Genomic DNA, 56,915 nt, shown 5'->3' with positions numbered 1-56,915 from the left:
TGCCGCAATCGCGTCCGGCGTCGAGGCGCGAAGCGCCTCGTGCCGCCGGGCCGATTGCGGCGACAAACAAAGGACGTCCCGCCGCCCCAAGAGACCAACCCATGCCCTATCCCCCGCCGCTCCGGCCCACCAGCCCAACCCGGTAAAGGGGGGTCCGGGGGGCATCAAGCCCCCCGGTCGGGAGGGTCCGGGAGGGGCGACGCCCCTCCCGCCTCTTTCCTTCCATTCCCGCCATTCCCGCCGTTTCCCCCATTCCCTCCGTTCCCTCCAGCCCCGCCATTCGCCAACGCCGCCTCGATGGCGGCGGCCAGGTCGCGGCGCAGGATGGGCTTGAGAAGCAGGTCGCGGATGCCGATGGCCCGGGCAGCCTCCCTACTCATGGTCTCGCTGAAGCCGGTGAGCATGAGCACCGGCAGATCGGGACGGATAGCCAGGGCCTCGCGGGCGAGGTCGGCGCCGCTTAGGCCCGGCATGTTCTGGTCGGTGACCATGAGGTCGCAGGCGATGGGATCTTTTTGGATGCGGGCCAGTGCCCGCCGGGGATCGGTTTCGGCCTGGACGGCGTAGCCCAGGGATTCGAGGAGTTCGCGGCCGATTTCGGCCAGAGCCGGCTCGTCATCGACGAACAGCACGCGTCCCCGGCCCATGCGCGGCTGGGGTCCGGCCTCCTGGTCGACCTCGCCCGCATGTTCGGCCAGGGGCAGGTAGACGCTGAAGGTCGCGCCCTGGCCCGGGGCGCTTTCGACCTTGATGTCCCCGTTGTACTTGCGCACGATGCCGTGGGCCACGGCCAGGCCCATGCCCGTGCCCTCGCCGGGTTTTTTCGTGGTGAAAAAGGGATCGAAAATCCGCTCCTGAATCTCGCCGGGGATGCCGGGGCCGGTGTCGCGCACCCACAGGCGCAGACAATCGGCGGGCGGCGCGTCGTTGGCGATGGGGCAAAGGCCGCCGGGGCATTCCTCCAGCCCCACCTCCAGCACGCCTCCCGTATCGCGCATGGCCTGGGCCGCGTTGCCGCACAGGTTCATGATGATCTGCTGGATCTGGGTGGGCTCGGCCAGGACGGTATCGCGGCCGGGGCGCACGGCGTCCACGAGTTCGATGGAGTTGGGCACGGTGGCCCGGATGAGCTTGAGGGTCTCCTTGACCAGCGGCCCCACGTGCAGGGGCTTGGCCCCTTGTTCGTTCTGGCGGCTGAAGGAGAGGATCTGGAGCACGAGGTCCCTGGCCCGGCGGCAGGCGGACAGAATATGGTCGACGCGGCGGGCGAGCGGACTGTCCGGGGGGGCGTCGCCTTCGATCATCTCGGTGAAGCCCATGATGATGCCGAGGATGTTGTTGAAATCGTGGGCGATGCCGCCGGCCAGAGTGCCGATGGCCTCCATTTTCTGGCTCTGGCGCAGGCGTTGTTCGAGATTTTTGCGTTCGGTGATGTCGTGGGCCACGAACACGGTGCCGATGGGGGCGTCGTCGGCGTGGGAGAGCGGCGAGGCGGTGACGAGGAATTCCCCGTGCAGCCTCGGGATGGCGATTTCCCGGGAATGGTGGCGGCCGTCGGTCATGGCCAGGATTTCCCGGGAGCGCTCGCCGGGCTTGTCTGGCGGATCGAAGACGAAGGCGGCCTCGCGGCCGACGACCTCCCGGGGCGGCAGGCCCAGGCGGTGGGCCATGGCCAGGTTGAGGCGGCGCACCCGCCGCTCGCTGTCGATGACCACGACCATATCCTGAACGGAGTCGAAGATGCCCTCCCATTCGCGCTTGGCCGTGACGATGAGTTTGGTGACGCGTTCGCGCTCGTCGATTTCCCGGGTGAGCTTGCGGTTGGCGCTGGCCAGGGCGGCGGTGCGCTCGGTAACGCGGGTTTCCAGGCGGCTTTTGAGCGCGGCGAAATCGCGTTCGGCCCGCCATTTGGCGCACAGGGAGGTGGCGAACTGGCGGATCTCCTGGGAGTGGAAGGGCTTTTGGATGTAGAGCAGCTTGTCGGCCGGCGGCACCCGGGCGGCGATGGTGGCCGGATCGACGTCGGTGAAGGTGGTGACCACCACGATCTGGACCCCGGAATCGAGGGCCCGTATGGCCTCGGCCGCGAAAAGGCCGCCATGCCCGGGCGGCATGTCGATATCCAGAAAGGCGGCGGCAAAGGGCCGGTGTTCGCGTTTGGCCGCGACCACGGCCGCGACCGCCTCCTCGCCCTGGCGGCAAAGGGTCAGCTCGAACCGGGGGGCGTCGGGCACGGGGGGCGCGCCCCCGAGACCGTCGAGACCGCCCAGGACATCGTCCTGGGGGGCCAGGATTTCGGTGAAAAGGTCGAGGATGCGCGGCTCGTCGTCGGCCACCAGCAGGCGCAGGGGCGCGGGTGTCGGTTGGGAGGATGCGGCCATGTCGCGTCTCGCCTTTCCGGGGCGGGCAATCGCCCCGGCCTAGGGCATCTCCAATCTGTCCAGGCGTTCGACCGTGGCGGCCCGTCCCGACGTAGCCGGCGCGGCGGGCGCGACGGCGGGCTTGGCTACGGCCGGCTGGGGCGCGGGGGCTCCGGCGGCCGGCCGGGCCGGGGCGGAGGACGGCAGGGCCACCTCCTCGGCCGTGGACAAGCGGGTCAGGTTGTCGTGGGCCACGGGGTAGAACTTCGGATTGGCGGCGATGGCCCGTTCGAAAAATTCCTGGGCCTTGGCCTTATTGCCGGCCTCCATGTAGCACACGCCGACGTTGTTGAGCGCCGTGGACTCGCCGGCGACGCTGGCGAACGCCGAGTAGGCGTCGTCGTAGCGGCCAAGCTTGCACAGGGCCAGCCCCAGGTTGTTGGCGATCTTGGGGGATTTCTTCACCGCCCCGGCCTTGGAAAACGCGGCCACGGCGTCCTCGGTGCGGCCCATGAGCATGAGCGCGATGCCCCGGTTGTTCTCCACATCCGGGTCGAAGCCGACGGCCAGGGATTTGTCGTACACGGCAAGCGCCGCCTCGGGCCGGCCTTCCCGGGCCTCGATGGCCCCGAGCAGGGCCGCCGCGCGGGACAGGGACGGCGAAAGCTCCAAGGCGTTGGCCAGGGCCTTGGCCGCCTCGTCCTTGGCCCCGCCGAGGTAGAGGGCGAAGCCGAGCCCTTGCAGGGCCGGGGCGTGCTTCGGCTCGGCCTTGAGCGCCGCCCGGTAGGCCATGGCGGCATTGGGATAATTGCCCACGCGCAGGTACAGGTCGCCCATGCGGGTGTGGACCACGGCGGGCGCGGCACCGGCGGCAAGCGCCGCCAGATAAAGCCGGCCGGCGTCCTTGGGATCGCCGTGGGCAAGCGCGGCATCGCCGGCGGCCAGGGCCTCGACCCCGGGCTTGCCGGCCAGGGCGTCCGGCCCGGATTTTCCCTTGGACCCGGCGCAGCCGGCCAAGCCGCCGAGCCCGGCCAGACACACGGCCACCAGCGCGGCCGCAAGCGCCGCCCGTACCTTTTCCTTCACCGCGAGCCCTCCCCTTATCCTTCGCCCTGTATAGCAAAGGCGGACGAGGGGGTAAACACGGCCGCCGGACGAGGGCATCCCCCCGCCGTCCTTTGCTGGAAGAACGCCTCCACAAAAAGTGGTTCGACCGCGATACAATCCACGATTCATAGACTCCATCCGACGCGGCCGCCGGCCTTTTCCGGTTCGGGCAAAAAAGATTTGCCCAGCGGCCCTGTTGCGCGAGCCGGCCGCCTCCGACTCCCTTCCCCCGCCCTGGCATGAATCTTTCAGACGCCTAGGGGAATGCCCCTAGGGGGAATTGCGCATCCTAGAAAAATGACAAGCGAGATACGTGCCATGAAACGACTTCACAGGGACCAGCGCGGCCTGGCGGCCGTGGAAATGGCCATCGCCATGGTGTTGCTCGTCCCCCTGCTCCTCATTCTCGTGGAGGCGAGCCGGGCCCTGACCGAGTATTCCCAGTTGCAAAACGCGGCCATGGAAGGGGCGCGCATGCTGGCGCGGCAAAACGGCGAGACGGGCGGGGTCGAGGATTACATCAAAAACACGGTGCTCACGGACGCGTCCGGGAAGTCGCTTTTCGACGGCGCCGAGCCGACCGTGACCATCTCCCCCCGCGACGCAAACAACAACGTAACCGTGCAGGTGGACCATGACTACAACCCCTCGTTCATGCCGCAATACGACGCCTCGGGGAATCCCACTCCTTTCAATTTGCCTGGATCGGATACGCTCACGATTTCGGCCAAGACGACCATGGCGTTGCCGGCTGCAAACTAGCCGCGGCGACGCCCGTGGGGCGTCGAGCGTGGTCGTCGCGGCGACGCTGGTCGGGCTTATGGCCGCCGTGGGCGTGGCCGTGGACCTCGGCCGCGTCTACGTGGCCCACAACAAGCTGCAAAACGCCGTGGACGCGGCCGCCCTGGCCGGAAGCCTCCAGCTGCCCGACGACCCGGACGTGGACAACGGCAAGGTCTCGCAGGCGGTCACGACCAACCTGGCCGCCAACGACCCCGAAGCCAAGGCCACCGACATTTCCTCGGGCGGCGCCACCCGCAGCGTGTGCGTCACGGCCGAGGCCGACGTGGACATGACGCTGTCCAAGGTGGTGGGCCTCGACGCCACCACGGTTACGGCCGAAGCCTGCGCCGGCTACAACGACATCGAACTGGTCATGGTGCTCGACGCCACGGGCAGCATGAGAGGCACGCCGATCGCCAACGTCAAGGAAGCGGCGGCGAACCTGGTCGACCTCATCATGCCCGATTCCGGGGCCAACACCCGCTCCAAGATCGGGCTGGTCCCCTTCCAGGGCAAGGTCCGCATCGACGGCAACGACCCGGTCACGGCCGAGCGGGACCCGGACGGCGTGGGGGCCGGCTGCCGCAACGCCGACGGCACCCTAAACGACGGCAAGCTCAAGACCGAATACAGCGACACCCGCAGCCGCAACTCCATCTTCTACGGCTACACCATAAGCGGCGTGAGCACCTATTACGACCGAACCTGTTCCGGCATGTCGCCCATCCGGGCCCTGTCCTCGGACAAGGAGGCCATTCTCGACAATATCGGCGCCATCAACGCCGGGGCCGTGACCTCGGGCACGCTCATCTCCGAAGGCATCAAATGGGGGCACAAGGTGCTCTCGCCCAAGGCCCCCTACACCGAAGGCAACACGGACAAGAAGGTGCGCAAGATCATGATCGTGCTCACCGACGGCGACACCGAGGACGGACGTTGCGGCGGCCGCTACGCCTCGGCCTCGCGGACCGTCAACGCCTACTGGACCAATGCCTACTTCGGCCAGGGGCTGCGGCCCAACAGCGCGAGTTCGCCCTACGACACCCTGTCCACGGCCTCGGCGACCCTGGCCCAGATCCCGGATTGCACCGACGGCGGCAAGCTCAACCAATACGTCCTGGACGAGGCCGACGACGCCAAAAACGACGCCGACTATCCGGTGGAAATCTTCGCCATCCGCTTCGGCGACTCCGATGCCACGGACATAAGCCTCATGAAGCGGATCGCCTCGTCCAAGTCCGGCACCGACGACCATTATTACGACGCGCCGGACAGTTCCGACATCAAGGACATGTTCAAAAAGATCGGCCAGCAGCTCGGCCAGCGCCTCATGAGCAAAAAGGAAGCCACCACCGGCACGCCATAACGGGGAAAAGGGACACGACCATGCGCACGCAACCGCTCCGCAACCAGCGCGTCTCCCGCCGCCGGGAATCGGGCGCGACCGCCGTGGAATTCGCCCTGGTGCTGCCCGTGCTGGTCTTCATGCTGCTTGGCATCATCGAAGTCGCCAACATCCTGCGCATCCAGTTCACCCTGGAAAGCGCGGCCACCACCGTGGCCCACGACATCTCCCAAAACCCGAACATCACCAACCAGTCCGCGGCCCAAAACCTTTTTGACGGCAAGCAGGACAGCTACGCCCCGCTCGTGCAGCAAGGCCGCGACACATCCGATCCCTCGGACCCGCCGGCCCTGGCCATGAGCCCGACCACGCGGCCGACGTGCAATTCGAGCTCCTGCACGCCGTTTCTGATCACCATCACCTACACCTACAAGGCGATGACCGCGCCCATGCAACCCTTTTTCGACGGGCTGACGCTGTCCGCCTCGGCCCGCAAGAGCCCCGAGCCCAACACGAGCACCGCGCTGGCCGCCCAATAGCGCGCATCCGGAGGAAACGCTCCATGAAAAAGATCTCCATCGCCCTGGCGGCGGCCCTCGTCCTGACCCTGGCCGGCCTGGCCCCGGCGGCGACGACCAAGGCCAATATCGTCGCCTTCTACAATGCCTACCTGGCCCTGGTCAGCGCGAGCGACTACGTGCCGCTGTCGCGGGATACGCCCGAGGCCTACGACGCCAAGTTCGACGCCATCGCCCGGGACGCCGGCTTCGAGGATGCCGCCGCCGCCCTGGCCGCCAGCGAGGATTACGCCGACGACGCCGAGGTGGCCGCCCTGCGCAAGGCTGTGGCCGACAAGATTCTCGAGCAGTACCGGCCGTACAAGGAATGACGCGCCCCTGGAAAGTTTTTGAAAGGGGGGTCCAGGGGGGGGGAAACTTTTTGAAAAAAGTTTCCCCCCCTGGCGGCGTTCACATCAAAAATAACTTGAGAGCGCCAGGGCCAGGGCCAGGCCGATGGCGGACGTGACCACGGACACCACAAGCCAGAGGGCGAGGCGGCGGGCCAGGAAAGTGCCGGCCAGCCCCGTGCCCAGGCGCGGAGCCGGGATGATGCCCTCGGCGCGCAGCAGCCGGTACAGGCCGATGACGGCCGCCAGGCACACGGCCAGGGCCAGCAGGTTGTCGGGTTTGTGGAAGAAATCCGAGAGTCCCCGGGCGGCGTCCAGGGAGTGGTGCGCGTTGCCGGAAAAGGCGTCGGCGATGTCCTTCCCCTTTTCCCCAAGCTCCCCGACGGAGCGCATGACGTCGTCCGCGCCGGCCATGCCCGTCTCCCTATTACCGGTTGATACTGCTGAACATCCGCATGAGGCTTATGCCCGCCGGCCCCAGGATCACGATCAAAAGCGTGGGGAAGATGAAAAGGACGAGCGGGAAAAGCAGCTTGACCGGCAGCTTGGCGGCCAGTTCCTCGGCCAACTGGAACCGCTTGGTCCGCATGGAGTCGGCATAGACCCGCAGGGTCTGGGCGATGGAGGTGCCGAACATGTCGGTCTGGATGAGCATGGCCACAAGGCTGCCCATGTCCTCGAGCCCCACCCTATTCGAAAGATTCTTGAGCGCCTCCCGCCGCGACTTGCCGGCCCGAAGCTCCAGGGTCAAAAGCCGCAACTCGGAACTTAAAATCGGCTCCTTGTGGGTCATTTCCAGACACACCCGGTAGATGGCGGCGTCGAGCCCCATGCCCGCCTCGACGCAGACCACAAGCAGGTCCAGGGCGTCGGGCAGACCGTGCAGAATGGCCTTCTGGCGCTTTTTCACCCGCGAATCGAGCACGACCCCCGGCAGGTAAAAGCCTCCGGCCACGCAGGCCAGGGCCGCGAACATCTTGTACTGGGCCGGAATCCGGCCGGAAGCAGCCAAAAACACGCCCACGAGAAGCCCCACCAGGGCCGCGCCGACCTTGAGGCCCCAATAGATCTCCACGGCCCCGGGCTGGCGAAACCCGGCGTGGATCAGGGTCGTGCGCGTCTTGGAAAGCTCCTCGGCCTCCTTGGGCTTGACCGCCTCGCCAAAGCGGGCGGCCAGTCCCCGGCCAAGCCCGGCCAGCCAGCCGATCACCCCGGGCCGGCGGCCGCCTTCCGGCCCGGCCGGATGCAACACGGCCATGGCCCGCTCGGCGATCTCCCGACGCTTTTCGCGCTCGTCGCGCAGCACCATGACGGCGTACACGAAAAAGCCGACGCTGGCGGAAACAAGCAGGGAGATAAGGATGATCTGCATGGCGACCTCAGACCTCGATGCGCACCATCTTGCGGATGACCAGGACGCCCAGGGTCATAAGGCCCATGACGACATAGATGAGGATGCGGCCCAAAGGCTCGGTGAAAAGCAGGCCCAGGTAGCCGGGGTTGAGGACCTGCACCGCGCCGCACACGAAAAACGGCAGCAGGCACAAGACCCAGGCGGCCATGCGCCCCTCGGCCGAAAGCACCCGGATGCGCCCCTTGAGCTTGAGCCGCTCGCGGATCAGGGAGGCGATGTTGCCGATGATCTCGGCCAGATTGCCGCCGGTCTCGTTCTGGATCTTGACCGAAATCACGAAGAAGTTGAGGTCCGGGCAGTCCACCCGGTCCATGAGGTTGTCCAGGGCCACGGTCACGCCCATGCCGAAGTTGATCTCCTCCAGGGTCGTCCGGAACTCGCTGCTTATGGGCTCGGCGAATTCGCTGACCACCATGCCCATGCCGCTGGTGAAGGTATGCCCGGCCCGAAGCGCCCGGCCGACAAGATCCAGGGCCTCGGGCAACTGGCGCTCGAACTCCGTCATGCGCTTGGCCTTGCGCATGGCGATCCACTTGAAAGGCAAAAAACCGAGCCCCACGCCGACGGCCAGACGCGCCAGAAGATTTTGCGTGTAGATCGAGGCCGCCATAGAGCCCGTGACGGCCAGGACCAGCGACAACAGGACGAAGACGCCAAGCGGCGCCTCGATGTCCGCCTGGTCGAGCATCTTGTCCATGCGCCGGCTCCAGGCCTGGCGCGACAAAAAGACGTCCAGCCAGCGCAGCCCGCTCATCTCGTGGCGCTTGACCAGATCGCCGGGCACGTCCGCCGCCTCCCGGGCGCGCGTCGCCGCCTCGATGCGCCGGGCCAGCTCCTTGCCGCTTTTGTCCGTCAGCCGGCGCACCACGAAAACCGCGGCCACGAACACGTAGACCAGCGACAAAATCCAGGCCAGCGACAGGATGTTCGGCGGTCCGTTGGTCATAAGCGGCCTTCCCCGGAGGGGCGCGCCAGGCGTTGCGGCGTCATGCGGCTCCCCCGTCGGATCAGGTCTCGACGACGTTTCGCGGATCGAAGATGCCGTTTGGCATCCGAATGCCCTTGGACTCGAATTTGGCCGCGAACTTCGGCCGGATGCCCCGGGCCAGAAACGCGCCCTTGACCTTGCCGTCGGCCGACACCCCGCGCTGCTCGAAGGCGAAGATCTCCTGCATGGTGATGACCTCGCCCTCCATGCCGGTCAGTTCCTGAAAGCTGACGAGCTTTCTGCTGCCGTCGGAAAAGCGGGAAATCTGGATGATCACGTCCACGGCCGAGGCGATGTAGCGCTTGAGCGAAAGCGGCGAAATGGTCAGCCCGGCCATGGCCACAAGCGTCTCCAGGCGCATGAGCGCGTCGCGCGGAGTGTTGGCGTGCAGGGTGGCGAGCGACCCGTCGTGGCCGGTGTTCATGGCCTGCAGCATGTCCAGGGCCTCGGCTCCGCGCACCTCGCCGACGATGATGCGGTCCGGGCGCATGCGCAGGCAGTTGCGCACGAGGTCGCGCTGGGTCACCTCGCCGCGCCCCTCGATATTGGGCGGCCGCGATTCCAGGCGCACCACATGGTCCTGCTTGAGCTGCAATTCGGCCGCGTCCTCCACGGTCACGATGCGCTCATCGTGGGGGATGAACCCGGACAGGCAGTTGAGCATGGTCGTCTTGCCGGTGCCCGTGCCGCCGGAAATGAGGATGTTGAGCCGGGCCAGGACAATGCCCTGCAACACCTCGGCGAAGTCGCGGGTCATGGCCCGAAAGCGGATCAAGTCCTCGATGGTCAGTTTTTCCTTGGCGAACTTGCGGATGGAAAGCGCCGGGCCGTCGATGGCCAGCGGCGGAATGATGGCGTTGACGCGCGAGCCGTCGGGCAGGCGCGCGTCCACCATGGGCGAGGACTCGTCCACCCGCCGGCCCACCCGGGACACGATGCGGTCGATGATTTTCTTTAAATGATCGTTGTCCTTGAAGCGCGATTCGGTGAGCACCAGCTTGCCGGCGCGCTCCACGTAGATCTGGCGGTAGGAGTTGACCAGGATATCGTTGACGCTCGGGTCCTTGAGAAAGGGCTCCAGCGGGCCAAGGCCGAGCATCTCGTCCTTGACCTCGCTTATCATCCGCTCGCGCTCGGCCTGATTGAGCGGGGTCTGGGCGAACTCGTCGCGAAGCAGCCGCTCGACCAGCTTGCCGATCTCCGCGCCGATGGCCCCGGCGTCCAGCGTGTCGAGCAGCGACAAATCGATCAGGTCGATCAGCCGGTCATGGATGCGGGTCTTGATCTCGTAATACTCGTCAACGGCAACGCCGGGCTCCTTGCGCTCCGTCGCGGCGGGCATCCCGGGCCGCTGCCCCTGCCGCATAAGCGGCGTTCTTCCGCGTTCCATTGCTCGTGTGCTCCCTTAATGCAATCCTTCAACGCAGGCCCAGCCTCGCACGGCCAGCACCGCCCGGGCGAACGCCTCCGGCGCTTCCTGGGGCGGATTGTGCCCCACGCCCGGAATGGTCCTGTGTGCGAAGCGGCCGGTGAAGCGCGCCGCGTTCCCGCAATCCAGTCCACGGGGCATCACGCCGTCGTCCTCGCCGTCGAGCGCGAGGGTCGGCACGGCGATGGACGGCTGCGCGGCCAGCCGGCCCTCGACCGCCGCATAGGCCGGATCCCCCGGAGCCAGGCCGTGGCGGTGGCGATAGGAATGGATCACCACGTCCACGAAATCGGGGTTGTCGAAACTTTCCGCGCTGGCCGCGTACACGTCGTCCGTGAAGTTCCAGGTGGGCGACCACAGCCGCCATAAAAGCCTGCAAAAATCCTGCCGGTTGCGCGCAAGTCCGGCCCGGCCCCGCTCGCCATGAAAATAATACTGGTACCAGTACCGGTATTCGTTCCCCGGGGTGTCCGGTTCGCCCGCCTGGGCGATGTTTTGTATATTGTAGCCGTTGACCGTGACCAGGCCCATGACCCGCTCGGGCCAAAGCGCGGACACGATGCACGCGGCGCGCCCGCCCCAATCATACCCGGCAAGCACGGCACGCTCCAGGCCAAGGGCATCCAGAAGCGCCAGAAGATCACTGCCAAGAGCGGCCTGTTCCCCGGAACGCGGCGTGCGCGCGTCCAGAAAACGCGTCGGCCCGAAGCCGCGCAGAGAGGGGACGATCACCCGCGCGCCCTGGGCCGCAAGCGCTGGAGCGACCGCGTCATAGGCGCGGATGTCGTAGGGAAAACCATGCAGCAAAACCACGGGCCAGCCTAAGCGATCGCCCCTCTCGTCGTAGGCAACCGAAAGGACTCCGGCATCAATGGATTTGAGCATCGTGGATTTCCTTTGCGCCGTTTCGCCGCCGCGCGCGTCCGCTTGGGCGGCAGCTTCCGGCCGCGCCGGGCCTGGCCGGCTCAAACAGCGGTCCCCATGCCCCCATACACCACGCGCCCGGCCCCAACAATATCCCGGCCTTCCGGGATTCACGCCTTGCGGCCGGTGAGGCGTTTGAGGCCAAAGAGGCCTTTTTTGCGTTCCGGTTCCGGGACCGGGGGGGCCAGGGCCCGGGCAAGCTCGGCCAGGGCACGGGTGACCGGTGCCTTGGGCGCGGTTTCGAGCAGCGTCTTGCCCTGGTTTATGGCCGTAAGCGTCGTCGGGTAGTCGTTCGGCACCCGCCAGAAGACCGGCAGGGAAAGCGCCTTTTCCATGTCCTCCACCACAAGGTCGCTGTCGCGCAGGTGGCGGTTGACCACGATCTTGAGTTTGTCCTCGAGTCCGGCCTCGGCCTGGCGGATATTCTCCAAAAACCGGCGCACGTTGGCCAAACAGGGCAGATTCTGGACGCACACGAGCACGATGGCGTCGGAGATGTCCATGACCTTGAGGGTGATTTCGTCGAGGTACATGCCGAGGTCGATGACCACGGTGTCGAAGACCTGGCGCATGAGCTCCAGGAGCCTGGAGATGTTTTCCGGGGAGGCCATCTGGAGGTCGTCGAGCCGGCTCGGCGGGGCCAGGAGGTAGAGCCCCGAGGGATGGCGCGACATGACGCTCATGAGGTAGGTGGCGTCGAGGCGGCTGATGTTGCCGAGCACTTCGCCCCAATGGTATTTGGGGGTGATGTCCAGGAAAAGCTGGGCTTCGCCGAAAGGCAGGTTCATGTCCACCAGGGCCACCGAGGCCCCGGGCCGAAGCGTCAGACAGGCGGCGGCGATGTTGACGGCGGCGGTGGTGGTGCCCACGCCTCCCTTGGCCCCGAAGACGTCGATGATGGCGCCGTGTTTGCCGGCCATGGGCCCGAGCCGGCTTTCCCGGCGGGCCTTGAGCCGCCACAGCGCCATGCGCACTTCCTCGTGGTTGACGGGCTGGGGGAAAAATTCGCGCACACCCTGGCGCATGAGCCGCATGAGGACTTCGGCGTCGTAGGCCTGGGCCGTGAGGAACACCTCGCGTTCGCCCCGCCGGGCCACGGTCTCGGCCAGGGCCTCCAGCGCCTCCTCGCCGCCTTGCGGGTCGAGTTCGCGCACGAGCAGCTCGGCGAACTCCTCTCCGTCGCCGATCACCTCGAAATCGCCGTCCTCGGACAGGCATTCCTCGAACACCCGCCGCGCGGCCGAGGCGTCCATGTCCAGGAACACCGTAAGCTTCTCGCGCATGCCTTGCCCTCCCGGCCGCCGTCGCTACTGGCCCCTGACCATGACGATCGGATTGGCGGCGGACTCCTTTTCCGACGGCTTGGCCTGCTGGTAGCGGTCGTAGGCCATGGCCGCTTTTTCCCCGTCCATGCCGACCACGGGCGTATCGTCGCCGGCCGTGGGGTCGATCTTCTGGTTGTCGAACACGGCGTGAAACGACTTGCCGTAGTCCCAGCTCTGGGTCTTGTCCGCCTGGCAGCCGAAAAGGCCGCCGAGAAGGGCGAGAAACGCCAGCGTTGCCGTCATGCGGTGCATGGGAGCCTCCTGCCGGATATGCTTCCGGTTGCGACGGAGCACGCCGCGGTTACTGCATTTCCTTGGGCCGGGCCACGGCGGCCACGGGCACGGCATGGCCGAAATCGCCGTCCAGGGCGGCCGGGGTGCTAAGCGACTGGCCTTGGGCCGCGCCGGCGTCGGATTTTGCGTCCCGGCTGATGCCCAGGAAAAACTCCAGATCGTCGGGCTCATGGGCCGAATCCGTGGGCAGGGAAATGGCCTTCTTGTCGAGCGGCTTGACCAGATGGGCGGTGATGAGGATCACGAGCTCCGTCTGGTCCTTCTGGTACTGGGAGCTTTTGAAAAGCGCGCCGAGCACCGGAATGTCGCCGAGCACGGGATACTTGTCCATGGAGTCGCGGGACTGCTCGTTGAGCATGCCGGCGATGGCGAAGGTCTGGCCGTTTTTGAGCTCGATGGTGGTCGAGGTCTGCCGGGTGTTGATGGCCGGCACGGTGGACCCGAGCAGGGTGATGGCGCGGGTGTAGTCGAGGTTGGAGACCTCGGGGTTGACCTTGAGGTTGATGCGGTCGCCGGCCACGACGGTGGGCGTGAAATTGAGCTGCACGCCGAACTTCTTCCACTCGATGGAGGTGGTGCCGAGCCCCGAGGACACGGGCACGGGAATCTGGCCGCCGGCCAGAAAATCGGCGCTCTGGCCGTTTAAGCAGACCAGGTTCGGCTCGGCCAGGATTTTGACCAGTCCGTTTTGCTTGAGCATGTCGACGACGGCGGTCATGGCCGTGTTGCCGGCGCCGCCGAAATTGGTGTTCCAGCGCGCCACGGCCGTGCCCTGATTGAAGGACATGGTCGCCTTGCTGGAGGGCTGGTTGAACTCCCGGTAGGCCAGCTGGATGGGCGTTGAATCGAAGCTGGAGTTGCCGTCCCCGGAGTTGGCCGTCATGGTGATGTATTGGTACGCGTTTTGGGGATAGTAGGTGTCGAACATGCCCGAGGCCACGGACGAGAGGCTGCCGATGAGCGTGTAGGCGAAGTTGCCGTCGCCCACGGCATTGAGGTTGATGCCCATGCGGTTGACCAGGGACTTGGACATCTCGGCCACGCGCACCTCGAGCATGACCTGCTGCACGCCGCCGACGGAAAGCAGGTTGAGCACCTTCTTCGGCGCGTAGACCTCGGCCAGGGCCAGGGCCTTTTTCATGTTCGCGCTGTCGCGCACGGTGCCGGAAAGGGCGATGGAATCCTGGCTGGACATGACCTCGATGCCGCTCTCCCCGGGCATGACGTCGTGGAGCATCTTTTTGAGCCGGGAAATGTCCGGGGCCACGTCCAGGTCGTAGACGGCCCGGACCTTGTCGCCCTTGTCCCAGAGGGTCAGGTTGGTGATGCCCGGCGCCCGGCCGGTAACGTAGATCTGGCGCGGGGAAAGCAGCACGAAATCGGCGATTTCGGGTTGGGCCACGGACACCCGCGACACGTCCGCGTCGCTTTGCAGGATGACCGACTTGCCGATGGTCAACGACAGCCTGGGCGCGGTGCGCACGGCCACGGTCCCCATCCGGCCCGGCGCGGCGTAGGACAACGTGGCCATGCCGCAGACAAGCAGCCAGATGAGCGCCCGGACGCCCGGTTTGGTGAAGTTACGGCCGCGCATGGCTTTTCTCCTCAGGCTTTGGCGGGTTCTGGCCGTCGAGGGTGATGCGCTCGCGTTCGGTGCCCCGGATGATTTCCACGCTGTAGCCGCCCTCCTCGGGCTCGGCCTCGTCGGGAGCGCCCTCCAGGGGGGAGGTCGGCGGTCCGGCCGGCGCGGCGGCAAAGGCCTCCAGGCTCCCGGCCACGTCCGCGCCGGGGGTCTTGACCACGTCGTCGTCGCCGGGCTTGCGCAGGGCCATGTGCATGCTGCCGAGATCGGCCGCCAGGGCCAGCCGTTCGGCCTCCTCGGGGGTGACCATGAGCGTGAAGGAATCCGTGCTGGCCAGCTCTTCCCGGCCGTCCTTGCCGATGCGGGGCTCGAGCTCGGTGCCGGTGGCCAGGACCGGAATGTTTTCCAGAATGACCTTGGAGACCTTTTCCTCCTGCTTGCCGGGCCGGGAATAGGTGACCACGACGTCCACCCGGCTGCCCGGGGTGACGAGTCCCCCCGAGCCCATGACCTTGGTGCCCTTGACGGTGACCGCCCGCTTGCCGGGGGCGACGGCCGCGTCCAGCCCGCCCCGCGTCACGCCCTTGGCCATAAGCTTGTCCGGGGTGATGGGGTCGTCCTTGGAAATGTCCCGGGCCGCGACGCGGCCCTCGGCCTCGGCCACGGCGCGAAGCGCCCCGCCGGGAACGGCCTCGGCCTCATAGGGCTTAAGCCGCAGCATGGCCGCGTCCAGGCGCGCCCCCTTGGGAATGGCCCTGGCGGCCACCAGCACGTCGACCTTTTTCGCTTCGACCTTGGGACGCTGGGCCTGCCCCGGCCCACGCACCGAGCCCAGCCAGCGGATGGTCAGCACGCCGGCCGCCACGGCCAGGATCACGGCCAGGATCATGTGGGGGATCGCCTTGGACTTCATCCGCTCCTCCGTCCCGGGACGCGCCTTGCCGCGCGCCGCCGGCAGCCGGAACACAGCGTTGTTTTATTTTGTTAAACGGTGGCACAGGCCAGCCGCCCTCTTCCTCCCGAATCGCGCCGGCCCCCGGCCCGCTCCCGCCCCCGCCCGCAACGTCCGGGCCGGGTTTCCGGCCTGACAGCCTGGTTTCGCGCGGACCGGCCGGTCGGGCCGAAAGCGGTGGGCAAGCCCTATGCAGCAAGAAGCCTGCCACTTTTCCTTCATTTTCCGGCGGGCCGAAACGATTGCCCCGAACCGGCCATAAGGGTAGCCTGCCCGCCATGCCCCACGCCAAGGAGCTCCGCCCATGCTGATCCAGGTCAAGGCCTCGGCCGGTTCGGGCAAGACCCACGCCTTAACCGAGCGCTTCATCTCCCTTGCCCTGCGCACGGCCCGAAACCTGCCCCGCAGCTGCGCCGGCAGCCTCGAGGCCGGCTACGCCCTGCCCGAGATCCTGGCCGTGACCTTCACCAACAAGGCCGCGGCCGAGATGCGCGAGCGGGTCTTCACGCGCTTAAAAAAGATCGCCCTGGGCCTGGACGGCGCGGACGCCGACTCCCGGGGCAAGGCCCGCGACGAGCTGGAAGAGCTGCTCGTCCACGCCGAGCGCCTCAACATCCGCACCATCGACAGCCTGCTGTTCCTTTTGGCCCGCATTTTCGCCCTGGACCTCGGCCTGCGCCCGGACTTCGAGCCGGCATTCAACGACGCGGAGCTTCTTTCCGACGTCTACGACCGGCTGGCCGCCCGGCTGCCCGAGGACCCGGGACTGGCCCGGCTTTTCGGCGACGCGGCGGCGGCGCTGCTCCAGGGCGCGTCCGGTTTTCTGCCCATGGCCCCCTTTCGGGAGCGGATCTTGGCCGTCACCCAAAAGATCCTGGCCGAGCCGCTCGTCCATCCGGCCGAGCCCGAGACTTTGCGCCTGGGCCTCGAGCGGCGCATCGGCCGGCTGGCCAACGCGGCCGGGGCCATGTTCGCCGCCCTGGACGCGGCCGGGCTCAAGGCCAATGCCAACTTCCTGGCCTTTCTGCGCAAATGCCGCGAAGCCGCCCAAGCCGACGCCCCCCCCCAGTCCGCCTACGCCGGCAAGGCGACGCTTGCCGACTGCATGCTCAAGGCCAGCCGCGACGCGGTCACGCCCGAGCTCGAGCGCCTGTACGCCGAGATCCAGGCGGCCCATGCCGCCTGCGACCGCGAACTGCCGGCCCTGCGCGCGGCCATGGGGCTGGCCCCCTTCGTCGCCCTGGCCGGGGCGCTTCTGGAAGACTATCCCACGTACCTCACCCAGATGCGAAAGCTCCCCCACTCCCAGTGGCCGCGCCTGGTGGCCGGCCGGCTCGGCGGCGACATGGGCGTGCCCGACGCCTGGTGCCGGCTGGGGGCCGGCCTGGCCCACATCCTCATCGACGAATTCCAGGATACGGCCCGGGACCAGTGGCGGGTGCTGCGGCTATTGGCCCTGGAATGCCTGGCGCGCGGGGGCAGCCTCTATCTCGTCGGCGACGTCAAGCAGGCCATCTACGGCTGGCGCGGCGGCGACGCGGCCCTTTTCGACGAGGCCCCGGCCGACGACGAACTTTCCCGGGTGACCGAGGGCGTCACGCGCCAGACACTTCCCGTCAACTGGCGCAGCGCCCCGGTGGTGGTCGGCGCTAACAACCGTTTTTTCGCCCCCCTGGCCGATCCGGAGACGGCGGACCGCGTGGCCGCCGCCCTGCTTGGCCCGAATCTGGCCTCCGCCGCGCCGCAGCTCGCGGCCGCGCTGGGGCAAGCCTTCACCGACGCCCGCCAGAGCCTGCCCGACGACTACCACGGCCCCCAGGGCCACGTGCGCATAAGCGCCCTGACCGGGACCTCGGCCGGCGAATACGAGGAGGCGGCCCGGGAAGCGCTCGTGCGCCTGCTTGCCGACGAACTCGTCCCGCGCCACGGACCGGGCGGCGTGGCCGTCTTGACGCGCTCCAATCCCCAGGCCGGCCGGGTGGCGGACTGGCTGATCCGGGCCGGCATCCCGGTGGTGACCGAAAACAGCCTGCTTCTGGCCGAACATCCGCTCATCCGCCAGCTCGCCGCCCTGCTGGCCTTTCTGGATTTTCCGCCGGACAGCCTGTCCTTTTTCGCCTTCGTCTCCGGGCGCGAGCTTTTTGGCGACATCGCCGGCATCGGCCGCGACGAACTGGCCGAATGGGTCACGGGCCTGCCCCACCGGGGTTCGCTGTCCCTGGCCTTTCGCGCCCGCTGGCCGGACGTCTGGGACCGGCTGATCCGCCCCTACCAGCGCCAGACCGGATTGGCCGCGCCCTACGACCTGTTGCGCGAGATCGTGGCCGGCTACAGGCTGCTCGAGCGCCGCCCCGGCGACGAGGCCTTCATCCGCCGCTTTCTGGAAATCGCCCATCTGGCCGAAAGCAAGGGCTACGGCTCCATCGCCGCCTTTCTCGACTTCTGGCGCGAGCTCGGCTCGGACGAGAAGGTGCCCCAGCCGGAAAATATCGACGCCGTGCGCGTCATGACCATCCACAAGGCCAAGGGGCTCCAGTTCCCGGCCGTGGTCGTGCCGTTCCACCATTTCACGGGCAAGGCCGGACAGGCGGACCTCGTGGTCGGCCACGTGGAGGAAGGCGAGGTGCTGGCCCCGGACATGCCCGGGCTCGGCCCGGACCATGCCCTGCGCCGGGCCCGCGAGCTGGCCGAGCAACTGCACCTGCTCTACGTGGCCTGGACCCGGCCGGAGGTGGAGCTGCACGCCTTCGTGCCGGGCTACGGCAAGCTGCGCGAGGATTCGCGCTATCCCCTGCCCAAGGCCCTGGCCATCCTGTTCGAAGCCTTCGGGCACGATCCGGCGGGAGGCGGGCCCATCCGACTGGGGAGCCTGCCCGACGCGCCGCAAGCCGCTGCCCGCGCCTGCCCGGTTGCCGCTCCCGAAGCCCCGGCCGACGGGGAAACGGCCGAGGGGGGCCGCCGCGCCGCGACAGTCCCGGAAGTCATCGCCGTGGACGCGCCCATGGCCTGGCTGCCGCGCCTCAAGGTCTACCGCAACGTGGCCCGCGATATCCGCGACAGCCTGCGCTTTTCCGAAAAACGGCGCGGCGAGCTGGCCCACCTGGCCGCCGAAACCTTCGCCCGCCTGGGCCATGACCCGGCCGACCCGACGCCCGCCGCCCGGCGCGCCGCGGCCACGGCCCTTGGCGGGGAGCGCCTGGATGCGGGCCTTCGCGACCGGCTGGCCGGGGAATTTACGGACATGCTGGTCTGGCTGGCCGGCCTGCCCGACTGCCGGGAGGCCCTGGCCCAAGGTCTCCTGGAGCGCGAACTCATGGACGCGGACGGCGCGCGCCACCGGCCGGACCTGCTTTTCGCCGGACCGAAGCACACCCTGGTGCTCGACTTCAAGACCGGCCATGAAGACCCCGAACACGCAACCCAGGTTTCCCGCTATCTGCGCCTGGCAAGCGCCCTGCCCGGCCGGGCCGGACTGCCGGCGAAAGGGCTTCTCGTCTATCTCGACAAGCGGGTCTGCAGGCCCGTGGAGGCCGCTTCGTGAAACCCGTCGGCGTCATTCCCTGGACCGAGGAATTTTTCGGAGCCGTGGCCGAACGGCTCGTGGCCGCGACCGGCGGCGATTTCCGCGACACGCTGGTCATCTTCCCCCTACGCCGGGCGGCGCGGCACCTGTGCGACCGGCTGGCCGCCATGCCCGAGCTGCCAAAGCCGGTGCTCCTGCCCGAGATCACGGCCGTCGGCGACTGGGCGGCGGACGTCGGCGCGTCGTTTATGCCGACCCCGCCGGCCGTTCTCGACACCCTCGACCGGGTGGCGCTCCTCTACGACATTGTGCGCGAAATCGCCGCGGAGCACGGGGGCGGGGACCAACCCGGGGCGTTTCCCACGGACATGGCCCGCTTTTTCCCCTGGGGCCTGGAGCTGGCCGAACTGATGGAGGAGCTTTTCCGCCACAACGTGCCCGGCCGGGACCTGGAATACCTGGAGGGGCAGGTGGTGCCGCCCGCCGCCGCGCTGCTCGCTCGCCTGGGCACCATCTACGCCCGGTACCGGGAAAAGATGCTCGAGGCGGGCCTGGCCACGCCGGGGCTCCTTTTGGCCCTGGCCGGGGAAAACGCCAAGGAAGCGGCCGCGCGCCTTGCCGGCAAGCGGATTTTCGCCTGCGGCTTCGCCGTGGCCTCGGGAGCGGAAAAGGCGCTTTTCACCGCGCTGTGGCGCCAGGGAAACCTGGAGATGCTCTGGCACGGCGACCCGGCCCTGGCCAATCCCGGGGCGCGGGTGCATTTCGCCTGCCTGGAGCAAAAACGCTGGCTCGGGACCTTAAACGCCCGGGCCGGCTGCATCACCGGCGGCAAGGCCCGCCGCGCCCGGCGCAAGGACGATCCCGACCGCCCCACCCTGGTGCTCGGCGCTGGCACGGCCAACCTGTCCTCCAAGAAGCTGCGTTTTTTCGAGGGCCACGACCTCCACGCCCAGCTCAAGGCCCTGGAAGGCTGTCTGGCCGAGGGACAGGCGGCCGACGGCCTGGACGGCACGGCCATCGTGCTGCCCGACACCGGCCTGCTCTCCCCGGTGCTCCACATCCTGCCCCGAAAAGACGTCAACATTTCCATGGGCTATCCCCTGGCCCGCTCGTCCCTGGCCAGGCTTTTGGAGACTATCCTCACCCTCCAGGAAACGCGGCTGGATGCCGGCCGCTACCACTGGCGCGAGCTGGTGGCGCTTATCCGCCATCCCTACCTCAAGATGCTGCACACAGGCGACGACGAGCCGCTTCGGGCCGTGTTCCACGCCCTGGAGGCGGCCCTGCGCCAGGGCGGCGCCTTCGTCGATCCCCTGACCCTGGAATTCGGCGACGAGGAGGCCCCGCCGCCCGAGGAAGCCCTGGCCCTGTGCCGGGAGGTTCTGGGGACGTGCCTGACCGCCTTCGAGGACGTGGACACGCCCCGGGCGCTCGGCAACGCCGTGGGCGGACTGTGCGAACTGCTGCTCGCCCCGGCGCGTTGCGGCGACGCCTGGGAACGGTTTCTCATCGACGCCGAGTGCCTCTTTCGCTTGGCCACGAACGTGGTCCCGGCCCTGACCGGCGGCCGGCTGGCCGACGCGGTCCTGCCCCGCGAAACGCTTTTCGCCCTGCTGCGCCGGCTCCTGGCCGACGAGCGGGCCCCGTTCGAGGCCGAACCGCTCACCGGCTTGCAAGTGCTCGGCGTGCTGGAAACGCGCCTGCTCTCCTTTCGCCGGGTGTTCGTCCTCGACGCGGTGGAGGACAAGCTGCCCGGGGCCGCGCCCTACGAACCGCTCCTGCCCGATCCCCTGCGGCGGCTTTTGAAACTCCCGGACAGCCGCGAGCGCGACCTGGTCGCCGCCTACAACATCTACCGGCTTTTTTTCGGGGCCGAGGAGATCACGGTCTTTTACCGCACCGGTTCCTCGGGCACGGGCCTTTTCGAGGACAAGCCGGTGCGCAGCCGGTTCGTGGAACAGCTTTTGTGGGAGGAGGAAAAGCGCCTCGGCCGGGTGCTTCTGCCCGGCGAAGCGCCGGTGTCCCTGGTGTCGGTGCCCCTTTGCCCCATTCCGGAAGGCGACGCCGCCATGCCCAAATCCCCGGCCGTGGCCGAACGCCTGGGCGCCTACCTCGGCGAAAAGCGCCTGTCCGCCACCTTTCTCGACACCTACCTCACCTGTCCGCTACGGTTTTTCTACCGCTACCTGACGCCGCTCACCCCTTTGGCCGAGGTGGCCGAGGAAGGCGACCGGGCGGCTGTTGGGCAGGTGGTCCACGATACGCTGAAGGAATTTTTCACGCCCTATCTCGGACGCGACATCGACGCGGCGGACATCGACGCTGCCGCGTTGGCCGATCTTTTCGAAACGCGCCTTCGCGTCCATCCCGCCTACGAGGCCCTGCCGCCGGACGGCCGGCTGCTTTTGCTGCGGGCCGGGCGCACGCGCCTTGCCGCCATGGCCGCCGGCCTGCCGCGCACCACGCCTGTGGCCCTCGAAACCGAGCTCGCCGCGAGCATCGAGACGGCCGGGCGCGGTTTTCTGCTCGGCGGCCGGCTCGACCGGGTGGACCGCCGCGAGGACGGCATCGTGATTTTGGATTACAAGACCGGCGGCCTGCCGGCTTTGACGCAATCGCTCTGGGACGATGAGGCGCTGTGGGGCCGGTTGTCCCGGTTCACCGCCCCGGACGACGACCCGGAACTGCTCGAGACCGTGGCCAGACGCGTGGGCAGCCTGCAACTGCCGCTATACTGCTGGCTGTATGCGGCAAGCCAGGGCGAGACCCCGGCCGACGCCGCCTTTGTGGAGCTCAAGGAAACGGGCCGGGAAAAGCCCCTTTTCGGCCCGCGCCGCGACCAGAGCGCCCGCGAGGAGGCCATCACCGGCCAGACGCCGGCGCTTTTGGCCTTCGTGCTGCGCCACCTGTCCATGGCCACGCGCTTTTCCCCGCGCCCGGACGACCGGCGCTGCGCCTACTGCGATTTCCGTCCGGCCTGCGGGGCGCGCCCGGGCGGCGTCGCCGCCGCCTCGGACACGTAGGACGAGGGACGACCGCGCCCCATTCCCCGGACGCGCTACCGGTTCAGGGAATCCTCGGGCTCGGTATTTTTCGGGCGCAGGGGCTCGTAGTAGACAGCCGATTTGGTGGCCTTGGTCGCATTGTTGTACTTGAGCTTCATCTTCATCTTCTTTTCCGGAAAATCCCAGGACATCACCAGCCAGTCGCCTTCCGTCTCCGTCTCGGGCGTGCCGGCCAGCTTCGTCGTCACCTGCTTGATGATGTCGATGTTGTCGTGCTCGGTGCGCATGATGCGACCATAGAGCTTGCCGTCGACCACGCCGTAGACGATCACCGGGGCCAGGCGCTCATGCACGCCCAGCCGGCAGGGCCCGGTATAATTGTAGTAGGTGACGCCATCCTTCTCCATGAACTTCACGAAATAGTCGTGGTCATTCACATCCGCCAGCGGCTTGCCGTAGGGCGGCTTGGCGCAGTCGAATTCCCCGGCCCAGGCAGTTGCGGTAGCGGCGACAAGAGACAGCAGCAGACACAGAAGCGACAGGCGGCGCGACATGAGGTGTCCTCCCGAGAAATTGTAAAGTGCCCGACCATAGAGAAACATCCGCCCTGCGGCAATATCCCGGTTAAAGACGGCGTTTCAGTCTTTTTTCGGGATGCTGTGGCCGCAGTCCGCTTCGTCCGAGCGCGGGTGGGCCTTGTCGTAGACCTGCATGATGCGGGCAAGCTCAAGGTGGGTGTAACGCTGGGTGGTGGAGAGGCGCGCGTGACCGAGCAGTTCCTGGACGCTGCGCATGTCGGCCCCGGATTCGAGCAGATGGGTGGCGAAGCTGTGGCGCAGCATGTGCGGGTGGGTGTGCTTGGCGATGCCGGCCTCCCTGGCCAGGGCGTCGACGATGCGCGCCGCCTGGCGGCGGTTCAGCCGGCCGCCGCGCGAGCCCAGAAAAAACGCCTGCTCGCGGGGATCGGGGGTGAATTCCGCCCGGCGCATGGCGTATTCCCGCAGCCGCTCCCGGGACGCGTCGCTTAGGGGGGCCAAGCGCTCCTTGCCGCCCTTGCCGTAGACCCGGGCCACGCCCTGGGCGATACTCACGTCGTCGAGGTCGAGCCCCACGGCCTCGGCCACGCGCAGCCCGGAGCCGTACAAAAGCTCGGCCAGGGCCAGGTCGCGGCAGGCCTCGCGCGATCCGTCGGCGGCCGGCGCGCCCGGGGCCGGGCTGACCAGGGCCACGGCCTCGTCCACGTTGAGCGCCTTGGGCTGGCGTTTGTCCGTCTTGGGATTTTTGAGCCCGGCCAACGGATCGGCCGCCACCAGCTTCTTGCGCAGCATGTACCGGAAAAAGCCGCGCAGGGCCGAAAGCTTGCGCCCCATGGACGTCTTGGCCTCCCGCCGGCGGTGCAGCTCGGCCAGAAAGCCCCGGCCGTGCTCGCGGGCCACCTTTTCCGGTGTGGCGAGGCTTATGCCCCGACCGCGCAAAAATTCCTCGAACTGATCCAGATCCACGCCGTAGGCGGCCAGGGTGGCCGGGGAATAGCCCTTCTGGGCCGCGAGATAATCGAGGAAAGCGGCCACCGTCTCCGGTCGGGCCGGCGTGGCGGGCCCCCGCCCTTCAGTACTGGCGTCGATCGAGGACATAGCAGCTCCGGGGATTTTCCTTGGCCTTTTTCTTGAGCGTCATGGCCGTCTGCGACGCCTCGCCGTAGTGGGTGAGCCGGCCGTTACGGTTAAAGACCACGGCGATGGAAATGGCCATGAGCGGGAAGGAGCGGCGGTTGCCTTCGCGGTCCGTGGACTGGATGAACCCGCGCTCGCGGTCCTCGGCGTCGTAGAAATGGGGCACGATATCATCGAAGCTGGCCACCACGGCCTTGCAGGCGTCCTCCACCCGGTCCGGCGGCAGGATAAAGACGAAGTCGTCGCCGCCGACATGGCCGACAAAGGCCTTCTGGCCGCCCACGGCCCGCACCGTGTTGACGATGATGCGCGCCGTCATCATGAGGATCTCGTCACCCCGGGAAAAGCCGTACTTGTCGTTGAACGACTTGAAATAGTCGAGGTCGGCGTAGGCCAGGGCGAAATCCTCCTTGCGGTCGATGAGCTCCTGGATGCGGCCGATGATCGAGGTGTTGCCCGGCAACTTGGTCAGGGGATTGGCGTCGAGGGAACGGGAGGCACGGGCCAGGGTCAGCGACACCCGCGCCCGCAGCATGACGGCGTCGAGCGGCCGGGTGAGCAGTTCGTCGACCTCGGTCGCGCACCAGTCGATGTCCCGGGCGGCCAGGGCCGCCTCGTCCATGACCAGGGCCACGGGCATTTGCCGGTAGACGTTCTCGCTTTTGACCATGGCCACCAGATCGAGCCCCGGAATGTCGTCGAGCTTCTGGTCCACCACGAGCAGGTCCGGCGGGTCGTTGAACAGGTGTTCGATAGCCCCCCGGCCGCACGGCCTATCGAGCAGCTCGACCTCGTCCGGCGAAAAAGCCTGGCCGAAAAGGGCCACCAGCTCCTGATCGGGGCTCAGGAGCATGATTTTCTGGGATCTGGGGAAAAGGCAAAGGGGCGTGTCTGCCATGGCGGTTCAGGCGAACGACAGGTCGGCGATCTCCACGAACTGCTCGCACAGGTGATCCAGGAGTTTCTCGACGTGGGCGGGTTTGAGCTTCAGGATCTTGAGCGCCTCGGGCCGCAGGTAGGTCACGCCGACGTCGCCGGAAAAGCCGTATTCGAAGACCCGCACCATGAAATCGCCCAGATGCACGACGCTGGCCATTTCGGGGTACAGGCTCGCCAGGTGGGGCTTGTGGTGGTAGGTGAGCCCCTCCTTGATGTTGGCCGGCAGTTTCCAGTGGCCGGACAGCCAGGCGTTGATGCGGTCGTGGCCGAAGCCCAGCACCTCGCGCTCGGCATCGAGATAATAGAGGTCGCGCTCGGCCACCACCCGTTCGATCTCGGGCTTGAGGTCCGGCAGCTGGACCGTGGCCACCACCTTGCCGAGGTCGTGCAGCAGCCCGGCCACGGAATACTCCTCCGCGTCCTTGAAGCCGAGCATGCGCGCCGTGGCGCCGCAGGCCATGGCGCAGCCCAGGCTGTGCTCCCACAGGCCGACCATGTTTTCGGTCATGACCTCGAAAACCGAGGTGGACACGATGATCGAGCGCAGCACGTTGAAGCCCAAAAGCACCAGGGCGTGGCCGATGGAGCTGATGCGGCCGGGAAAGCCGTAGACCGGCGAATTGACCATCTTGAGGACCTTGGCCGAAAGCACCTGGTCCATGCTGATGAGCTTGGCCACCTGCTCGGTGGTGGAATCCGGGCGCTCGACGAGCTTGCTCACCTCCTCGAGCACCTTGGGCAGGGTGGGCAGGTCGCGCACGGCCAGGATGCGGTCCTTGCGCTCGGTGCGCAGGTCCTCGGTCATTTCGCGGCCCCCCTGTCCTTGGCCGCCGAAGCGCCCGACCCGCCCGTTCCGGCCGAATCTGGCGCGGCGTTTTCGGTTTCTTTGGCCGCCTTGGCCGCCGCGAGCATGGCCGCGCTGGAAGCCGATTTCATGTGGAAATAGTTGTCCAGAAGCCGCCGGATCTGCCCCATCCACTTGTCGTCGGGATATTTGCGGAAAAGGAAGGGAAGCCGCTCCAGGCGCTTGTCGAACGACGAGGCGCCGCCCGGGCCGTCGAGGCTGATCGGTTCGCCCTCGACCACCAGATGCTCCACGCCCATGGACTCGAAGCGGGAAAGAAGGCTTTCGGAAAGTTCGGAGCCGGCGGCGGCCACGGCAATACCGTCGGGTCTGGCCACGGGCTTGGCCAGTATCATACCCGGCCGCGCCAGGTTGAGGGGGATTTTCTGCATGGGTCGCGTTACCCTTCCACTTCCCGGGTGTAGTACATGCCCGGCCATTTCCGCACAAGACCCTTCATCTCGAGCAGCACCAGGGCCTGGCTCAGCGCGCCGGAAGCGGCATCGAGGGTCCGGGCCAGGGCGTCGATGTGGCGCTTGCTGCCGTCGGCCAGAAGCCCGACGATCGCGGCCTCGAGCGGCGAAAGATCCGACGGCGGGGCAACGGGGGCGCAAGGGGCGACGGGCGGCGCGGGCGGTACGGACGGTTTGTTGGACGACGCGGGGGCGCGCTTGGAAGCGGCGGGAGCGCGTTTCGGGGCGACGGGCGGCGCGGGACGCGGCATGTCCACGAAGGCGGCCAGTTCCCTGGCCAGGGCGGTTACGATGTCCTCGGCCGTCTGCACGAGCCTGGCCCCCTGGGCGAGCAGGGCGTGACAGCCGGCATAGGTGGGCAGGTTGACCGGTCCGGGCAGGGCGAACACCTCGCGGCCCTGGTCCAGGGCCAGCCGGGCGGTGATGAGGCTGCCCGAACGGGCCGCCGCTTCCACCACCATGACCCCGAGCGACAGCCCGGCGATGATGCGGTTGCGAATGGGGAAATTCTGGGACTGGGGCGGCGTGCCCGGGGGAAATTCGCTGATGATGGCCCCTTCGGCCGCGAGCGCGCGCCAGACGTCGAGGTTGGCGTCGGGATAGACCAGGTCGAGCCCGGTGCCGCACACGGCGACGGAGCGCCCGGGACCGGTCAGTCCGCCGAGATGGGCCTGGCGGTCGATGCCGTAGGCGAGCCCGGACACCACGGTGATGCCGCTGGCGGCAAGCCCGGCCGCGATGTCGTGGGCGGCGGCGAAGCCGTAGCGCGAACACTGCCTGGCCCCGACCATGGCCACGCAGGGGGCGCAAAGAAGCCGCGCGTCGCCGACGACGTAGAGGGCCACGGGCGGATCGGGCAGGTCGCGCAGCCGCGCCGGGTAGGCGGGATGGAAATACGGCAGAGGCAGAAGGCCCTTGGCGGCGGCGGCTTCGATCTCCCGCTTAGCGGCCTCGGTGGAGACGCCCCGGGCGAGCCCGGCCGCGACCGCGTCGTCGCAAAGCCCCCGTGGACCGAAGGCGCGCGCGTCGGCCACGGCGTCGACGGCCGAATCGTACCGGTCGAAAATGCGCTTCCAGGTCCGGGGGCCGATGCCGGGAGCGCGGCGCAGGCGCAGGCAGGCCTCGAGTTCGGCGACGAACGCGGCATCGCCCGTCCAGGCGGCTTCGGGCGCGGCCTGCTCGTCGGTCATTTGGGCAGTGTCTGGAGTTTCTGGCGCACGAGGCCGGCCAGTTCCGCGTTGGGGTAATCCTTGAGATAGCGCTCGTACGAGGCCCTGGCCTCGGCCGTGTCCCCGGTCTTCTCCTGGGCCATGGCCATCTTGTACAGGGCGTCGGCGGCCTTGCTGTGCCCGGGCCAGCCCTTGGCCACTTTCTCGAAGTCGCCGATGGCGGTCTTGTAGTCGCCGGAGGAAAAAGCTCCCTCGCCCACCCAGTAGAGGGCGTTGGGGGCCAGCGGGCTTTTGGGATTGGCGGCCAGAAACTGCTCGAAGGCCGCCTTGGCCGCGCCGGCGTTGCCGTTTATGGCCAGTTGCAAGGCTCTGTTGTAGGCGGCCTTTTCGGCCGGGGAAGCCGTCTCGGCATAGCCGCCCGGTCCCGATCCGCCGCCGGCGGGGACCGGTTTGGGGGACGGCTCCGGGGTGGCCGCGGGCACGGGCGAAACCGGCGGCGCGGCAGGCTCCGTGGGAGCGGGCGCTGCCGTGGCGGTGGCCGGCGGCGCGGCAGGTGTGGCGGCCGGACCGGCGACAGGCGGCGTTTGGGGCGGTTGCGCGGTCGCCGCGGCCGGCCTTTTCTCCGCTGGCGTTACGGGCAACGGCGGGGTGACGGGAGGCGTGGCCGCTGTGGCGGCCTTGTCGGCGGCGATGGCGGCCTCGGGCGTGGTCGGTATTTCGGGCTGTCCCACCCGGCCATAGCCGCGACGCCCCTTGGGGGGCGTGGCCGGGCGCGGTGTGGACTGGATCTTGGACGGCGGCACACTGCCAAGAGGCGGCATGGGAATGCCCTCCCCGCCAAGGGTCTGGGGGCGCTCGGACCGGGCCGACGGCCCCGGTGCGGGCGGCGTCGCGGGAACTCCGGCCTTTTCTCCGGGTTGGGGAGACTCGGGCGCGGCCCCGGGATTGACGAAACCCATGCCCAGGGCGCTGCCCTGGGGAATGGCCGCCTCCGGGGTTTTCACCCCCTGTGCGTGGAGCGCGGCCTGAATCTCGCCGACCCGCTTTTCCAACGCGGCCAATTGTCCGTCGTTTTTGGTCTGGCGCGTTTCCAATTCCTTGAGCGTCGCCTCGGCTTTCTCCAGGGAGGACTCCACGGCCTTGAGCCGGAAGGCATCACTGCCTTTGCCCACGGGCAACGTGTTGCCCGGCCCACATGCACCGAGCAAACAGGAGAGACATATGGCCGAGGCCGTCGTAACAAGTCGCTTTCCGCTCATGACGCAATGCAGGGGTAAAAGATTGGCAACCCATTCAAGTTCCGCCAGAAACTACGTCAGGGGGGCGCGTTGCGCAAGCCGATTTTGCGACATTGCCCACGCTGCGCGTCCGTTTGTTGCATCCGAAAGGAATTTAGGGCAAAAGCCGACGGCAAGGCGTGGCGTTTCACGGCGTCATGTCCGCTTTGCGCCATCCCCGCGCCAACCCCGACTCCACAAAGGAGAACGCTCCTCATGACCGAGGCCATTCCCATCGCAATCTTCTGGGCGGTCATGCTCCTTTTGGCCATGCATCTGGGACTGGCCCTGGCCGCCGCCTCCGTGCCGGCCATCACCTCCCTGACGGGCCTGCACAAAGCCAAGCGGCTGAAGATATTCATCAACAAGTTCGGACAACAGTCCTCCACCTTTGCCCTGCTCGGCGGACTGTGGGTCTTTGTGGTCCTGTGCGCCGCCCTGGCCGCGCTGTGGTTTCTCCTGCCGGAAAAAGCCCCCTACGTCTGCGGCATTCCCCTGCCCCTGGCCGCCGTGGCCGGCCCCGTCATCCTCGGCGCGGCCGCTTTTCTGGCCTACCGGGGCCTGTGGCAGCGCCTCAAAAACCAAAAAGTCCTGCACGCCGTCATCGGCCTCGCGGCCACGGTGCTTCTGTGGATCGCCTTTTACACCGGCCTGGCCACCCTGCGCCCCCTAAGCCTCGCCCTGCCCGCCCCGACCGGCCCCGAATTCCTGCTGCCTCCGGCCGGGTCCCTGTTCTGGCGACTCCTTGCCCTCGGCATCACCCTGTCGATATCCCTGGCCGGCATCTTCACCGGAGCCTGGCTGGTCTGGCGGCGCGACAAGGACGATTTCGGCCGCGATTACTACAACTTCACCCTGCGCCTGACGGCCCGCATCGGCTTCTTGGGCCAGATCGCCGTCCTGGCCGCCATGGGCTGGCTGCTGGCCGGCTTTTTGCCCCTGGTCGGCGAACTGTCCCGCCGCCTGACCATCGCCGTGGCCCTCTACGGCACCGGCACGCTGCTCACGCTGCTGTGCCTCGGCGTGGTCATGCCCCAGGAAAACGCCCTGCGCCACAAGCTCATGCTGGTCGCGGCCTTCCTGACCACCCTCATGGCCCTCACCGGCCTTTTCGCCGGACTGACGAGCATCTTTTTCCCGGCCGTTTTCACGGCCCCGGTGCCGCTTCCGTGAAATTCGCGTGACGTCTCCGTTCGCCCAAGCGTCACATTCGTTGGCTACTCCTTGCGAAAAAGTAAGGAGTTTCCCATGCCCGCACGTCCCCTCGCCATCGCCCTGGCCGCGATGCTGACCGCCACCAGCGCCCTGGCCGCCCAGGCCCCGACCGTGCAGAAATACACGGTCGAAGCCCCCAAATCGACCAACATCCCGGCCCCGGCCAGCCTGGCCAAGGCCTTCCCCGACGGTTTCCCCCTGGGCCTCGGTTCCGGCGTGGTCTTCGCCGGCAAGGACGCCGACGGCTCCATCGTGCTCTACGCCGTGGGCGATCGCGGTCCCAACGCCGACGCGCCCGACTACGTCCCCAGCCCCGGAGCCAAGCCCGAACCGGCGAAAATCTTCCCCGCTCCCAACTACACCCCGTCCCTGGCCAAGCTGCGCGTCAAGGACGGCAAGGTGGAAGTCCTCGCCATCACGCCGCTTCTGACCGCCGCCGGCAAGCCCATCTCCGGCCGCCCCCTGCCCAAGGGCGCCGTGGGCAGCACCGGCGAAACGCCGCTGGCCGCCGACCTGTCCGTGCTGCCCACGGACGTCAATGGCCTCGATACCGAAGGCATCGCCGTGGCCCCGAACGGCAGCCTGTGGCTGTGCGACGAATACGGCCCTTTTCTGGTCAACGTCGACGCCGCCACCGGGAAAATCATCAAGAAATACGGCCCCGGCCAGGGATTGCCCGAAATCGTGGCCAAACGGCAGCCCAACCGGGGCTTCGAAGGCGTGGCCGTGACCAAGGACGGCAAGGTCTTCGCCGCCGTGCAGTCGATCCTCGACGTCGACGGCAAGGTCAAAGCCTCCAAAGCCCCCTTCATCCGCATCGTGGAACTCGACCCGGCAACCGGCAAGACCCGCATGTTCGGCTATCCCCTGGACACCGAAGCCTACAAGAAAAACGCCGACGCCAAACTCGGCGACCTGACCGCCGTCTCGCCGACCAAACTCCTCACCGTGGAACAAGGCAAAGGCGCGGATAAAAAAATGCGCAACATCCTCTACGCCATCGACCTCTCCCAGGCCACGGACCTGACCGGCAAAACCGCCCCCGACGGCAAGCCCCTCGAAACCGTCTCCGACCCGGCCGAACTGGAAAAACTCGGCGTCAAACTGGCCAAAAAAACCAAGGTCGCCGACCTGCGCGCCCTGGGCTGGAGCGCCGAAAAAGCCGAAGGCCTGTCCATCGCCCCGGACCACAAGACCCTCATCCTCACCTCCGACAACGACTTCGGCATGACCATCAAGCCGAAGAACCCCGTCGCCGCCAAAGACGGCAAGCCCGTCAAAAAGCCCGGCGACTACCAGCTCGCCCCGGGCGGCCAGCTGTCCCACGACGGCAAACCCGTCCCCACCACCTTCGCCATCACCCCCACCACCGACAAGACCGAACTCTGGGTCCTCACCCTGCCCGAGGCCGTGCGGTAGGCAGGCGGCACGCGAGCAAGCAAGCGGGGGCTCTGCCCCCGCGCCCCCGCCGGGAGGCCACGGGCCCCCCGGCGGGGGCCAGGGGCGGAGCCCCTGGCCGCCCTACTTCGACGTCATCACCAAGACGCCATTCCATTCCCCCGCCGGCGGGGAAGCGATGAGCGCCTCGCAACGCTTCACGTACGAAGCGGCGGCGGGGTCGGCGGCGGCCAAGGCGGTAAAGCCGGCCAGGGCGGCCTGGAAGTCGCCGGCGATAAACGCGGCCAGGGCTGCCGCGTAGGCGTCGTGGGTAGCGGCGAGGGAAGCGGCGGCGGCGGGCCAGAGCGGTTCGTAGACGTCCACGGGTTCGGCGCGGCCGACCACGGCCACGCGGCCGAGGCGGCGGCTGGCGAAGGCGTCGCCGGCTGCGTCGCGGGTGGCTTTGGAGATCATGGTGTAGGTGCCGAACTGTTTGTTGATGCCTTCGAGGCGCGAGGCGAGGTTCACGGCGTCGCCGAGCATGGTGTAGTCGAAGCGGGAATCCGACCCCATGTTGCCGACGACGGCCTGGCCGGTGTTGAGGCCGACGCGCATGTGCAGGTCGTGGCCCGAGCGTTCGCGGAAGGCGGGGCGCAGTTCGGTCAGTTTGTCCTGGCAGCGTAGGGCCGCGCGCACGGCCCGGGCGGCGTGGTCCGGCTGGTCGAGGGGCGCGTTCCAGAAGGCGATGATGGCGTCGCCTTCGTATTTGTCCACGGTGCCGCCTTCCTCCAGGATGATGTCGGTCATGGCGGTGAGGTACTTGTTCAAGAGCGCGGTCAGCTCCTGGGGCGTCATGCCTTCGGAGATGCCGGTGAATCCCTGGAGGTCGGAAAAGAAGATGGTCAGTTCACGCAGCTCGCCGCCGAGGCTCATGCGCTCGGGGTGGGCGATGAGCGCTTCGATGACGTCTGGGCTCAGGTATTGGCGGAAGGCGGATTTGATGAAGCGTTTCTGGCGGCCTTCGGTGGCGTAGCCGATGAGCACGGCGGTGACGAGAGACCCGGCCACGGCCAGTTGCGGTAGGGCCAGGGGCAGCCAGCTTCCCATGGCGTAGGCGGCCAGGGCGATGAGCAGCGGCAGGGGCAGGAAGAGGATGATGACGCCCGCGCCGGCCATGGCCCCGGTAGTCAGGGTCACGGCCAGTCCGGCGACGACGGCGAGGCCGCCGGCCAGCCACCAGCCGGCCCAGTGGGGGATGACGCGCAGGAAATCGCCGGTCAGCAGGCTTTGCAGTGTCTGGGCATGGATTTCCACGCCCGAGGTGACGCCGGCCACAGGCGAGGGGCGCAGGTCGAGCAGTCCCGGGGCGGAGAAGCCGAAGAGCACGTAGCGGCCCCTGAAGATATTCGGATCGAGGGCCGGCTTGCCGCCTTCGAGCAGGGTCAGCTCGCTGCGGATGACCGCCGCCGCGGACACGGCCGGAAAATCCGACGAGCGCCGCCAGCGGGGGATGGCCCGGCCGGCGTCGTCGAGGGGCACGGTGACCGGCCCCAGGCGCAGGGCATGGCCGGCGATGGCGGCATCGAGGTTCGGCTCGACCAGCATGCGGGCGGCAAGGGGCAGCGAGGGCACGGCCTTGCCGTCGAAGATGCCGAAGAGATTGACGCGGCGGTAGATGCCGTCGAATTCCGGGTCCTGGCTGACGTTGCCGAGGATTTTCGCCCCGGCCGCCACTTCGGGCACGGGAAAGGCGGCTTTGGGGTAGACCGGGGCTTCGTTTACCGGCACCTTGTCCAGCCAGGCCTTGAGGCCCTTTATGGCCAGGGGATCGGGCGGCACATCGGCCGGCCAGACGTTCGTCTTGCCCGTTTCGCGCCCCAGAAAGACGGGCAGCGCGAAATTGCCCAACTTTTTGCCGGCCGCCGCAAAGGCCGTGTCGTCGGCCACGCCGTAGGTCGAGGGTTCGGTGTAGAGCACGTCGAAGGCCACGGCCTTGGCTCCGCCGCGCCGGCAGAAATCCAGAATCGCGCCGTAGACCTCACGCGGCCAAGGCCAGGACAGGCCGTTTTCCTTGGCAGCCCAGTCAAGGCTGGGCTGGTCGAGGAGGATGAGGCGCACCGCGTCCGAGCCGCCGTCGCGCGGCGCGAGCAGCCGGGCCCGCCAGTCGAAGGTGCGGGCCTCGAACGAGGTCACGATGCCGGTCAGGGACAGCAGCCAAGCCGCCGTGAGCCCCACCACCCCGGCCATGACGCCGTGGAGAATGCGCTTGCGATAGGCGGCCGCGCCGCCGGAACCGCCCTCTTTCGCGGGGGAGACCGTCTGTTGCACGCCTGTGTTCCTTTTCAGAGGAGCCCTTGCAGGTGTTCCCGGATGTATTCCGGGGTGTAGTTACCGTCGGGTTTGGCTTTGATGCGCACCATGGGCAGGTCTAGGGTCCGGAGCACTTCGTCCTTGAACCGGTCTTTCAGCGGATAGCCGTCGTGGGAGCTGTCGTCGAGCTCGATGATGCAGGCGACATAGTGGCCGGGCCGCGTGATGACGACAAAGTCCAGGTGCATCTTCGACACCCGGTTGAATGCCGCGTAATACGCGCCCCGATCGGCGTATTTCAGATTGCCCTTGTCATTGTCGATGCGCAGGACATCGGCCAGACGCACCATGGACAAAACATGGTATCGCCTGCCCACGAGCTTCTCAAGCTGCTCGAAAAACTTGCTTTCGTTTTGCGTGAAGACTTTTTTCCGCTTGAAGACGCTGAAATCGAAATCCAGGGAATAATACTCCCTCTTCTCTCCGCCCTTGCGCCACCAAAAAAACTTTCCAACGAGATAGGCCGCGACAAGCAGGCCGACAACGATCCCAACAGTCCGTACATCCACGAATCAACGCTCCGTCACGCACAGCGCGCAACTCACCCGTAATCTTCTTCCATGCGGCGCTTCGCCGCTGGCGCGGTTGTCGCCGCAATCGACCCGGTGTCGAGGCGCAACGCGCCTCGTGCCGCCGGGCCGATTGCGGCGACAAGATCAACCCAACCAACACCGTCTCCCCGCTCCTCCACCCACCATCCCAACCCGGTAAAAGGGGGTCCGGGGGACATCAAGTCCCCCGGCGGAGAGGTCCCGGAGAGGCAGAGCCTCTCCGGGCGGGGTCCAGGGGCGGCGCCCCTGGCAGGTCCAGGGGCAGCGCCCCTGGCAGGTCCAGGGCAGCGCCCCTGGCAGGTCCAGGGCAGCGCCCCTGGCAGGTCCAGGGCAGCGCCCCTGGCAGAACCGGGGCAGCGCCCCGGCCCCCTTAGATATTCCCCAACGCCGCCTTGAAGCGGGCCATGCGCGCCGGGGGCTCGTTGATTTCGGCCACCCGGGCCAGATTGGCCAGCTCGTGGATGCGGTCGGAGGGCGCGGGGTGCGTCTTGGCGAAATCCGCGCCGCCGGGGGTAAGCCGCTTTTGCATCTCCTCCAGCATATCCGGCAGCCCGGAGGGGTTGTAGCCGGTGCGGACGAGAATGGTGACGGCAGCTTTGTCGGCTTCGTACTCCAGGGTGCGGGAATAGCCGTTGTTGACCATGGTGGTCATGATGTCGCCGATGGAGTCCGCGAAGATGTTGGTCAGGCGGGCCACGTCCGAACCTCCGGCCTGCTTGAGGGCCTCGCCGCCGATGATGGCCAGGGCCTCGGTGGTGCGGGCGCGCTTGATGGCGCGAAGGGCGTCCTTGTGCTCCACGTGGGCGATCTCGTGGGCCAGCACGGCGGCCAGGGCGTTTTCGCCGGAACAGCAGCGCAGCATGCCGCGCGTGATGAAGACGAGCCCGCCCGGGGCGGCAAAGGCGTTGATCTCGGCGGAGTCCATGATGAGGAAGTGGTAGCCGCCGTAGGTCTGGGGCATGTCGGAGAACATGGCCAGGGCCTGGCCCACTTCGTTGACGTAGGCGTTGGCCTTGGCGTCGTGGTAGGGATGGTATTTGGTCAGAAGCGACGCGCCGACAGCCCGGCCGATGTAGTATTCCTGCTCGGGCGTGAAGTCCTCGGCGGCGTGGGCCACGGCCTTGACGCTTTTCACGGCCGAGGCGGCATAGCCGCCGACTTGCCCGCCGCCGACGCTTGCGCCGAAGGAATCGAGCACGCGGGAAAGCCCCTCGGGGTTGTTGCAGCCGTAAAGCGCGAAGCCGAACACAAACAGCGCGGCCAGGGAAAGAAGGATACGCGACCTCATTTCGCGCCTCCCTGGGGATGCACGTCGCCCTTGCTCAAAAAGGCCAACAGTTGCGATGGATTGTAGCTGATGCGTTCCATGGCGTCGATGGCGGCGAAGTCGCCGCCGTGGCTGCGGCGGTAATCGGCCTCGACCTGGGCGGAAAAGCCCTTGCCGGCCAGGGCCATTTCCTTGCCGGAAACGCTGCCCGTGCCGCCCGCGCCGCCCGAAGCCAGGGCCAGCTTCTCGGTGGTCAGGGCCGTGCGGTGCATCCAGCCCGAAACGCCGCCGGGCAAGGTGACCTTGGCCCAGTCGCCCTGCTCGGCGCTCACGTCCACGCTCTGGCCGTAACTGGCCTTGCCCACGATCTTGCCCAGGAATGAGGGCGACTGGCGCACTTGCCCGTCACGCACGGACACGCTCATGACCTTGGCCGCCAAAGCGATCGCCCCGCTCAGACACACGGCCAGAGCCAGGGCCAGCGTCAGTTTCCGATAGCGCACGGAAGTCTCCTTTTACGGCGCGCGATGCGCCGCGATTGTGCCCCGAACAGGCGGCGTGGCTGGGAAGAATGTCGACTTTTCGACAAAATAACGATTTATCGCTCCACCGTCACATGAGCCAGTTTCTCGAAATAGCGAATGATGCCGCCATGATCGTCCTCGCCGCAGCCGTCGGCCAGCATGGCCTGCATGACTTCCATCACCGAGGCGGTAAACGGCAGGGGCACATGCAATTCGTTTGCCGTGCGCAGGACGTTGGCCAGATCCTTGACGTGGAGCTTGATGCGAAACCCCGGTTCGAACTTGCGGTCCATGACCAGCGGCGCCTTGGCGTCGAGCACCGTGCTGCCGGCAAGCCCTCCCCGGATGGCCTGATAGACGAGATCCGGCTCCACCCCGGCCTTGGCCGCCAGGACAAACGCCTCGGACATGGCCGCTATGTTGAGCGCCACCACGACCTGGTTGGCCAGCTTGGCCACGTTGCCGGCCCCGACCTCGCCCACGCGGGTCACCGAGGCGGCCATGGCGAGCAGCACCGGCCTTACCGCCTCGAAATCGGCCGCGTCGCCGCCGGCCATGACCGTAAGCGTCCCGTCCACGGCCTTGGGTTCGCCGCCGCTGACCGGCGCGTCCAGAAACCGCACGCCCTTTTCGGCCAACGCGGCCCCGATCTCCCGGCTGGCCAGGGGCGCGATGGAACTCATGTCCACGACATAGAGCCCCTCCCGCGCCCCTTCGATGACGCCGCCTTCGCCAAGCACCACCGCGCGCACCTCGGGCGAATCCGGCACCATGGTGATGACCAGCTCGCTGGCCCTGGCCACCTCCGCCGGCGACGGGGCATAGGTCGCGCCATGGGCGGTCACGGCCTCGACGTTTTTCGCGGTGCGACTGAACACCGTCAGCTCGTAGCCGGCCGTAAGCAGGTTGCGACACATGGGCTTGCCCATGATGCCCAGGCCGATGAATCCGATTTTTTTCATATGGTGCCTCCGGCGGCCAGGAGGGGCGCCGCCCCTCCTGAACCCCACCGCCGGGGGGAATAATTCCCCCCGAACCCCCTTTAACGGGGACGTGTTATAGCGACAGGCCCATCTCCGCTATCCAGGCCAGGGAAGCGCGGGTATCGGGATCGGGCACGTATTCCAGGCCGACGTAGCCGTCATAGCCCATACGGTCCAGTTCGGAAAAGAGGAAAGGAAAACGGATTTCCCCGGTGCCGGGCTGATGCCGGCCGGGATTGTCCGCGATCTGCACATGCCCGATGCGCGGCAGGTTGGCGGCGATGTTGGCGGCCAGCTCCCCTTCCTCGCGCTGGGCATGGTAGACGTCGTACTGCATGGCCACGTTGTCGCGCGCGGTGGCGTCGATCACGTCCATGACCTGCTCGGTGGTATTCAGCAGAAAACCGGGAATATCGAAATGGTTGATGGCCTCGATGACGAGGGTACGCCCCTCGGCGGCCAGGGCGTCGGCGGCGAAGGCCACGTTCTCGAGAAGCGTCTCGAAGGCGTCCTCGGGCGAAACGCCGTCCGGCAGTTTTCCGGCCAGACAGTTGAGCCGGGCCACATCCAGGGCCTTGGCGTATCCCAGGGCCAGCCCCACGCCGTCGCGAAATTCGGATTCGCGGCCGGGCAGCGCCGCGATGCCGCGCTCACCTCCGGCCCAGTCGCCGCAGGGCAGGTTGAAAAGCACCTGGGAGAGGCCGTTTTCGGCCAGACGCGAGGCCAGTTCCCCGGCCGGAGAGGCGTAGGGGAAAAGGTATTCGACAAACCGGAACCCGGCGTCCCTGGCGGCGGCGAAACGCTCCGAAAAGGGCACTTCGGTGAAGAGCATGGTCAGGTTGGCGGCAAAACGCGGCATAGGGGCATTCTCCTTGGTCGCAGACGCAACGCTCAGTCGGTTTTGGACGCGGGGGCGGAGGGAGTCCAGGCGGGATCGAAACAAGGCGCGCCCGAAAGAAAACAGGCCACCATGGCGTCGATGCTCGCCTCGCTGACCATGAGCATATCCGTCTGTCGGGTGAACTGCAAAAGCCTGCCCATGTGCCCGAGTTTTTCCGCGATGATGTCGGCCGGGAACTTCTGGAACCGGCCGGCCACGCGGTCGGCGGCGGCCTCGACCACGAATCCCAGCGCCTCCAGGATGCGGCCGATGGCCCTGGCCCGGCGGGAACGCTTGACGTCGTCGGCCGCGCCCCCGGCAAAGGAAAAGGTGATGTAGTTCTTGTTGACCGTGGCCCCGCAGTAGCAGTCGAGCACGCCGTAGTGGTAGCCCACGCGGGAGCTGAAGTTGAGGTACTTGTCCGAGATGATGGCGTAGGACTTGTCGCCGAAACGCTCGGCGCCGGCCCCGGGCTGGGAAAACATCTGCTCGGACATGACGGAGAAAAAGCCGCCGAGATTCACGGGCCGGGCGACCCGGGCTTCGCCGGTCAGCACAAGGCCGGTTAAAAGCGCGGCAAAGGGGCGCGAGGCGATGTCCTCGGGCGCGACCCGCGATTTGCCGGCCGCCGCCTCGCGGATGCCGCCGCCAAGGTCGATGATGTGCAGGTCGAGGCCGGTGGTGGCGTCGAGGATCACGCTCCCCCCCCGCCCGTCAGCGGCCAGGTCGCTGACCGTGAACATCTCGCCGTAGGACCATTCGTGGAGCAAGCGCGTCACATCGTGCACGGTGCGGCAGCCGTCCGGCTTGAAGGCCGGGGCCTTGGGATCGAGCAGGGTCAGCGGCACGACGCGCGCGGCCACGTCGGCCAGGATGGCGTGGACCTGCGTGCCGGCCATGAACGCCGCCTCGGCCGGGGCCTTGGCCAAAAGCGCCTCCACCCGGCCCCGATAGATCCGGCCCGAGGCCGCGTCCACGGTGACGACCTCTCCCGGCGCAAGGATGCCCGTGACGCCATCGAGCCCCAGGAGCGTGGGCACGCCGAATTCCCGGGACAGCGAGGCCATGTGCCCGGTGACGCTGCCGTGGTCGGTGACGATGGCCGCCGCCCGGCGCATGGCCACCATGAACCGGGGATCGCTGTGGGGCGCGACCAGCACCGCGCCCTGGGGAAAGGCGTCCAGGTCGTCGTCGGCCAAAACCGTGTGGACCGGGCCGCAACCGACGCCCGAGCAGGCCGCCTGTCCGCCCAGGGCGATGATCTCGGCCCCGGGCACGGGCGGCGCGGGGCGCGGGGCCGCCGCCGACAGGGCGGTCAGCCGGCGCGACTGCAAAACCCAAAGCCGCCCCCGCCCGTCGACGGCCCATTCCATATCCTGGGGCCGGCCGAAATGGCGCTCCAGGGCCAGCCCCCAGCCGGCCAGGGTCCGGGCGTCGTCGTCGGAAAGACTCGGCTCCCGGCGCTTGTCCTCGGGCACGGCCACGTCGGCAAGCCCGCCGCCCGTCGGCGACGGCACGAGCATGCGCGGCTTGTCCGTGACCACGCGTTCGGCAATGGCCAGGGTGTCGCGGTCGAGGATGAAGCTGTCCGGGGTGATGACGCCGTCCACGGCATAGGGCCCAAGGCCCCATACGGCGTTAAGCAGCACCGCATTGCGATACGGGTCCTCGGGCAGGCGCGTGTAGAGCACGCCGGCCGCGGCGGACGGCACCAGGACCAGACAGGCCACGGCCATGGCCACGTCGTCGTCGGGGATGCCCTTGAGCAGGCGGTAGGACATGGCCCGGGGCGTGAAAAGGCTGGCCAGCACGAACTTGTAGGCGCTGCCGATGCGGTCCGGGGCGACGCCGAGCATGGTGAGGTACTGGCCGGCAAAGGACAGCTCGCCGTCCTCGCCGATGGCGCTCGAGCGCACGGCGAAGCGCACGGTCGCGTCCCCGCCCGTGGCGGCGGCCACGGCCGCGTCTATCTCGCGCGAGGCGGCCTCGGGGAGCTTCGCGCGCAGGATGGCGGCCTGGATGTCCTCGGCGGCGGCGGCCATGGAGGCCGGATCGTCGGGCGCGATGCCGAGGCGTATGCTGGCCACGGTCTCGAACAGCCCCGCCTCCTCGAAAAAGGACCGGAAGGCGGCGGTGGTCACGGCGAACCCGGGCGGCGACGGCAACCCGACCTTGCCCGCGAGTTCGCCGAGGTTGGCGCTCTTGCCGCCCACTTGGTCCACCATGTCGCCCGTCACTTCCGTCATGGGGATCACGAGCTTTCCGCGATAGGGATTGACCCGGCCGGCGATCACCGTCTTGATTTCGGACGAGAGCCGTTCGACCAGGGCCAAAAGCCCGGGCTGAGGCTTGCCGGAGAGGCGCTCGAAGCTTTTGATCATGCGGATGGCGTGGAACACGGCCCGGCTCGACCGCGAGCGGATAAAGGCCATGCCGAACACCTCGCGGCCCTCGAGCATGACCTCGATTTCCGAAAAAATCTTGAGCAGCTCGGTGTTTGATTCGAGCAGCGATTGGAAATGGTTGTACTTTTCCCGGAAGATCGCGGCCGTCTCCTCGCGGGAGATGGCCGGCCGGCGGCAAAAAAGATTCGTGACCAAGCCGCGCAGACCGGAAACGACGGTGCCCATGGTCCTGCTCCTTTACCGGGAAGCATTCCCTTTTGCGCCCGGACGCCTTCCCCGTTATGCTGCCCCGACCGGCCCGTCCGGCCGGACAAGGGAGGGACTTATGGGCGCCAATCTGGCTATCGTAATGCTTGTCCTCATATTCTCCGTGGCCATCGGCCTGTACATCGGAAGCAAGATCCGTCGCAAATGACCGTACCGGCCAGCCCTTACCGGAGACAAACCGGCTTGGCCGACAGGGCGAGGTCGTCTTCGTCCAGGCCGGCCGCCCGGGCCAAACGCCGCAAGGCCTCCAGGGCCTCGGCGAAATCGTAGCGCGTAACGGCCCGGCGCAATTCCGCCATTTCCTTCGCGCCAACGCGGCCGGGAACGGCCCGGCCGAGCGCCGCCACGTCCTCGTCGGCCTGAATGCTGCCTTCGGCCAGATGCGCGGCCAGACGGCGCAGCAGCGGCGCGAGGTTCGCGGTCATTTCCGCCGGTTCCGCCACGGCTTCCCGTCCCGCATGCGTCGCCCCCGCCGGAACGGACTGGCGGCCTTCCATGACGCGGCCAAGCGCCGCCAACAGTTCCTCGTACTCGAACACCTTGCGCAGGCAGCCGTCCATGCCGGCCTCCAGGCCGCGCGCCAGTTCCGGGGCCGCGTCATGGGAGGTCAGCGCCATGATGGGAATATCCGGCGGACATGGCGGACTCACCCCGTCGGCAAGCAGCTTGCGGATGATACGGGTGGCGGCCGGGCCGTCCAATTCCGGCATCTCGATGTCCATGAGGATGCAGTCGAAGGGGCGGCCGGAAGCCTTTTGCCCGAAAAGCGCCCGGCAGGCGTCCTTGCCGTTGACGGCCGTTACGACCTCATGCCCGGCGCTACGCAAAATCTGGGAAAAGATGGCCCGGTTGAGCTTGGCGTCGTCCACGAGCAGCACCTTCCAACAGCCGGTCAGGGCGCACTCGGGCGGGGACTGCGGCGGTGGCGCAAGCCGGGCGGCACCCTCCACGGTTTCGGCCAGGGCGGCGGCGTAGGCTCCGAGCGCCTGGTCGGACGGCAGTTCCCCCTTGCCCAGGGTGGCCTCCAGGTCCCGCGCGGCATCGGCCAGCGCCTGGGCCGCGATGTTGCCGGCCACGCCCTTGACCGTATGGGCCAGCCGCCGCGCCCCCTCCAGGTCGCCCGCCGCCAGCCGCCGGGTAATGGTCCGGCCGCTCGTGGCGTAATCGCGCACAAACTCCAAGGCGATGCTCGCCAGCAACTGCCCGTTGCCGCCGAGCCGCTCCAGGGCCTCGGCTTCGTCCAGGCCGCAAACGGCCGGCGCGGCGGCCTGGTCCTCCCGGGGACCAGACGCGTCCGCCGAAGCCGCCATCTTGCGGCCCGCCTCGGCCGCCGGCGCGATCCACTGGCCCAGGGCGGCAAGCAGCCTCGCCGGGTCGATGGGTTTGGTCAGGTAATCGTTCATGCCCGCTTCCAGGCAGCGCTGCCGGTCCCCGGAAAGCGCATGGGCGGTCAGGGCCACGATGGGCAGATCGCCGCAGCCGGGCAAACGCCGTATGGCCCGTGTGGCGGCCAGCCCGTCCATGACCGGCATCTGCACGTCCATGAGCACGGCGTCGTAAAACGCCAGCCGCGCCATTTCCACGGCCTCGCGGCCGCCGCCGGCCACATCCACCACCGCGCCGAAGCGTTCGAGCATTTCCCGGGCCACCTGCTGGTTGATGGAGTTGTCCTCCACAAGCAGGATCAAGGCCCCGGCCAGGGGACCGGTCGCGCCGGGTCGGACTTCCGATGGCGCGGACAAAATCGCGGCCCCGGCCGGTCGGGCCGGCGCGGCCGCGACGGTCGAAACGGCCCGCTGCCCGGCCGTGTCCTCCTCGAAAGGGCAGGTGAAAAAAAAGCGGGAGCCCTGCCCCGGCCGGCTGGTGACTTCCAGCTCGCCGCCAAGCAGTTCCACGCCGCGCCGCACCAGGGCCAGCCCCAGCCCCGTGCCGCCGTAGGGCCGCGACAGGGAGCCGTCGGCCTGGGTGAAGGAATCGAGCATGGCCGGGATGGCGTCGCTTTCCATGCCGATGCCCGTGTCGGCCACGGTAAAGCCCAACTTGACCCGGCCGCCATGGCGCTCCACCAGCTCCACGCCCAGGCGCACGGAACCGCGCTCGGTGAATTTGACGGCATTGCCGACCAGATGGCCGAGCACGCCTTCCAGGCGGGCGTTGTCGCCGACAAGCCGCATGGGGACGCGCAGGTCCAGGTCCGGCTCCAGGGACAGCCCCCCGGACTTGGCCGCCGTCGCGAAGCGCCCGATCACCCTGCGCAGCGCCTGGCCCAGATCGAAGGGCACCGGGACAAGCTCGACCTGCCCTTTTTCCAGCCGGGCGAAATCGGTGATGTCGTCCACCACGCCGAGCAGGCCGGTGGCCGAGGCGGTGATCTTGGCCAGATAGTCGCGGACGCGCGGGTCGGTGGCCAGGGGAACGGCCAGATTGGCCAGCCCGATGATAGCCGAAAGGGGCGTGCGCAGCTCGTGGGTCATGCGGGCCATGAAGTCGGCCTTGACCTGCATGCCCGCCTGGGCCTCGCCGCGCAGCCGTTCGCCAGCCGCCTCGGCCTCCCGCAAGGCGACGAGCAATCGGTCGCGCTCGGCGGTAACGCCCTCAAGGGCGGCGAGCAAGGACGCGTCGTTGGCGGCATCGATTGCCATGCGGACTCCGATGCGCTCCGGCCAAGGCCGAACCGCCCGTGAAGGTTCACCTCTCTCCCCGGAAGAACTGACTTTTTCCATCCCCGGCGTCAAGGCCATGACCGCAAGGCATCCCCTCGAACCCGGGCGTCATGGACAAGGCGGCCCATTGCCGCTACCAAGGGGCAAACCCACGGGAGCCGCCATGCCGCCGGATTCGGAAACCCTGCTCGCCTTCGCGCTCACGGCCGCGGCCTGCGTCGCCTGCGCCGTCATCGACATCCGCACCAAGCGCATCCCCAATGCCATCACCTTTCCAGTCGCGGCCGCCCTGCTGCTCCTGCACGGCGTTTTTTCCGGCACGACCGGGCTCACGTCCTCGGCCCTGGGGCTTGCCGGCGGCTTCATCGTCTTCCTGATCCCCCACCTTTTCGGCGTGCTCGGGGCCGGCGACGTCAAGCTCATGGCCATGGTCGGCGCGGGGCTCGGCACCCAGGCGCTGCTGACGGCCGTCCTTTTCACGAGCATCGCCGGCGGGGCGCAGTTTTTCGTCTGGCTCGCCTGGATGCGCCTCGCCGGCACGCGCAAGGGCCGGGGCTACCGGCTGTGCTACGGGCCGGCCATCGCCGCCGGGGCCCTGGCCACCATGGCCCTCCACCTGGCCGGGCAGCCCTACCTGAGCCTGGTCATCCCCCAGTTTTGAGTCACGGGGATTGACCGGCGAGGCCCTTTGACGCACATATCGGCAAGATCCATTTTTAAAATGCGCCGGGGGGAAACCTTTCTGAAGAAAGGTTATCCCCCCGGGCCCCCCTTCCAAAGACTTTTAATAATATTGGGATGTCACCGACATAAAGCTGCAAAAAGGAAGCGCGCGAGAGGGGCTAGCGCCCTTTCAAAAAACCCCCTTTTCCCTATTTGAAGCCATGCCCACGCACGCACCAAACATCGCCCGACGCTGCCGCATTGCCGGCGCGATATTTTGCGGCCTGATCCTTTTGGGCGCGTTCGGGCTGATCGCGGTGTGTTGCGGCACGCCCGAACGCGGATCGCGGCTGTACGACCAGGGGAAGGGCAAAGAGGCCCTGCCGTTGCTTCAGGAAGCGGCGGCCCGGGGTTCGGCCCCCTCCTCCTACCGGCTGGGGCTTTTGCTCGAATCCGGCCGGGATGCGCCCCGCGACCTGTTGCGGGCCTTGGCGCTTTTCACGGCGGCGGCAAAGAAAAACCTTGTGCCGGGTATGGTCAAGGCCGGCGACCTGTTGCGGGAAAAGGGCGAAAACGCGGCGGCCGTGGCCTGGTATCGCCGGGCGGCCGACCGGGGGAATCCGGTCGGCATGGCCAGGCTCGGCGAGATGTTGCTTGCCGGCCGTGGCGCGGCCGCCGATACCGACAAGGCGCTCGCCCTGCTGCGCCAGGCGGCGGCCAAGGGCGACCGGCAGGCGGCCATGGACCTGGGGCAGGCCCTTCTGTCGCTCTCCGAAGCCGGGGACGCCCGCGGCGACACGGCGGCGGCGGCCCACTACTTCCAGACGGCCGGCGAGGCCGGGGACGCGGCCGCCATAAACCGTCTGGCCGACCTGTACGCAACCGGCCGGGGCGTGCCCAAGGACCCGGCCAAGGCGGCCGAACTGCGGCGACGGGCGGCCGAGGCCGGCTATGCCCCCGCCGCCTACGCCCTGGGGCTGACCTATCTCTCCGGCCAGGGCGTGACCGCCTATCCCCTGGAAGCGGCAAGACTTTTCGCCAAGGCCGCCGACGCAGGATATGTGCCGGCCATGCTGCGGCTGGCCGACATGTATTACGCCGGGCTCGGCGTTTTCCGCGACCCGGACCGGGCGCTTGCCCTCTACGACAAGGCCGGCGAGGCGGACGACGCGGCCGCCGGCAGAGTCTGCCGCCTTTTCGCCGCCGGAAGCGAGGACCGGCGCGACGCCGGGCGGGCCGTGAAATTTTGCGACAAGGCGGCGAAAGCCGGCGACGCCGGCGCGGCCACGCTGCTCGGGCTCGGCATGCTGCGCGGCCGGCTGCCCGGGGACGCGGCCACGGGCACGCGGCTTTTGTCCCAGGCGGCCTGGGCCGGCGATGCCGAGGCCATGTACGCCATGGCCCTGCTCCATCTGGCCCAGGAGGGCGTGGCCGGCAATCCGGCCGAGGCCTTCCGCTGGTGCCGGCTGGCGGCGGCGGCGGGCCTGCCCGAGGCCAAGACGCTTCTGGCCGCCCTGTCCGAGGAGGAGTTCCCCAGCGCCGCCAACCTGGCCAAGGCCATGGATTTCTACCGCGAGGCGGCGGGCGCCGGCGATGCCGAGGCCGGATTCGCCCTGGGGTCGCTGCTCTCCAAGGGTCTGGCCGGACCGCCGGATTTCACCGCCGCCCGCAAATGGTACGAAATGGCGGCCAAGGCCGGCGATTCGCGGGCCCAGTTCAACCTCGGCCTCATGTACCTGACGGGCAAAGGCGGTCCGGCCGACGAGGCCAAGGCGCTTGGCCTCATGCGCGAGGCGGCGGACCAGGGCGATCCCCATGCGCGGTGCAACGTGGCCACCATGGAGCTGACCGGCCGGGGCACCACGGCCGATCCCCGGGAGGCGTTTCGCTGGTACAGATTGGCCGCCGGCCAGGGATTTCCCCAGGCCCAGGCCATGCTGGCGACGTTTTATTACGACGGGCGGGTGGTGCCGCGCGATTTCGAAAGCGCCCTTTTCTGGCTGACCCTGGCCAGCCGCGATCCGGGCGGCGACGCGCTGCTCATCCGGGCCGCCAAGGCCAAGGCGGCGCTTATGCGGCAGCTGACGCCGGAGCAGCTCGAACGCGTGCGCCAGCGCGTGGCCGACTTCTCGCCGGCCGTCTTCGATCCCAAGGCCGAAAAGGCGCTGCTTGCCTCCATCAAGTTCCTGCCGCCGAGCGCCCGGGGCCCGGGGTTCGCCTCCACGCCCAAAAGCGCCCGCAACGTCGCCTCCGAGCCGCCCGAGGTGGACAAAAGCGAGGACAAGGCGCTTTTCTAGAGGTTTTTCAAAAGCAACGAGCCCGGTGGGGAACTTTTCCGTACGAAAAGTTCCCCACCGGGCTCGTCAAAAGCTTTCGCTTCAAGGCGGCCGGCACGCCCCATGCCGGGCGCACGGTCAATGCAGATCTGCCGCGCGGACGTCCCCGCCCGATGGGGCTGAAAATCCCGCGCCGCGCCCGCTAGAACGGCACGTCGTCCATGCCCGAGGCTTCGGACGGGAAGGCCGGGCCGAGATCCTCGTCCTGCCCTCGCGGCGGCTGCTGGCCACGCGGACCACCGCCCTGCTGACCGCCGCCGCGCGGGCCGCCGTAGCCGCCGCCCTGCTGTCCGCCGCCCTGCTGTCCCCCGCCCTGGTAGGAGCGCCGGCCGCCCTGCTGGGACCCGAAGCCCTCTTCGCCCATGGGCGCGTCCGCCGCCATGCCGCCGCGCGAATCGAGACCCTGGACGGTATGTCCCGGCCCGGTCACCACCACCTCGGTGGTATAGCGCTTCTGGCCCTGCTGGTCGTCCCAGCTGCGGGTGCGAAGCGTCCCCTCGATATAGACCAGCCGGCCCTTGGAAAGGTAATTGCCGCAAAACTCCGCCGAACGGCCGTACACGGCCACCCGGTGCCATTCGGTGCGCTCGACCTTGTTGCCGTCGCGGTCCTTGTAGGATTCGTCCGTGGCCACGGAAAAGTTGGCCACCGGGCTGCCCGAGGGCAAATAGGTCAGCTTGGGATCCTGCCCGAGCCGGCCGACTAAGATGACCTTGTTGATGCTGCCGGCCATATACTGCCTCCTGCGCCCGCGCCGAAGCGCGTCTTTCAAAAAATGATTACGGTTTGGGAGCGAGCTTTTCCAGCTCGCCCAGGGCGTCTTCCAGGGCGTAGCTCAGGCTGTCCGCGCTCTTGGGATCGCGGTCGCCAAGGGCCGCTTCCAGGGACGCCTTGAGGGCCATGGCCTTTTCCACACCGGGCAAAAGCGCCTGCCGGTCGGTCCCGGGCAGATCGCCCAGCCGCACCCTGTCGTCCAAAGCCTGGGTCAATTCCAGCAGGCCACGGTGCTCCACGGGCGGCGTCGCCGCCACGGGCCAGGCCAGGGCGTACAGCCTGCTGTAACGGTCCTCGGCCGCCACCTCGTCATAGGTCGTCGCCGTGACGCGTATCTGCAGGTACTTTCCCATGGCTACTCCCTTTCCTCCCAGTCCGTGCGCACCCGGTTGACCACGTCCTGGATGAGGCTCGTCTGGGACTCGGGGCACACGCCCACAAGGGGCGCGCCCTGGTCCACGTTCAGGTCGTGCTGAAAATACACCGCGTAGATGATGCCTTCCGGCCCTTCGTAGGTAAGCGGCTTTTCCCGTTTCATACGCGAAACGATGAAAAGCTCCATGCCGTCCTTGACCGTCACCGAGCGCGGCCCCGAGGCCTTGACCTTCTTGTCCACGCTGGGGATGAAATAATACTTGGCCCGCTCCGGGGCGCGGAAAAGGTAGAGCACCTGCTGTAGGATGGAAGCGATGACCTCGTCCTTGGACAGGTAATGGCGGATAACGCCCAGCTCGGCGCCGGCCTCGACGAAGGTCCCCTCGAGTTCCCGGCGCACTTGGCCGATGACGCCCTTGGCTTCGGCGTAAATGGGCTTGTCGTTGTGTTCGCGGGTAAGCTTGGCCAGAAGCGTTCCCGGCTTTTCGCCGTAGCTCCCGGAAGTCGGCACGACCCGGGTCCCGGCGTCGATGTCGGCGAAACGGACCACGCCGGTATGCGGCGCGGCGACCACGATTTCCTCGTAAGGCGAGGCCTTTATCTTTTCCAGTAAGGCTTTGACGTCTATCACGCGCTTCCCCTGTCGGCCTTCTCGGGCGCGACCTTGGAATTTCGAATGGTGTTACATTGGCCCCCTGGCAACAACACCCATTTCCCATGCATAGGGGGTCCGAGGGGGGCCTCCCGGCAAGGAGATCCAAGAGGCACTGTCGTCGGCCGCGCGCGGCGCATATTCGAAGAATACGCCTTCGCGTCCCCGAACAGCCCCGCCGGCCCAGGCCCCGCTCCCCATAGCCGGGCATCATTTCTCTTCCGGTCCCCTGTCCAATCGATGGTGAGGACCCAATACAATGCTATCCTATTAAAAGTTTTTGAAAGGGGGTCCGGGGGGAAACTTTTTTCAAAAAGTTTCCCCCCGGCCGCCGGAGGCATCATCCTCCTCCCCCCTCTTCCTACCGATAATACAAATTCCGGCCGCCGATGGTGAGGAGCACCTGCTTGAGATTCTTGCGAATCTCACGGCGGTCCCAAATGCCCTGGATATGGCCCCGGGCCAGGGCGTTATGCGCCCGGTGGTAATCGGGCGGGATGTCGATGCCGGTGGTTTCCTTGATGACGCCCGGACCGGCGAAGCCGATGTTGGCCGAGCGCACGGAGAACTGGTAGGGCGAGCAGCCGAGGAAGCTCGCCACCGGGCCGGCGTAGGAGTTGGTGTCGTAAAGCACCACGTAGAGGCCGCCGCTTTCGATGTAGCGCCGCACAGCCATGGTGACGCGGGGCATCTGGATAAGGCCGTTTAAGCTCTCCTGGATGCGGATGCCGGCCGTGCCGTGGACGTAGGCCAGAAACGGGTAGTGCCGCCGTCTGGCCCTGGCCAGGGCCCGGATGAACTTCTCGCCCTCGGCCGCGCCGACCGAGCCGCCGCGAAAGGCGGAATAGAGCACGGCGCACACGAGTTTGACGCCGTCGATCTTGGCGTCGATGGACACGCAGGCGGACTTGCGGCCGGTCTTTTTCTTGGCGGCCTCGATTTTGTCCTCGAAGCCCGGGTAGTCGAGCGGATTTCCGGCCTCGATATCGCCGTCGAATTCCACCACCGATTCCGGGTCGAAGACGTTGCCGAGCACCCACTGGTATTCCATGGGGAAGTGGTGGCCGCAGTGGACGCACACGCCGGCGAAGTCGCCGTAGAGGTCCGGGGCCCAGAGGTCCGGGCAGCCGTAGGTCTTGGCCTCGGGGCAGGTGACGGCCTTGTCCTCGGCGGCCTTGGGGCTGACGTAGCGCCAGCCGAAGTCCTCCAGACAGGCCCCCTGCTCGGGCTGGGACAGCTCCACCAGCATGCGGCTTTTTTCCGGATCGCAGGTGACGGGGGCGTTCTTGTCGCGGCCCTTGCGCAGGGGCGCGGTCAGCCGGCTGGCCACGAGCCGGGCCTCAGCCTCCAGGTCGCCGACGGTCTTCTTAAAATTCTTCAGATACTTGCCGACAAAGTCGTAGCGCAAAAAAGAATAGCCCGACCACAAGACGCTCTGGGCCCGTGAGGCGATGCGCGCGCCGGAGGGGCGGCTGTCGCGGTAAGCCGTCTCGGCCATGCGGCGGTACTTGCAGTAGCGCTTCCAGACCAGCCGGTCGGCGGCGGCGTCGTCGAGGGTCCAGCGCACGAACATGCTCTCGGCGTCGGTGGCGTCCTTGCGCTTGGAGGCGACCAGGGCCCGGTAGAGCTTGAACCCGGCGATGCCGAGGAAGACCTGGTCCGTGGCCTGGATGACCTCCTGGCGCAGGTCCTTGAAGAAGTCGTAGTGATGGGGCCGCGCGCCGAGCGGCGGCTCCTCGATGACCTTGTCGATGTAGCCCATGCGCAGGTTGTCGGCGGCGGTGATGTTGAGCCGCTTGGCGCACTGGGCGATGAGGTCGGGGCTGACCCGCTGGCCCTGCCGGATGCCGGCCTCGATGGCGGCCGCGCCTTCCGGGGAGATGACGGAGTAGTAGCCGCGCGAGAACATCATGCGCACGTCGGACAGGCCGATGGCCTCGGCCCCGCCCGAGCCGCCCTCGGAAATGACCGACACGACGGGCACACGCAGCCCGGCCATCTCGTAGAGGTTGCGGGCGATCTGCTGGGCCGCGCCCGGGAAGTCCTCCACCGGAAAGGCCCCGGGGGTGAAGACGTAGGTATGGATGGGGATGCGTTCGGTCTCGGCCACCTTCATATACTGGAGGGCCTTGGCGTTGCCCCAGGGCTTGACCGAGCCGCCGTTGCGAAATTCCTGGCCGTGGCCCTTTTCCTGGCCGATGACCATGACGGGCTGGTTTATGACCTTATCGCCCTTGCGCCGGGTGATGTAGGCCCGGGCGATGAGCATGCTCGGGTCGATGGAGTACTCGTCCTGGCCGCCGATCTCGGTGTAGTTATCGTAGACGTTTTCCAGGATGTCCTTGAGGCTCACCCGGCCGGGGTGGCGCACGATGCGCACCATGTCCATGGGGACGAGCTCTTCGTCGAGCTTTTTCTCCAGAAAGGCGAACAGATCCTCGATCTGCCGCAACATCTGGGCCTTTTCGCCGGGAGCGGACTTGTCCCGGGCGGCCAGATCCTCCAGGCGGGACTCCATGAGCGCGATATTGGCGTTGTCGCGCCCGCCGAAGATGTCCTTTATGTAGCTTAAGCGATCGGCCAGTTCGACGACGCGCTTTTCGATTTCCATATGGCGTATTCCCAAGCGTCCCGGCGCGCGCCCGACCGCCGGCCTTGGCCTTTGGCGGACCGGCGCGCGACCGGGAGGCTAGAATTGCAGGATGGTGGCGGTCTTGTCCCGCAGAAACCGGACGTTGGACTTAAGCTCCGCTCCGGAGCCGTCCTCACCGGACAGGGTCAACTCGTCGAGGTAGGCCACTCCGCGCTTTTTGGCCTCGGCCAGATCCCCGCCCCAGATGATGGCCAGGGCCAGGTTGGGGTCGTAGTCCGTGGGGATTTCGTAGGGGGCGTCCATGGGGATGTGGGTGTAGAGCTTCGCCCAGGGCAGGCTCGGGGCCAGAAACTGGTCGATGCGGCCGACCCAGGGAGTGAAGCGGTTGGCCGGGTCCTCGGCGATGATGCGGTATTCGACGCCGACGCCTTCAAAGGTCACGTCGGATTGGTCATAGCCCAGAGGCGCGCCGAGGCCAAGACGTATCTGCTCGGCGATGAGGTTGACGTCCCCCTGGCCCCGGATGCGCGAGATGGCCGCGGACACGCCGTTTTCCACCTGGATGCGGGTGTTGACCTCCATGAGGAACGGCTGGCCCGTGGGCGAGACGATCCACTCCCAGGTGCCGACGTTGTCGTAGCCCACCTCGCGGGCCATGGCCAGGGAGTAGCCCACGATGTCGTCGAGGACCTTGGCCGCGTCGAAGGAATAGTCGATCTCCTCCGGGCGGAATCCGGGAGCCACCTCCACGCGCTTTTGCCGGCCCGTGGACTGGATGGTGCAGTTGCGCGTGCCGAAGTGCACGATGCCCTTGCCCGTGCGGTCGGCGACGATTTGCACCTCGAGGTGGTTGAAGTCGAAAATGCGCTGCTCGATCAGCACGCCCTCGTCGTGGAACTGGCGCTTGGCGTAGTTGCGCACGCGCCGGTAGACGGTCTTGAACTGATCGATGTCGTAAATTTCCTCGATGCCCATGCCCCCGCCGCCGGCCGAGGCCTTGACCAGGACCACGGAGTTGGCGATGCCCTGCTCGGCCTGGAAGGCGAACAGGGTCTCGGCGATCTCCTCGGCCTCCATCTCGTCGTAGACCGGACGGTCCGAGCCGGGGACCGTGGGGATGGACAGGCTTCTGGCCAGGCGCTTGGTGTTGATCTTGTCGCCGAGCGACCGGATGATGCGCCAGGAGGGGCCGATAAAGACCAGGGGGCGCGAACGCTCGGACACGCGGCGGGCGAAGCGGAAATCCTCGGCGAAAAAGCCGTAGCCCGGGTGGATGGCGGTCGCTCCGGCATGGTCGGCCACGGCCAGAAGCTCGTTGGCGTCGTGGTAGGAGCTTACGCGGTAGGCGGCCTCGGGGCCGCCCAGGGAGCGGGCCAGGGCCAGATGGCCCGAGTCCGCGTCGGCCTTGGTATGGACGCAAACAAAATCCAGGCCGAGCGAAACGCAAGCCTGGATGATGCGCATGGCGATCTCGCCCCGGTTGGCAACCAGGACCTTATGTTTGTTCGTCGGCACGATCCGTCTTTTTATCCTCAAGGTTATCGGCCATCTCCCGCGCCTTGCGCAGATCGATGCGCCGTTTTTGAATCTCCAGCACCAGCTTGTCGAGCCAGGCTTCCTGGCGCAACGAAAGCTCTCCGAAGGCCAGCCCGACCAAGCCCTGCCCACCGATGCGGGCCACCATGACCGGCAGTCCGGCAATGAGCGTCTTGGGGCCGATGGCCAGACTCAAAAGGCCCTTGCGCCCGGACTCGAGACGCCCTTCGGCATCGACCAGGGCCACACCCGAGGCGCTGACGTCGTGAACGACGTAAGCCGTCTCGTCGCCCTCCAACCGGGCGAACAGGCCCCGCACGCGCTCCCTGTAGGCGGCGCGCTTGCCGACCTCGCCTTCCAGCTTGAACGTAAAGTCCATGCCGGGCTCCTACTCGCCGATCCAGCGTTCCAAGACGAACTCCACGCGTTGGTTGCGCGCCCGATGCGCCGGGGTATCGTTCGGGTAGAGGGGTTCTAAATCAGCTAATCCGGTGGCTGTCAATCGGTTGGGGGGCATGCCCAAGGACACCATATACCGCAGGACGGCAACGGCCCGCAACGAGGAAACTTCCCAATTGTCGCGAAAACGGCTCCCCGCCCCGGGCGGCTGGTTGTCGGTAAACCCCCGGATGTTGATGCGTTCCCCCGCGGTCTTGATGAGAAAGTCGTACACGGTGCGAAGCCGCTGCTTGCCCTCCTCGGTCAGGTCGACGCCGTCCTTGGGGAAAAGCACGCCGGCGGGAAAGCCGATGGTGATCTTGCCCGCCTCAAGGGTGGCGGCGACCACGCCGTCGAGGCCCTTGGTCGAAACATAGGAGCGGAACTGGTCGTAGACGCGGCGCTGCTCGCCGATGATGCGTTGGCGGATGCGGGCCTGCTCGACCAGGGTGGACATGTCGGGCGTGGCGATGGGGCCCGTGGTGATGGCCTTGCTTTTGTTGCCGAGCGCGTTTCGCACCGAGGAGAACGAATCCGTGAACTTCTTGACGTCCAGGCTCGACATGGAAAAGAGCATGATGAAAAAGGTCATGAGGAGCATGGACAAGTCGGAGAGGGTGGTCAGCCATTGGCTGGAGGCCTCGACCTCCTCGTCGTCATCATCAAAACCGGTTTGCTCATCGTCGCTCATAACGGCGCTCCCGTGGGGCAATAAACGAGGACAGCTTCTCGTAGACGAGCCTGGGGTTGTTGTTCTCCAGGATGCACTTGGCGCCCTCGAAGATGATCTCCAGCTGCAGGGTTTCGTTGAGGGTGCGGGCGCGCAGCTTGCCGGCCACGGGCAGGAAAAACAGCGTGGACATCATGGAGCCGTAAAACGTGGTGATGATCGCCACGGCCATGGCCGGCCCCAGGGTCTTGGGGTCGTTTAGGCGGGTGAGCATCTGGACCAGGCCGATAAGCGTGCCGATCATGCCGAAGGACGGCGCGTAGCCGGCCAGGGACTTGAACACGGCCTCGCCCACGGCATGGCGGCGCTTCATGGAGCCGATCTCGATGCGCACCGTGTCGCGGATGAGCGCCGGGTCGGCGTTGTCGGCGATGAGCTGACAAGCCTTTTTGAGGATGGCGTTTTCGGTGTGGATGTTTTCCAGGGCGATCAGCCCCTCGCGGCGGCTGATCTCGGCGATGCGCACCATCATGTTGACGACTTCCGCATCGCGCACCTTGCGCGAGGAAAAAATCTGCATCATGGCCGCGAAGGCCTGCCGGACTTCGCCCATGGGGTAGGCCACACAGATGGAAGCCAACGTGCCGCCGACGACGATCATGATGCTCGGCCCATTGACGAATTCCGTCAACGTGCCGCCCATGAAGATGGCCCCAAGCACCAGGGCGATGCCCGAGGCAAGGCCGAGAAAGGTTCCGAGATCCATGGCCCCGTCCGCTTGTGCGCTTGAGTTGGAAAACGACGCCGACGGAAAAGGCCTCCCCCTTTCCGACCGGCCGTCCCCATGCTAGTGGGTCCGGGAACAGGAGTAACCTATATGGATTATGGGGAAGATGCAAAGGGTATGAAAGCCGTCGCGTCAGTCCTCGGCCCCTGCCCGGCGGGTGCCGTCGGACTCGTGGCCGGCACGGGCCTTGGCGGCATCGCCGCGGCGGTCGCGGACAAACGGGAAATGGCCACGGCCGATATCCCCGGGTTCCCCCGCTCCACCGCCCCGAGCCACGCCGGGGCGCTGGCCTACGGCACCCTCGGCGGCCGGCCGGTGGCCCTGCTTTCGGGCCGGCTCCACCTCTACGAGGGCTACGCCCCAGCCGAAGTGGCCGCCGGGGTGCGGCTGCTTGCCGGGCTCGGCGTCAAAACGCTCGTCCTCACCAACGCCGCCGGAGCCCTTGATCCGCATTTTTGCGCCGGCGGGCTCATGCGCATAACCGACCACATCAACCTGACCGGGAAAAACCCGCTGGTCGGCCCCAACGACGAGGCCACGGGACCGCGCTTCCCGGATATGAGCAAAGCCTACTCGCCGCGCCTGGGCGAAATCGCCGACCGAACGGCGCTGTCGCTCGGCATCCGGCTGGAACGCGGGGTCTACGCCGGAGTGCTCGGCCCGAGCCTGGAGACGCCGGCCGAGACCCGGATGCTCAAGCTCCTCGGGGCCGACGCCGTGGGCATGTCCACCGTGACCGAAGTCATCGCCGCCCGGCACGCCGGCATGGAGGTCCTGGCCATCTCGTGCCTGACCAACGTCAACCTGCCGGACTGCATGGCCGAAACCACCCTGGAAGCGGTCATCGCCACCGCTAAACAGGCCGAAGCGACCCTGACCCGGCTGCTCGCGGCCGTGATCCCGGCCTGCTGACCTGGACGGGGCCTAGCGCATCTTGACCTTCTGCACGCAGTCGATGCCGGCCAGATCGCGGATGCAGCTGACGGCGTCCAGGCAAGACCAGTCGCAACGCAGGGTGAAGCAGTAGGTGGAAAGGCCATCCGTGACCTTGGTCAGGCTCAGGTTCTCCACGTCGAGGTCGCGGGCGCGGAAAAAATGCAGCAGATTGTCGAGGGTTTCCCGCGTTTCCTGACAGGTGATGCTGATCACCCGGACGACCTCGCGCCTGATCAGGCTCTGGAGGTGCTTGAGGATGGTCAGGGAAACCACGCCGAGGAGGGTGCAGGAAACCGGGATGAGCACCATGCCCGCTCCGAGCGCCATGCCGACGCCGGCGTTGAACCACAGGGTCGCGGCCGTGGTCAGGCCGCGAATCGCGCCCCGGTCCTTGATGATCACGCCCGCCCCCAGAAAGCCCACGCCGGTGACGATCTGCGCGCCGATGCGCGAGGGATCGAGGCCAAGGGGGATGCTCCCCGAGTCCTCACCATCCAAGTAGTAGAAATATTTTGAGATAACCATCATGAGGGCGGAGCCGAGACACACCAGGAGATTGGTGCGCAGGCCGGCGCTTATGCCGTGGCGTTCCCGCTCGTACCCCAGGATCGAGCCACAACAGACCGCAATGACAAGACGCAGCAGCAATTGCGCTTCGTATGGATACTCGCTCATGGCGCTCTCCCGTGTTGGCCATGATGGCGGCGCGGTTTTACCTGCGGCCGCCGAAAAGCCGCCCCCGGGATCGCCCGTCAAAAGACACGCCCCGGAGACCCCGCAAAGACGCTTGGCCACTAGGACCGTCGACAGGCGACGATGCCGGGCGGTCTTTCCAGGAGGTCGTCCATCGAGAGGGAAACGTCAAGAGGGATGGCGGGTTACGTATGGCGTACGCCCGCCGCTCGTCCATGAAAATGCGGGGAATACGAAGCGAGAGGGGAAACCCTTTGAAAAGGGCGGTAGCCCCTCTCGCGCTCTCCCCTTCCTAAACTTTTTCACTTTACTGGCGAGTTGCCGGCAACGATCTGTTTCTATTGAAAGTCTTTGGAAGGGGGTCTGGGGGAAACCTTTCTTCAGAAAGGTTTCCCCCAGGTTTCTTACACTCTCTACACCGTCAGCACCCGCCAGCCTTCCTTCATGTAGCCGGCCAGGAAGCCGTCCGCGTCGATGAGGGTCAGGCCGTAGTGTCGGAACTGTTCGGCCACGTCGTAATCCGTGGCGCTTTCCCGGCAGGCGAAGGTTTCCACCCCGGCCCGGCGGCAGGCGGCCACGGCCTCGCGCAAATCGAGGTCGCAGGCCAGCATCTTGGCCGACGGCCCCCAGACGATGAGAATCACCCGCTGCCAAAGACCGTTTTCCCGTGCTTTTCGTGCATGGGGCAGCGCCATTTTGAGCGCCGCCTCCCGGTCGCGGGTGGTCCAGACGACCACCAGCCCCGTTTCGTGGCTCATACCGATTTTCCCCTTATAACGGCGATTACGACCGGGACCGGCGCGGGTCCGGCCGGCGCAGCCGCTCCGGCTCGACCGGCGCGATCCTGTCGTAGATGCCGTTGGCCCGCGTCCACCAGCCGTCCACGGGATCGGCGGCGAACTCCAGGCGCGTAATAAATTTCGCGCCCTTGTAGGCTAAATCGTACGGACACACCAGTCGCATGGGGGCCCCATGCTCCAGCGGCAGGGGATTGCCGGCAAGGTCCAGGCCAAGCAGGTATTCCAGGCGTGGATCGAGGAGATCGCCCAGAGGCAGGCATTCGACATAGTGATCGAGCCCGTCGGGACGCGAACGGGTGCGGCCCAGGGAATGAAAGATCACGTAGCGGGCCTCGGGCTTCGGTTTGACCAGATCGGCCAGGACGGCCAGGCGCAGGCCGCGCCAGTGCAGGTCATCCACGTCCCAGCCCTCGACGCAGTGGAAATCCGAGGTCTGGGACTCTTGGGGCAGGGCGCGCAGGGACGCGTAGGAAATCTGCCGGGGCGTTTCCACCAGTCCGTCCACGGTCAGGACATAGAGCGCGGCCGTGCCGTCGGCATAGGTGACCATGCCCGTGGCCGGCTCGAAGCCGAAATCCTCGATCTCCACCGTGCGCACGGGAAAGTTCGCCAACACAAAGGCCCATGCCCGGCCGGGCCAACGCCCCACCACCACCGCCGCGCCCATCAGGCGCAGGAACACCCGCCGCGTGATGCTGATCATAGAAGATTAAGTAACAAGAAGGAGCGAGAGGGGAAACCCTTTAAAAAGGGTTCTCCCCTCTCGCGCTCTCCCCTTCCTAAATTTTATAATAATACTGAATAATTATAATGTAATATCATCATTATTAAAAGTCTTTGGGAGGGG

General features: G+C 67.3%; 48 protein-coding genes. 11 read left to right on the top strand and 37 right to left on the bottom strand.

Annotated features, from left to right (window positions below):
- Positions 1 to 164 precede the first annotated feature (164 nt).
- Both DESFRDRAFT_RS15035 and DESFRDRAFT_RS15030 read right to left on the bottom strand, forming a co-directional pair.
- Positions 165 to 2,381, bottom strand: coding sequence for a hybrid sensor histidine kinase/response regulator (locus DESFRDRAFT_RS15035; protein ID WP_005995295.1), 2,217 nt, complete (start codon positions 2,379 to 2,381; stop codon positions 165 to 167).
- A gap of 39 nt (positions 2,382 to 2,420) precedes the next feature.
- Entirely contained in the window at positions 2,421 to 3,446 is a 1,026-nt protein-coding gene (locus DESFRDRAFT_RS15030; protein ID WP_005995292.1) for a tetratricopeptide repeat protein, read from the bottom strand.
- Positions 3,447 to 3,785: 339 nt separating this feature from the next.
- Here DESFRDRAFT_RS15030 and DESFRDRAFT_RS15025 point away from each other — a divergent pair, with 339 nt between their 5' ends.
- The 4 genes from DESFRDRAFT_RS15025 to DESFRDRAFT_RS15010 are packed head-to-tail and all read left to right on the top strand — an operon-like array spanning position 3,786 to position 6,484.
- Entirely contained in the window at positions 3,786 to 4,229 is a 444-nt protein-coding gene (locus DESFRDRAFT_RS15025; protein WP_005995291.1) for a TadE/TadG family type IV pilus assembly protein, read from the top strand.
- A gap of 28 nt (positions 4,230 to 4,257) precedes the next feature.
- Positions 4,258 to 5,616 carry a VWA domain-containing protein gene (locus tag DESFRDRAFT_RS15020; RefSeq protein WP_005995290.1) on the top strand — a complete coding sequence of 453 codons (1,359 nt, stop codon included), beginning with the start codon at positions 4,258 to 4,260 and terminating at the stop codon, positions 5,614 to 5,616.
- 20 nt (positions 5,617 to 5,636) lie between these two features.
- Complete coding sequence (locus DESFRDRAFT_RS15015; RefSeq protein WP_005995289.1) at positions 5,637 to 6,134, top strand: TadE/TadG family type IV pilus assembly protein; 498 nt, start codon at positions 5,637 to 5,639, stop codon at positions 6,132 to 6,134.
- A 23-nt stretch (positions 6,135 to 6,157) separates the two neighbouring features.
- Positions 6,158 to 6,484 carry a hypothetical protein gene (locus tag DESFRDRAFT_RS15010; RefSeq protein ID WP_005995288.1) on the top strand — a complete coding sequence of 109 codons (327 nt, stop codon included), beginning with the start codon at positions 6,158 to 6,160 and terminating at the stop codon, positions 6,482 to 6,484.
- Between the two features lie 84 nt (positions 6,485 to 6,568).
- On the opposite strand, the gene DESFRDRAFT_RS15005 is transcribed toward DESFRDRAFT_RS15010, so the two are convergent.
- From DESFRDRAFT_RS15005 to cpaB, 9 genes are all read right to left on the bottom strand, one after another.
- Positions 6,569 to 6,916, bottom strand: a complete 348-nt coding sequence (locus DESFRDRAFT_RS15005; RefSeq protein WP_005995287.1) for a hypothetical protein — start codon at positions 6,914 to 6,916, stop codon at positions 6,569 to 6,571.
- A gap of 13 nt (positions 6,917 to 6,929) precedes the next feature.
- Positions 6,930 to 7,874 carry a type II secretion system F family protein gene (locus DESFRDRAFT_RS15000; protein WP_005995286.1) on the bottom strand — a complete coding sequence of 315 codons (945 nt, stop codon included), beginning with the start codon at positions 7,872 to 7,874 and terminating at the stop codon, positions 6,930 to 6,932.
- Positions 7,875 to 7,881: 7 nt separating this feature from the next.
- Entirely contained in the window at positions 7,882 to 8,862 is a 981-nt protein-coding gene (locus DESFRDRAFT_RS14995; RefSeq protein WP_005995285.1) for a type II secretion system F family protein, read from the bottom strand.
- A 61-nt stretch (positions 8,863 to 8,923) separates the two neighbouring features.
- Positions 8,924 to 10,294 (bottom strand): CpaF family protein, encoded by a 1,371-nt coding sequence (locus tag DESFRDRAFT_RS14990; RefSeq protein ID WP_005995284.1) that lies wholly within the window; start codon positions 10,292 to 10,294, stop codon positions 8,924 to 8,926.
- A 15-nt stretch (positions 10,295 to 10,309) separates the two neighbouring features.
- A complete protein-coding gene (locus DESFRDRAFT_RS14985; RefSeq protein WP_005995283.1) occupies positions 10,310 to 11,218 on the bottom strand; it encodes an alpha/beta fold hydrolase in 909 nt (302 codons plus the stop codon).
- A gap of 149 nt (positions 11,219 to 11,367) precedes the next feature.
- On the bottom strand, positions 11,368 to 12,540 hold the full coding sequence (locus DESFRDRAFT_RS14980; protein WP_005995281.1) for an AAA family ATPase: 1,173 nt from the start codon (positions 12,538 to 12,540) through the stop codon (positions 11,368 to 11,370).
- 24 nt (positions 12,541 to 12,564) lie between these two features.
- Positions 12,565 to 12,834, bottom strand: a complete 270-nt coding sequence (locus DESFRDRAFT_RS14975) for a hypothetical protein (protein ID WP_005995279.1) — start codon at positions 12,832 to 12,834, stop codon at positions 12,565 to 12,567.
- A gap of 49 nt (positions 12,835 to 12,883) precedes the next feature.
- On the bottom strand, positions 12,884 to 14,470 hold the full coding sequence (locus tag DESFRDRAFT_RS14970) for a type II and III secretion system protein family protein (protein WP_005995277.1): 1,587 nt from the start codon (positions 14,468 to 14,470) through the stop codon (positions 12,884 to 12,886).
- Positions 14,457 to 15,371, bottom strand: a complete 915-nt coding sequence (cpaB, locus tag DESFRDRAFT_RS14965) for a Flp pilus assembly protein CpaB (protein WP_005995275.1) — start codon at positions 15,369 to 15,371, stop codon at positions 14,457 to 14,459. The genes DESFRDRAFT_RS14970 and cpaB overlap by 14 nt, the downstream gene beginning before the upstream one ends.
- Before the next feature lie 343 nt (positions 15,372 to 15,714).
- Here cpaB and DESFRDRAFT_RS14960 point away from each other — a divergent pair, with 343 nt between their 5' ends.
- Complete coding sequence (locus DESFRDRAFT_RS14960) at positions 15,715 to 18,951, top strand: UvrD-helicase domain-containing protein (protein WP_005995273.1); 3,237 nt, start codon at positions 15,715 to 15,717, stop codon at positions 18,949 to 18,951.
- Entirely contained in the window at positions 18,948 to 21,956 is a 3,009-nt protein-coding gene (locus DESFRDRAFT_RS14955; protein WP_005995272.1) for a PD-(D/E)XK nuclease family protein, read from the top strand. The genes DESFRDRAFT_RS14960 and DESFRDRAFT_RS14955 overlap by 4 nt, the downstream gene beginning before the upstream one ends.
- Before the next feature lie 35 nt (positions 21,957 to 21,991).
- Here DESFRDRAFT_RS14955 and DESFRDRAFT_RS14950 read toward each other — a convergent pair whose 3' ends face one another.
- From DESFRDRAFT_RS14950 to ybgF, 7 genes are all read right to left on the bottom strand, one after another.
- Positions 21,992 to 22,492: a hypothetical protein gene (locus DESFRDRAFT_RS14950; RefSeq protein WP_005995271.1), complete on the bottom strand. Its 501-nt coding sequence runs from the start codon at positions 22,490 to 22,492 to the stop codon at positions 21,992 to 21,994.
- 84 nt (positions 22,493 to 22,576) lie between these two features.
- Positions 22,577 to 23,572, bottom strand: a complete 996-nt coding sequence (locus DESFRDRAFT_RS14945; protein ID WP_005995270.1) for a tyrosine recombinase XerC — start codon at positions 23,570 to 23,572, stop codon at positions 22,577 to 22,579.
- On the bottom strand, positions 23,547 to 24,509 hold the full coding sequence (locus DESFRDRAFT_RS14940; protein ID WP_043794977.1) for a GGDEF domain-containing protein: 963 nt from the start codon (positions 24,507 to 24,509) through the stop codon (positions 23,547 to 23,549). Before DESFRDRAFT_RS14940 ends, DESFRDRAFT_RS14945 begins: the two co-directional genes overlap by 26 nt.
- A gap of 6 nt (positions 24,510 to 24,515) precedes the next feature.
- Positions 24,516 to 25,355, bottom strand: coding sequence for an HDOD domain-containing protein (locus DESFRDRAFT_RS14935; RefSeq protein ID WP_005995268.1), 840 nt, complete (start codon positions 25,353 to 25,355; stop codon positions 24,516 to 24,518).
- The gene (locus DESFRDRAFT_RS14930; RefSeq protein WP_005995267.1) at positions 25,352 to 25,786 is read right to left on the bottom strand and encodes a hypothetical protein; all 435 of its coding nucleotides are present in this window, start codon (positions 25,784 to 25,786) and stop codon (positions 25,352 to 25,354) included. Before DESFRDRAFT_RS14930 ends, DESFRDRAFT_RS14935 begins: the two co-directional genes overlap by 4 nt.
- An 8-nt stretch (positions 25,787 to 25,794) precedes the next feature.
- Positions 25,795 to 27,057 (bottom strand): DNA-processing protein DprA, encoded by a 1,263-nt coding sequence (gene dprA / locus DESFRDRAFT_RS14925; protein WP_005995266.1) that lies wholly within the window; start codon positions 27,055 to 27,057, stop codon positions 25,795 to 25,797.
- Complete coding sequence (gene ybgF / locus DESFRDRAFT_RS14920) at positions 27,054 to 28,295, bottom strand: tol-pal system protein YbgF (protein ID WP_005995265.1); 1,242 nt, start codon at positions 28,293 to 28,295, stop codon at positions 27,054 to 27,056. Before ybgF ends, dprA begins: the two co-directional genes overlap by 4 nt.
- A 234-nt stretch (positions 28,296 to 28,529) precedes the next feature.
- Here ybgF and DESFRDRAFT_RS14915 point away from each other — a divergent pair, with 234 nt between their 5' ends.
- Positions 28,530 to 29,486, top strand: a complete 957-nt coding sequence (locus DESFRDRAFT_RS14915) for a hypothetical protein (protein WP_005995264.1) — start codon at positions 28,530 to 28,532, stop codon at positions 29,484 to 29,486.
- A 75-nt stretch (positions 29,487 to 29,561) separates the two neighbouring features.
- Positions 29,562 to 30,947 (top strand): esterase-like activity of phytase family protein, encoded by a 1,386-nt coding sequence (locus DESFRDRAFT_RS14910; protein WP_005995263.1) that lies wholly within the window; start codon positions 29,562 to 29,564, stop codon positions 30,945 to 30,947.
- 102 nt (positions 30,948 to 31,049) lie between these two features.
- Here DESFRDRAFT_RS14910 and DESFRDRAFT_RS14905 read toward each other — a convergent pair whose 3' ends face one another.
- From DESFRDRAFT_RS14905 to DESFRDRAFT_RS14870, 8 genes are all read right to left on the bottom strand, one after another.
- Positions 31,050 to 33,233, bottom strand: a complete 2,184-nt coding sequence (locus tag DESFRDRAFT_RS14905; protein WP_005995262.1) for a CHASE2 domain-containing protein — start codon at positions 33,231 to 33,233, stop codon at positions 31,050 to 31,052.
- A gap of 14 nt (positions 33,234 to 33,247) precedes the next feature.
- Positions 33,248 to 33,784, bottom strand: a complete 537-nt coding sequence (locus DESFRDRAFT_RS20825; RefSeq protein WP_005995261.1) for a DUF2726 domain-containing protein — start codon at positions 33,782 to 33,784, stop codon at positions 33,248 to 33,250.
- A 412-nt stretch (positions 33,785 to 34,196) separates the two neighbouring features.
- Positions 34,197 to 35,114, bottom strand: a complete 918-nt coding sequence (locus DESFRDRAFT_RS14895) for a M48 family metallopeptidase (RefSeq protein WP_005995260.1) — start codon at positions 35,112 to 35,114, stop codon at positions 34,197 to 34,199.
- Complete coding sequence (locus DESFRDRAFT_RS14890; RefSeq protein WP_005995259.1) at positions 35,111 to 35,596, bottom strand: SH3 domain-containing protein; 486 nt, start codon at positions 35,594 to 35,596, stop codon at positions 35,111 to 35,113. Before DESFRDRAFT_RS14890 ends, DESFRDRAFT_RS14895 begins: the two co-directional genes overlap by 4 nt.
- 95 nt (positions 35,597 to 35,691) lie before the next feature.
- A complete protein-coding gene (gene garR / locus DESFRDRAFT_RS14885) occupies positions 35,692 to 36,579 on the bottom strand; it encodes a 2-hydroxy-3-oxopropionate reductase (RefSeq protein WP_005995257.1) in 888 nt (295 codons plus the stop codon).
- Positions 36,580 to 36,673: 94 nt separating this feature from the next.
- Positions 36,674 to 37,459 (bottom strand): hydroxypyruvate isomerase, encoded by a 786-nt coding sequence (gene hyi / locus DESFRDRAFT_RS14880; protein ID WP_005995255.1) that lies wholly within the window; start codon positions 37,457 to 37,459, stop codon positions 36,674 to 36,676.
- Between the two features lie 32 nt (positions 37,460 to 37,491).
- Positions 37,492 to 40,110 carry a PEP/pyruvate-binding domain-containing protein gene (locus DESFRDRAFT_RS14875; protein ID WP_005995253.1) on the bottom strand — a complete coding sequence of 873 codons (2,619 nt, stop codon included), beginning with the start codon at positions 40,108 to 40,110 and terminating at the stop codon, positions 37,492 to 37,494.
- 206 nt (positions 40,111 to 40,316) lie between these two features.
- Entirely contained in the window at positions 40,317 to 42,794 is a 2,478-nt protein-coding gene (locus DESFRDRAFT_RS14870; RefSeq protein ID WP_005995251.1) for a response regulator, read from the bottom strand.
- A gap of 184 nt (positions 42,795 to 42,978) precedes the next feature.
- Between DESFRDRAFT_RS14870 and DESFRDRAFT_RS14865 the strand changes: the two genes are divergently transcribed.
- Together DESFRDRAFT_RS14865 and DESFRDRAFT_RS14860 are read left to right on the top strand one after the other, a co-directional pair.
- Complete coding sequence (locus DESFRDRAFT_RS14865) at positions 42,979 to 43,476, top strand: A24 family peptidase (RefSeq protein ID WP_005995249.1); 498 nt, start codon at positions 42,979 to 42,981, stop codon at positions 43,474 to 43,476.
- A gap of 223 nt (positions 43,477 to 43,699) precedes the next feature.
- The gene (locus tag DESFRDRAFT_RS14860) at positions 43,700 to 45,775 is read left to right on the top strand and encodes a tetratricopeptide repeat protein (protein ID WP_005995246.1); all 2,076 of its coding nucleotides are present in this window, start codon (positions 43,700 to 43,702) and stop codon (positions 45,773 to 45,775) included.
- A gap of 181 nt (positions 45,776 to 45,956) precedes the next feature.
- On the opposite strand, the gene DESFRDRAFT_RS14855 is transcribed toward DESFRDRAFT_RS14860, so the two are convergent.
- The 8 genes from DESFRDRAFT_RS14855 to DESFRDRAFT_RS14820 all read right to left on the bottom strand — a co-directional run bounded on the left by DESFRDRAFT_RS14855 (position 45,957) and on the right by DESFRDRAFT_RS14820 (position 53,618).
- Positions 45,957 to 46,547, bottom strand: coding sequence for a single-stranded DNA-binding protein (locus DESFRDRAFT_RS14855; RefSeq protein WP_005995244.1), 591 nt, complete (start codon positions 46,545 to 46,547; stop codon positions 45,957 to 45,959).
- Between the two features lie 46 nt (positions 46,548 to 46,593).
- Positions 46,594 to 46,941 carry a hypothetical protein gene (locus tag DESFRDRAFT_RS14850; RefSeq protein ID WP_005995242.1) on the bottom strand — a complete coding sequence of 116 codons (348 nt, stop codon included), beginning with the start codon at positions 46,939 to 46,941 and terminating at the stop codon, positions 46,594 to 46,596.
- A 2-nt stretch (positions 46,942 to 46,943) separates the two neighbouring features.
- Positions 46,944 to 47,594 (bottom strand): hypothetical protein, encoded by a 651-nt coding sequence (locus tag DESFRDRAFT_RS14845; RefSeq protein ID WP_005995241.1) that lies wholly within the window; start codon positions 47,592 to 47,594, stop codon positions 46,944 to 46,946.
- Between the two features lie 382 nt (positions 47,595 to 47,976).
- Positions 47,977 to 50,226 carry an acetyl-CoA carboxylase carboxyl transferase subunit alpha/beta gene (locus DESFRDRAFT_RS14840; protein ID WP_005995239.1) on the bottom strand — a complete coding sequence of 750 codons (2,250 nt, stop codon included), beginning with the start codon at positions 50,224 to 50,226 and terminating at the stop codon, positions 47,977 to 47,979.
- Positions 50,227 to 50,304: 78 nt separating this feature from the next.
- The gene (locus tag DESFRDRAFT_RS14835; protein ID WP_043794976.1) at positions 50,305 to 51,723 is read right to left on the bottom strand and encodes a biotin carboxylase N-terminal domain-containing protein; all 1,419 of its coding nucleotides are present in this window, start codon (positions 51,721 to 51,723) and stop codon (positions 50,305 to 50,307) included.
- Positions 51,704 to 52,123 (bottom strand): PilZ domain-containing protein, encoded by a 420-nt coding sequence (locus DESFRDRAFT_RS14830; protein WP_005995234.1) that lies wholly within the window; start codon positions 52,121 to 52,123, stop codon positions 51,704 to 51,706. The genes DESFRDRAFT_RS14835 and DESFRDRAFT_RS14830 overlap by 20 nt, the downstream gene beginning before the upstream one ends.
- Before the next feature lie 9 nt (positions 52,124 to 52,132).
- Positions 52,133 to 52,873, bottom strand: a complete 741-nt coding sequence (locus DESFRDRAFT_RS14825) for an OmpA/MotB family protein (protein ID WP_005995233.1) — start codon at positions 52,871 to 52,873, stop codon at positions 52,133 to 52,135.
- Positions 52,860 to 53,618, bottom strand: a complete 759-nt coding sequence (locus DESFRDRAFT_RS14820; RefSeq protein ID WP_005995231.1) for a motility protein A — start codon at positions 53,616 to 53,618, stop codon at positions 52,860 to 52,862. The genes DESFRDRAFT_RS14825 and DESFRDRAFT_RS14820 overlap by 14 nt, the downstream gene beginning before the upstream one ends.
- A 111-nt stretch (positions 53,619 to 53,729) precedes the next feature.
- On the opposite strand from DESFRDRAFT_RS14820, the gene DESFRDRAFT_RS14815 reads away from it, so the two are divergent.
- A complete protein-coding gene (locus DESFRDRAFT_RS14815) occupies positions 53,730 to 54,551 on the top strand; it encodes a purine-nucleoside phosphorylase (RefSeq protein ID WP_005995230.1) in 822 nt (273 codons plus the stop codon).
- A gap of 12 nt (positions 54,552 to 54,563) precedes the next feature.
- On the opposite strand, the gene DESFRDRAFT_RS14810 is transcribed toward DESFRDRAFT_RS14815, so the two are convergent.
- The 3 genes from DESFRDRAFT_RS14810 to DESFRDRAFT_RS14800 form a co-directional block, all read right to left on the bottom strand.
- Positions 54,564 to 55,250 (bottom strand): MgtC/SapB family protein, encoded by a 687-nt coding sequence (locus tag DESFRDRAFT_RS14810; protein ID WP_005995228.1) that lies wholly within the window; start codon positions 55,248 to 55,250, stop codon positions 54,564 to 54,566.
- 431 nt (positions 55,251 to 55,681) lie between these two features.
- On the bottom strand, positions 55,682 to 56,026 hold the full coding sequence (locus tag DESFRDRAFT_RS14805; protein WP_005995226.1) for a hypothetical protein: 345 nt from the start codon (positions 56,024 to 56,026) through the stop codon (positions 55,682 to 55,684).
- Between the two features lie 25 nt (positions 56,027 to 56,051).
- Positions 56,052 to 56,771, bottom strand: a complete 720-nt coding sequence (locus DESFRDRAFT_RS14800) for a molybdopterin-dependent oxidoreductase (RefSeq protein WP_005995224.1) — start codon at positions 56,769 to 56,771, stop codon at positions 56,052 to 56,054.
- Positions 56,772 to 56,915 lie beyond the last annotated feature (144 nt).

It is taken from the genome of Solidesulfovibrio fructosivorans JJ] (assembly GCF_000179555.1).
GTDB classification, from domain to species: Bacteria; Desulfobacterota; Desulfovibrionia; order Desulfovibrionales; family Desulfovibrionaceae; genus Solidesulfovibrio; species Solidesulfovibrio fructosivorans.
The sequence above is the reverse complement of the archived record's forward strand: the minus strand, read 5'-3'. Positions and strand labels throughout refer to the sequence as shown.

Coding starts and splice junctions, on each gene's coding strand:
- DESFRDRAFT_RS14825 (WP_005995233.1), bottom strand. CDS start 52,873: ATGAGCGACGATGAGCAAACCGGTTTTGATGATGACGACGAGGAGGTC.
- DESFRDRAFT_RS14865 (WP_005995249.1), top strand. CDS start 42,979: ATGCCGCCGGATTCGGAAACCCTGCTCGCCTTCGCGCTCACGGCCGCG.
- hyi (WP_005995255.1), bottom strand. CDS start 37,459: ATGCCGCGTTTTGCCGCCAACCTGACCATGCTCTTCACCGAAGTGCCC.
- DESFRDRAFT_RS14970 (WP_005995277.1), bottom strand. CDS start 14,470: ATGCGCGGCCGTAACTTCACCAAACCGGGCGTCCGGGCGCTCATCTGG.
- cpaB (WP_005995275.1), bottom strand. CDS start 15,371: ATGAAGTCCAAGGCGATCCCCCACATGATCCTGGCCGTGATCCTGGCC.
- DESFRDRAFT_RS14935 (WP_005995268.1), bottom strand. CDS start 25,355: ATGACCGAGGACCTGCGCACCGAGCGCAAGGACCGCATCCTGGCCGTG.
- DESFRDRAFT_RS14990 (WP_005995284.1), bottom strand. CDS start 10,294: ATGGAACGCGGAAGAACGCCGCTTATGCGGCAGGGGCAGCGGCCCGGG.
- DESFRDRAFT_RS14975 (WP_005995279.1), bottom strand. CDS start 12,834: ATGCACCGCATGACGGCAACGCTGGCGTTTCTCGCCCTTCTCGGCGGC.
- DESFRDRAFT_RS14910 (WP_005995263.1), top strand. CDS start 29,562: ATGCCCGCACGTCCCCTCGCCATCGCCCTGGCCGCGATGCTGACCGCC.
- DESFRDRAFT_RS15025 (WP_005995291.1), top strand. CDS start 3,786: ATGAAACGACTTCACAGGGACCAGCGCGGCCTGGCGGCCGTGGAAATG.
- DESFRDRAFT_RS14805 (WP_005995226.1), bottom strand. CDS start 56,026: ATGAGCCACGAAACGGGGCTGGTGGTCGTCTGGACCACCCGCGACCGG.
- DESFRDRAFT_RS14930 (WP_005995267.1), bottom strand. CDS start 25,786: ATGCAGAAAATCCCCCTCAACCTGGCGCGGCCGGGTATGATACTGGCC.
- DESFRDRAFT_RS14820 (WP_005995231.1), bottom strand. CDS start 53,618: ATGGATCTCGGAACCTTTCTCGGCCTTGCCTCGGGCATCGCCCTGGTG.
- DESFRDRAFT_RS14960 (WP_005995273.1), top strand. CDS start 15,715: ATGCTGATCCAGGTCAAGGCCTCGGCCGGTTCGGGCAAGACCCACGCC.
- DESFRDRAFT_RS14800 (WP_005995224.1), bottom strand. CDS start 56,771: ATGATCAGCATCACGCGGCGGGTGTTCCTGCGCCTGATGGGCGCGGCG.
- ybgF (WP_005995265.1), bottom strand. CDS start 28,295: ATGAGCGGAAAGCGACTTGTTACGACGGCCTCGGCCATATGTCTCTCC.
- DESFRDRAFT_RS14915 (WP_005995264.1), top strand. CDS start 28,530: ATGACCGAGGCCATTCCCATCGCAATCTTCTGGGCGGTCATGCTCCTT.
- DESFRDRAFT_RS14870 (WP_005995251.1), bottom strand. CDS start 42,794: ATGGCAATCGATGCCGCCAACGACGCGTCCTTGCTCGCCGCCCTTGAG.
- DESFRDRAFT_RS14815 (WP_005995230.1), top strand. CDS start 53,730: ATGGATTATGGGGAAGATGCAAAGGGTATGAAAGCCGTCGCGTCAGTC.
- DESFRDRAFT_RS15015 (WP_005995289.1), top strand. CDS start 5,637: ATGCGCACGCAACCGCTCCGCAACCAGCGCGTCTCCCGCCGCCGGGAA.
- DESFRDRAFT_RS14875 (WP_005995253.1), bottom strand. CDS start 40,110: ATGGGCACCGTCGTTTCCGGTCTGCGCGGCTTGGTCACGAATCTTTTT.
- DESFRDRAFT_RS14855 (WP_005995244.1), bottom strand. CDS start 46,547: ATGGCCGGCAGCATCAACAAGGTCATCTTAGTCGGCCGGCTCGGGCAG.
- DESFRDRAFT_RS14895 (WP_005995260.1), bottom strand. CDS start 35,114: ATGAGGTCGCGTATCCTTCTTTCCCTGGCCGCGCTGTTTGTGTTCGGC.
- DESFRDRAFT_RS14940 (WP_043794977.1), bottom strand. CDS start 24,509: ATGGCAGACACGCCCCTTTGCCTTTTCCCCAGATCCCAGAAAATCATG.
- dprA (WP_005995266.1), bottom strand. CDS start 27,057: ATGACCGACGAGCAGGCCGCGCCCGAAGCCGCCTGGACGGGCGATGCC.
- DESFRDRAFT_RS15035 (WP_005995295.1), bottom strand. CDS start 2,381: ATGGCCGCATCCTCCCAACCGACACCCGCGCCCCTGCGCCTGCTGGTG.
- DESFRDRAFT_RS14945 (WP_005995270.1), bottom strand. CDS start 23,572: ATGTCCTCGATCGACGCCAGTACTGAAGGGCGGGGGCCCGCCACGCCG.
- DESFRDRAFT_RS14850 (WP_005995242.1), bottom strand. CDS start 46,941: ATGGGAAAGTACCTGCAGATACGCGTCACGGCGACGACCTATGACGAG.
- DESFRDRAFT_RS14840 (WP_005995239.1), bottom strand. CDS start 50,226: ATGGAAATCGAAAAGCGCGTCGTCGAACTGGCCGATCGCTTAAGCTAC.
- DESFRDRAFT_RS15000 (WP_005995286.1), bottom strand. CDS start 7,874: ATGCAGATCATCCTTATCTCCCTGCTTGTTTCCGCCAGCGTCGGCTTT.
- DESFRDRAFT_RS15005 (WP_005995287.1), bottom strand. CDS start 6,916: ATGGCCGGCGCGGACGACGTCATGCGCTCCGTCGGGGAGCTTGGGGAA.
- DESFRDRAFT_RS15010 (WP_005995288.1), top strand. CDS start 6,158: ATGAAAAAGATCTCCATCGCCCTGGCGGCGGCCCTCGTCCTGACCCTG.
- DESFRDRAFT_RS14950 (WP_005995271.1), bottom strand. CDS start 22,492: ATGTCGCGCCGCCTGTCGCTTCTGTGTCTGCTGCTGTCTCTTGTCGCC.
- DESFRDRAFT_RS14980 (WP_005995281.1), bottom strand. CDS start 12,540: ATGCGCGAGAAGCTTACGGTGTTCCTGGACATGGACGCCTCGGCCGCG.
- DESFRDRAFT_RS14810 (WP_005995228.1), bottom strand. CDS start 55,250: ATGAGCGAGTATCCATACGAAGCGCAATTGCTGCTGCGTCTTGTCATT.
- DESFRDRAFT_RS14995 (WP_005995285.1), bottom strand. CDS start 8,862: ATGACCAACGGACCGCCGAACATCCTGTCGCTGGCCTGGATTTTGTCG.
- garR (WP_005995257.1), bottom strand. CDS start 36,579: ATGAAAAAAATCGGATTCATCGGCCTGGGCATCATGGGCAAGCCCATG.
- DESFRDRAFT_RS14860 (WP_005995246.1), top strand. CDS start 43,700: ATGCCCACGCACGCACCAAACATCGCCCGACGCTGCCGCATTGCCGGC.
- DESFRDRAFT_RS14830 (WP_005995234.1), bottom strand. CDS start 52,123: ATGGACTTTACGTTCAAGCTGGAAGGCGAGGTCGGCAAGCGCGCCGCC.
- DESFRDRAFT_RS14985 (WP_005995283.1), bottom strand. CDS start 11,218: ATGCTCAAATCCATTGATGCCGGAGTCCTTTCGGTTGCCTACGACGAG.